The sequence below is a fragment of the Halomonas sp. THAF12 genome, from assembly GCF_009363675.1.
GTDB classification, from domain to species: Bacteria; Pseudomonadota; Gammaproteobacteria; order Pseudomonadales; family Halomonadaceae; genus Halomonas; species Halomonas smyrnensis.
Window position 1 is genome coordinate 1 of record NZ_CP045401.1, and the last position, 47,894, is coordinate 47,894.

At 59.5% G+C, this 47,894-nt stretch carries 44 protein-coding genes and 5 pseudogenes; 29 read left to right on the top strand and 20 right to left on the bottom strand.

Annotated features, from left to right (window positions below; all coding sequences use genetic code 11):
* Together FIU88_RS18700 and FIU88_RS18705 are read left to right on the top strand one after the other, a co-directional pair.
* Nucleotides 1–138, top strand: a pseudogene (locus tag FIU88_RS18700) (signal peptidase II); the annotation flags it as partial.
* Nucleotides 139–266: 128 nt separating this feature from the next.
* Nucleotides 267–1,077 (top strand): annotated as a pseudogene (locus FIU88_RS18705) (ISL3 family transposase); the annotation flags it as partial.
* Nucleotides 1,078–1,457: 380 nt separating this feature from the next.
* Here the strand turns inward: FIU88_RS18705 and FIU88_RS18710 are convergent.
* The 3 genes from FIU88_RS18710 to FIU88_RS18715 form a co-directional block, all read right to left on the bottom strand.
* Nucleotides 1,458–1,898, bottom strand: coding sequence for a DUF411 domain-containing protein (locus tag FIU88_RS18710; protein WP_152478299.1), 441 nt, complete (start codon nt 1,896–1,898; stop codon nt 1,458–1,460).
* Nucleotides 1,895–2,047 carry a hypothetical protein gene (locus FIU88_RS19260; RefSeq protein WP_172977657.1) on the bottom strand — a complete coding sequence of 51 codons (153 nt, stop codon included), beginning with the start codon at nt 2,045–2,047 and terminating at the stop codon, nt 1,895–1,897. The genes FIU88_RS18710 and FIU88_RS19260 overlap by 4 nt, the downstream gene beginning before the upstream one ends.
* A gap of 73 nt (nt 2,048–2,120) precedes the next feature.
* Nucleotides 2,121–2,423 carry a hypothetical protein gene (locus FIU88_RS18715; RefSeq protein ID WP_152478298.1) on the bottom strand — a complete coding sequence of 101 codons (303 nt, stop codon included), beginning with the start codon at nt 2,421–2,423 and terminating at the stop codon, nt 2,121–2,123.
* A 208-nt stretch (nt 2,424–2,631) separates the two neighbouring features.
* On the opposite strand from FIU88_RS18715, the gene FIU88_RS18720 reads away from it, so the two are divergent.
* The 12 genes from FIU88_RS18720 to FIU88_RS18775 all read left to right on the top strand — a co-directional run bounded on the left by FIU88_RS18720 (nt 2,632) and on the right by FIU88_RS18775 (nt 14,816).
* On the top strand, nt 2,632–3,132 hold the full coding sequence (locus tag FIU88_RS18720) for a plastocyanin/azurin family copper-binding protein (protein WP_152478297.1): 501 nt from the start codon (nt 2,632–2,634) through the stop codon (nt 3,130–3,132).
* Nucleotides 3,133–3,140: 8 nt separating this feature from the next.
* The gene (locus FIU88_RS18725) at nt 3,141–3,806 is read left to right on the top strand and encodes a response regulator transcription factor (RefSeq protein WP_152478296.1); all 666 of its coding nucleotides are present in this window, start codon (nt 3,141–3,143) and stop codon (nt 3,804–3,806) included.
* Entirely contained in the window at nt 3,787–5,118 is a 1,332-nt protein-coding gene (locus tag FIU88_RS18730) for a sensor histidine kinase (RefSeq protein ID WP_152478295.1), read from the top strand. The genes FIU88_RS18725 and FIU88_RS18730 overlap by 20 nt, the downstream gene beginning before the upstream one ends.
* Nucleotides 5,119–5,189: 71 nt before the next feature.
* A complete protein-coding gene (locus FIU88_RS18735; protein ID WP_152478294.1) occupies nt 5,190–6,977 on the top strand; it encodes a copper resistance system multicopper oxidase in 1,788 nt (595 codons plus the stop codon).
* A gap of 9 nt (nt 6,978–6,986) precedes the next feature.
* Entirely contained in the window at nt 6,987–7,757 is a 771-nt protein-coding gene (locus tag FIU88_RS18740; RefSeq protein ID WP_172977656.1) for a copper resistance protein B, read from the top strand.
* A 195-nt stretch (nt 7,758–7,952) separates the two neighbouring features.
* A complete protein-coding gene (lgt, locus tag FIU88_RS18745) occupies nt 7,953–8,774 on the top strand; it encodes a prolipoprotein diacylglyceryl transferase (protein WP_152478293.1) in 822 nt (273 codons plus the stop codon).
* 45 nt (nt 8,775–8,819) lie between these two features.
* Nucleotides 8,820–9,023: a DUF2933 domain-containing protein gene (locus FIU88_RS18750; protein WP_152478292.1), complete on the top strand. Its 204-nt coding sequence runs from the start codon at nt 8,820–8,822 to the stop codon at nt 9,021–9,023.
* Nucleotides 9,024–9,053: 30 nt separating this feature from the next.
* Nucleotides 9,054–9,392, top strand: coding sequence for a cation transporter (locus tag FIU88_RS18755; RefSeq protein ID WP_152478291.1), 339 nt, complete (start codon nt 9,054–9,056; stop codon nt 9,390–9,392).
* An 87-nt stretch (nt 9,393–9,479) separates the two neighbouring features.
* Nucleotides 9,480–9,914 carry a hypothetical protein gene (locus FIU88_RS18760; protein WP_216647299.1) on the top strand — a complete coding sequence of 145 codons (435 nt, stop codon included), beginning with the start codon at nt 9,480–9,482 and terminating at the stop codon, nt 9,912–9,914.
* Between the two features lie 111 nt (nt 9,915–10,025).
* Nucleotides 10,026–11,390: an APC family permease gene (locus FIU88_RS18765; protein ID WP_152478289.1), complete on the top strand. Its 1,365-nt coding sequence runs from the start codon at nt 10,026–10,028 to the stop codon at nt 11,388–11,390.
* Nucleotides 11,387–13,705: a heavy metal translocating P-type ATPase gene (locus FIU88_RS18770; RefSeq protein WP_152478288.1), complete on the top strand. Its 2,319-nt coding sequence runs from the start codon at nt 11,387–11,389 to the stop codon at nt 13,703–13,705. The genes FIU88_RS18765 and FIU88_RS18770 overlap by 4 nt, the downstream gene beginning before the upstream one ends.
* 121 nt (nt 13,706–13,826) lie before the next feature.
* Nucleotides 13,827–14,816: an IS481 family transposase gene (locus FIU88_RS18775; RefSeq protein WP_152478287.1), complete on the top strand. Its 990-nt coding sequence runs from the start codon at nt 13,827–13,829 to the stop codon at nt 14,814–14,816.
* On the opposite strand, the gene FIU88_RS18780 is transcribed toward FIU88_RS18775, so the two are convergent.
* Nucleotides 14,817–15,344 carry a hypothetical protein gene (locus FIU88_RS18780; protein WP_152478286.1) on the bottom strand — a complete coding sequence of 176 codons (528 nt, stop codon included), beginning with the start codon at nt 15,342–15,344 and terminating at the stop codon, nt 14,817–14,819.
* A gap of 68 nt (nt 15,345–15,412) precedes the next feature.
* Here FIU88_RS18780 and FIU88_RS18785 point away from each other — a divergent pair.
* The 3 genes and pseudogenes from FIU88_RS18785 to FIU88_RS18795 all read left to right on the top strand — a co-directional run.
* A pseudogene (locus FIU88_RS18785) lies at nt 15,413–16,272 on the top strand (IS3-like element ISPa133 family transposase); the annotation flags it as partial.
* 294 nt (nt 16,273–16,566) lie between these two features.
* Nucleotides 16,567–17,646, top strand: a complete 1,080-nt coding sequence (locus FIU88_RS18790; protein WP_152478285.1) for an IS110 family transposase — start codon at nt 16,567–16,569, stop codon at nt 17,644–17,646.
* Between the two features lie 16 nt (nt 17,647–17,662).
* A pseudogene (locus FIU88_RS18795) lies at nt 17,663–17,946 on the top strand (integrase core domain-containing protein); the annotation flags it as partial.
* Nucleotides 17,947–18,094: 148 nt separating this feature from the next.
* On the opposite strand, the gene greB reads toward FIU88_RS18795, so the two are convergent.
* The 6 genes from greB to FIU88_RS18825 form a co-directional block, all read right to left on the bottom strand.
* On the bottom strand, nt 18,095–18,568 hold the full coding sequence (greB, locus tag FIU88_RS18800) for a transcription elongation factor GreB (RefSeq protein WP_152478284.1): 474 nt from the start codon (nt 18,566–18,568) through the stop codon (nt 18,095–18,097).
* A 7-nt stretch (nt 18,569–18,575) separates the two neighbouring features.
* On the bottom strand, nt 18,576–19,178 hold the full coding sequence (gene gmtX, locus FIU88_RS18805) for a gamma-mobile-trio protein GmtX (protein ID WP_152478283.1): 603 nt from the start codon (nt 19,176–19,178) through the stop codon (nt 18,576–18,578).
* A 1-nt stretch (nt 19,179) separates the two neighbouring features.
* Nucleotides 19,180–21,936 carry a VPA1269 family protein gene (locus FIU88_RS18810; protein WP_216647298.1) on the bottom strand — a complete coding sequence of 919 codons (2,757 nt, stop codon included), beginning with the start codon at nt 21,934–21,936 and terminating at the stop codon, nt 19,180–19,182.
* Nucleotides 21,923–23,251 (bottom strand): gamma-mobile-trio recombinase GmtY, encoded by a 1,329-nt coding sequence (gene gmtY, locus FIU88_RS18815; protein ID WP_152478282.1) that lies wholly within the window; start codon nt 23,249–23,251, stop codon nt 21,923–21,925. Before gmtY ends, FIU88_RS18810 begins: the two co-directional genes overlap by 14 nt.
* Before the next feature lie 195 nt (nt 23,252–23,446).
* Complete coding sequence (locus tag FIU88_RS18820; protein ID WP_152478308.1) at nt 23,447–24,700, bottom strand: hypothetical protein; 1,254 nt, start codon at nt 24,698–24,700, stop codon at nt 23,447–23,449.
* A gap of 406 nt (nt 24,701–25,106) precedes the next feature.
* Nucleotides 25,107–27,683 carry an EAL domain-containing protein gene (locus FIU88_RS18825; protein WP_253065017.1) on the bottom strand — a complete coding sequence of 859 codons (2,577 nt, stop codon included), beginning with the start codon at nt 27,681–27,683 and terminating at the stop codon, nt 25,107–25,109.
* 266 nt (nt 27,684–27,949) lie between these two features.
* Here FIU88_RS18825 and FIU88_RS18830 point away from each other — a divergent pair, with 266 nt between their 5' ends.
* A complete protein-coding gene (locus FIU88_RS18830; protein WP_152478307.1) occupies nt 27,950–29,932 on the top strand; it encodes a diguanylate cyclase in 1,983 nt (660 codons plus the stop codon).
* Nucleotides 29,933–30,133: 201 nt separating this feature from the next.
* Here the strand turns inward: FIU88_RS18830 and FIU88_RS18835 are convergent, their stop codons facing one another.
* Nucleotides 30,134–30,721, bottom strand: coding sequence for a recombinase family protein (locus tag FIU88_RS18835; RefSeq protein ID WP_152478306.1), 588 nt, complete (start codon nt 30,719–30,721; stop codon nt 30,134–30,136).
* A gap of 179 nt (nt 30,722–30,900) precedes the next feature.
* Here FIU88_RS18835 and FIU88_RS18840 point away from each other — a divergent pair, with 179 nt between their 5' ends.
* Nucleotides 30,901–31,134, top strand: a complete 234-nt coding sequence (locus tag FIU88_RS18840) for an antitoxin MazE family protein (protein ID WP_152478305.1) — start codon at nt 30,901–30,903, stop codon at nt 31,132–31,134.
* A pseudogene (locus FIU88_RS18845) lies at nt 31,131–31,453 on the top strand (type II toxin-antitoxin system PemK/MazF family toxin). The gene FIU88_RS18840 and the pseudogene FIU88_RS18845 overlap by 4 nt, the downstream one beginning before the upstream one ends.
* Before the next feature lie 47 nt (nt 31,454–31,500).
* On the opposite strand, the gene FIU88_RS18850 reads toward FIU88_RS18845, so the two are convergent.
* From FIU88_RS18850 to merT, 6 genes are all read right to left on the bottom strand, one after another.
* The gene (locus FIU88_RS18850; protein ID WP_152478304.1) at nt 31,501–33,564 is read right to left on the bottom strand and encodes a diguanylate cyclase; all 2,064 of its coding nucleotides are present in this window, start codon (nt 33,562–33,564) and stop codon (nt 31,501–31,503) included.
* A gap of 405 nt (nt 33,565–33,969) precedes the next feature.
* The gene (merA, locus tag FIU88_RS18855) at nt 33,970–35,619 is read right to left on the bottom strand and encodes a mercury(II) reductase (RefSeq protein WP_008957401.1); all 1,650 of its coding nucleotides are present in this window, start codon (nt 35,617–35,619) and stop codon (nt 33,970–33,972) included.
* Nucleotides 35,612–35,857 carry a mercury resistance system transport protein MerF gene (gene merF, locus FIU88_RS18860; protein WP_008957402.1) on the bottom strand — a complete coding sequence of 82 codons (246 nt, stop codon included), beginning with the start codon at nt 35,855–35,857 and terminating at the stop codon, nt 35,612–35,614. The genes merA and merF (FIU88_RS18860) overlap by 8 nt, the downstream gene beginning before the upstream one ends.
* 73 nt (nt 35,858–35,930) lie before the next feature.
* A complete protein-coding gene (gene merF / locus FIU88_RS18865) occupies nt 35,931–36,188 on the bottom strand; it encodes a mercury resistance system transport protein MerF (protein WP_008957403.1) in 258 nt (85 codons plus the stop codon).
* A 2-nt stretch (nt 36,189–36,190) separates the two neighbouring features.
* Complete coding sequence (gene merP, locus FIU88_RS18870; RefSeq protein WP_006911918.1) at nt 36,191–36,487, bottom strand: mercury resistance system periplasmic binding protein MerP; 297 nt, start codon at nt 36,485–36,487, stop codon at nt 36,191–36,193.
* 13 nt (nt 36,488–36,500) lie between these two features.
* Nucleotides 36,501–36,851 (bottom strand): mercuric ion transporter MerT, encoded by a 351-nt coding sequence (gene merT, locus FIU88_RS18875; RefSeq protein ID WP_008957404.1) that lies wholly within the window; start codon nt 36,849–36,851, stop codon nt 36,501–36,503.
* A gap of 73 nt (nt 36,852–36,924) precedes the next feature.
* Here merT and merR point away from each other — a divergent pair, with 73 nt between their 5' ends.
* Together merR and FIU88_RS18885 are read left to right on the top strand one after the other, a co-directional pair.
* Entirely contained in the window at nt 36,925–37,371 is a 447-nt protein-coding gene (gene merR, locus FIU88_RS18880; protein ID WP_006911920.1) for an Hg(II)-responsive transcriptional regulator, read from the top strand.
* Nucleotides 37,372–37,449: 78 nt separating this feature from the next.
* Nucleotides 37,450–38,751: an ISL3 family transposase gene (locus tag FIU88_RS18885; protein WP_008957405.1), complete on the top strand. Its 1,302-nt coding sequence runs from the start codon at nt 37,450–37,452 to the stop codon at nt 38,749–38,751.
* 154 nt (nt 38,752–38,905) lie between these two features.
* On the opposite strand, the gene FIU88_RS18890 is transcribed toward FIU88_RS18885, so the two are convergent.
* Nucleotides 38,906–39,538, bottom strand: a complete 633-nt coding sequence (locus tag FIU88_RS18890) for a peroxiredoxin (protein WP_152478303.1) — start codon at nt 39,536–39,538, stop codon at nt 38,906–38,908.
* Between the two features lie 221 nt (nt 39,539–39,759).
* Between FIU88_RS18890 and FIU88_RS18895 the strand changes: the two genes are divergently transcribed.
* Nucleotides 39,760–40,482: a cytochrome c biogenesis CcdA family protein gene (locus FIU88_RS18895; RefSeq protein ID WP_253742709.1), complete on the top strand. Its 723-nt coding sequence runs from the start codon at nt 39,760–39,762 to the stop codon at nt 40,480–40,482.
* 157 nt (nt 40,483–40,639) lie between these two features.
* Here the strand turns inward: FIU88_RS18895 and cadR are convergent, their stop codons facing one another.
* The gene (cadR, locus tag FIU88_RS18900; protein ID WP_152478302.1) at nt 40,640–41,074 is read right to left on the bottom strand and encodes a Cd(II)/Pb(II)-responsive transcriptional regulator; all 435 of its coding nucleotides are present in this window, start codon (nt 41,072–41,074) and stop codon (nt 40,640–40,642) included.
* Nucleotides 41,075–41,172: 98 nt separating this feature from the next.
* On the opposite strand from cadR, the gene FIU88_RS18905 reads away from it, so the two are divergent.
* The 6 genes from FIU88_RS18905 to lspA all read left to right on the top strand — a co-directional run bounded on the left by FIU88_RS18905 (nt 41,173) and on the right by lspA (nt 46,565).
* On the top strand, nt 41,173–42,069 hold the full coding sequence (locus FIU88_RS18905) for a cation transporter (RefSeq protein ID WP_152478301.1): 897 nt from the start codon (nt 41,173–41,175) through the stop codon (nt 42,067–42,069).
* 110 nt (nt 42,070–42,179) lie between these two features.
* On the top strand, nt 42,180–42,941 hold the full coding sequence (locus FIU88_RS18910; protein WP_224420027.1) for a ZIP family metal transporter: 762 nt from the start codon (nt 42,180–42,182) through the stop codon (nt 42,939–42,941).
* A gap of 193 nt (nt 42,942–43,134) precedes the next feature.
* On the top strand, nt 43,135–43,434 hold the full coding sequence (locus FIU88_RS19470) for a hypothetical protein (RefSeq protein ID WP_253742707.1): 300 nt from the start codon (nt 43,135–43,137) through the stop codon (nt 43,432–43,434).
* A gap of 88 nt (nt 43,435–43,522) precedes the next feature.
* The gene (locus tag FIU88_RS18920) at nt 43,523–44,776 is read left to right on the top strand and encodes an IS256 family transposase (RefSeq protein ID WP_152478300.1); all 1,254 of its coding nucleotides are present in this window, start codon (nt 43,523–43,525) and stop codon (nt 44,774–44,776) included.
* A gap of 41 nt (nt 44,777–44,817) precedes the next feature.
* Nucleotides 44,818–46,065 carry an apolipoprotein N-acyltransferase gene (gene lnt / locus FIU88_RS18925; RefSeq protein WP_253742706.1) on the top strand — a complete coding sequence of 416 codons (1,248 nt, stop codon included), beginning with the start codon at nt 44,818–44,820 and terminating at the stop codon, nt 46,063–46,065.
* 53 nt (nt 46,066–46,118) lie between these two features.
* Nucleotides 46,119–46,565 (top strand): signal peptidase II, encoded by a 447-nt coding sequence (lspA, locus tag FIU88_RS18930; protein ID WP_253742705.1) that lies wholly within the window; start codon nt 46,119–46,121, stop codon nt 46,563–46,565.
* Here lspA and FIU88_RS18935 read toward each other — a convergent pair.
* A complete protein-coding gene (locus FIU88_RS18935) occupies nt 46,541–47,794 on the bottom strand; it encodes an IS256 family transposase (protein ID WP_152478300.1) in 1,254 nt (417 codons plus the stop codon). The two genes, lspA and FIU88_RS18935, sit on opposite strands and share 25 nt — an antisense overlap.
* Between the last annotated feature and the right edge of the window lie 100 nt (nt 47,795–47,894).

A 47,894-nucleotide genomic window follows, 5' to 3' on the forward strand; every position in this document is an offset into this window, starting at 1 on the left:
GTAGAGGATTTTCTCGATTTTCACTATGCCCAGTGGCACTGGCCATCGTTCAACCTAGCGGACGTATGGATCTTCCTCGGTGTCGCCCTCTTTATTTGGGCGGAAATACGACATCAACCAGGCAGCCGCCGCCGCTGAATCGCCTAGCGTCTTCGCTATCGCATGCTTGACTTCCGGAATAGGCGCGTCCTGGGCCTTGATAAGGCGGCACGCCTTCATGAGCCAGCTGTACGTTCCTGATGCACGACTGCTGCCAAGGGCTCTGCTGCATCCTAACCAATCTGGAAGAGCGCACCCTGCTGGACCTGCTACCCGGTCGTCAGCAAGAGAGGGTGACAAGACGCCTCATGAGCATGGCCAACCGCCACCAGGTCGAGATCGTCAGCATGGACATGTGGAAGCCCTACCGCCGCGCCTTCCAGACGGTGCTGCCACAGGCCCGTATCGTGGTCGATAAGTTCCACGTCGTGCGCATGGCCAACGAGGCCTTAGAGAAGATCCGCAAAGGCCTAAGGAAGGAGTTGAAGCCCAATCAGCGCCGGACCCTCAAAGGTGACCGGAAAATCCTGCTGAAGCGCGCTCACGACGTTTCAGACCGCGAACGGCTCATCATGGAGACCTGGACAGGAGCATTCCCCCCAGCTCTTGGCGGCTTACGAGCACAAGGAGCGCTTCTACCATATCTGGGACTGTACCAATCGGCGTGGTGCCGAACAGGCTCTCGCCACCTGGATTGACAACATCCCTCAGGGGCAGAAGGAGGTTTGGAAGGATCTCGTCAGCGCCGTCAGTGGCTGGCGTGAAGAGATGCTGACCTACTTTGAGACCGACATCCCGATCACCAACGCTTTCACGTAGTCGATAAACCGCCTAGCCAAGGACAAAAACCGTGATGGCCGGGGCTATTCGTTCGAGGTAATGCGAGCCCGGATGCTCTATACCACCAAGCACAAGAAGAAGGCGCCACAAGTCAAGGAATCCCCGTTTCTGGGCAGAGCCACCATGACCTACAACATGGGACTCCCCGAGCCTGAGAAGAACTTCGGTGTCGATCTATCAACCTTCTGGAAGGACTAAGGGTTGGATGGGGCTGGAAGGCCCATCAACCACTTAATCCGGATACCCAAAATAATCAGGGAAGCGCCTCTGGCCAGAGGCGCAGTGCCAATGCCTATGCAGATGCAAGGCTGCTTAACATTAGCAGCCTCAAATGATGCCCTGATCGCTGCCTCAAGGCCTCCCACCCGTAGGCCAAATAACAGACAAAAACGCCCCTTTTCTTGAAATAGAAAAAATTACGCAATTTCTTTACGCAAAACCGCCCCGCCAGGGCCTCCTGGAGGGGCGGTCGGCGTGCGTAAAGAAAACGACCATATTGCATACAGCCGCTATCGGCCAAAAGCGGACATCATGCCCGGGCGAGTCATCACCCGGGCAGTCGCTATCACCTTGCGACGTTACAGCGTCATGTATGGCTGGGCTTCTCCGGCGCGAAACTGGTAGACATTCCAGTCATCCTGCTTCGGTCCCGGCATACCCGGTGTGCCGATGGGCATGCCCGCAAGGCCGATGCCATCGGTATCGGGCTGCTCTTCGAAGAGCCTTTCCACCGCCGCGAAGGGCACGTGTCCCTCGATGACATACTCACCCATCTCGATGGTATGGCAGGAGCCCAGTCCGTAGGGCAGTCCGACTCGCTCCTTGACCTGACCGATCGGGACGTCGTCGACGATGGCGACCTCGACGCCGAGCGCCTCAAGCTGGCGGGCATACTCATCGCAGCAGCCACACTGGGGGTTCTTGTAGAGCGTCGCCGCATTGGGCAAGGCCGCCTGGGCGGTGCCGGCACCGATCAGCAGTGCAGAGGAGGCAAGCAGAGTGGGGACAAGGCGTTTCATGAGCGATCCTCCCGGGAACGACGAGACGTGAAGAGATACTTGACGAGAGTAGCGATGCCGAGGCCGAGCAGAAGCATGACACTCAGAGGCATCAGCCAGCCCATCCAGCCCATTGAACCCATCAGGGCAAAGCAATCGTTGGCGTACATGATGTGACTCCTGACGAAAGTTAGGGAGCACCGATAACGAGCCAATATGTCGTTACCGGGAAGTCGAGCGACGTCAGGATCTGGGAGGTTCTCGGGGTGGTGCAGCGATGAACTCAACCACGGCCGGGTCGGCCAGGTCGGCAAGAGCGTCTGGAGGGACGCGGGGGACAGTCGGCGTGGCGGTCAATGCCGCACAGGCGCCGCAATCGGCGTTGGCGTGATCGAGCATCTCGACCTGGGAGGTACCGCAGTCGACGGCGCAGTCATCCATAGACGCATGACCGGGCAGGCTGGCGACCAGCAGCAGAGCCGCGAGCAGCAGCGCCAACAGGCGTACTCCTCGGAGGTGCAGCAGGCAGCGAACATTGCAGGTCATTCGGTCATCCTCATGGTCGAGTCCCCATTCTGCCTCGGTGGCCGTGTCGTCCAACATGATCCAGGACAAGGGATTCGGCATGGTCTTTATCAGAGCCTTGGATGCTACAACCTACGTGTAACACAAGAGTCAAGGGGTTTCGAGTTCAGTCTCATTTCAGGTTGCTGCAGTATAACCAAGGCTCCACTGATACGATCAAAGAGGTTACATGATGCGTAAGTCTCTGCTGGCCATCACCCTTGGCCTGGCCGCCACTTCCGCCCTTGCTGCCGGTGAACATGGTGGCTCCCATTCCTCCACGCCTGATGCCGAGATCGACCGCACCATCCAGGTCGAGGCCGGTGACATGTGGTTTGATCCCGAGACACTCGGCATCACCGCTGGAGAGACTGTGCGCTTCAAGGTAGTCAACACCGGCAACCTGAAGCACGAATTCGTGATCGGCGATGCCGCAGCCCAGGAAGCGCACCGCGAGATGATGCAGGCTATGGGAGACAGTGGTCATGGTGACGGCCACGACGGCCATGGCGGCCATGACATGGCGGAAGGTGCCCATGGCGGCGCTATGCCGGCGGTGACCATCGCCCCCGGCGACACCGCAGAGCTGGTGTGGACCGCCCCCGCTGACGTGGAGTCGCTCGTCTATGCCTGTAATATCCCTGGGCACTACGAATCCGGCATGGCCGGGGAGATCCAGCTAGGCAAGTGAGCCGACGCATGAAGCTCTTGCTACTCGAAGATGACGACTTGCTGGCCGAGAGCCTCGCCGAATCCCTCAAGGACAACGGTTACCGGGTCGATTTGGCCGCGTCCCTGAGAGACGCCGAGGCGCTCTCGACCACCGAGACGTACGCGCTGGCGATCATGGACCTGGGCCTTCCCGATGGCTCGGGTCTCGACCTGCTCAGGCGGTGGCGCCAGTCGGGCCGGGACCTGCCGGTGCTGATCCTGACGGCTCGGGACACCTGGGAAGACAAGGTCGTCGGGCTCGAAGGCGGCGCGGATGACTACTTGACCAAACCCTTCCACGAAGCCGAGCTTGTCGCCCGGGTCAAGGCGCTGTTACGCCGCCAGTCGGGGCGACTCTCCCATCAGTTGACGCTGGGTGGCGTTGCCCTGGACGAGGCCAACCAGTGCGTCCGAGTGGCCGATGGTACCTGGCACCCCCTGACAGGCACCGAGTTCGTGCTGCTGCGCTACTTCATGCACCATCCGGGACGGGTGCTCTCCAAGGAGCACCTGCTCAACCAGCTCTACGCCCTGGAGCAGGACGCCGCGGCCCCCAACCTCATCGAGGTCTATATCGCGCGGCTACGCCGCTACCTGGGCAAATCAAGCATCCAGACCCGTCGCGGCCAGGGCTATGTCTTCGTTGCGGATTGACCGACGCAGCCTGCGTCTCCGCTTGCTGGCCTGGCTGTCGGGTATCGCCCTGCTGGTCACCGGGCTGACCTGGCTGCTGCACGGGATCCTGCTCAACGACCTGGCGCGGGACTTCCTGGGGGAACGGCTCGAACGCGAGGCCGATCACGCCATCGAGCAGCTGCGCCGCGATCATCTGGCCACCGCGCGGGTCCTGGACTCCGCCAGTCGCGGCTTCGCGATTTTCCACCACCTCTATGTGTTGCGCCTGGGCGATGAGGTCTCGGCCTCCCATCCGCGTTGGCAGGAGGCACTGCGACCACTGCTGGACAGTGGCGAGTCGCTGGCCGAGGTGCGTGAGGCGGGTCAGCACCTGCTGGTCTTTCGCCAGCCCTTCACCCTCGACAATCAACCCGGGGTGCTGCTGATAGGGGAGGATTTCTCCCGAGTGGAGGCGGGACTGCACCGCCTGCACTGGTGGGTCGGCGGCATCGCCGCCAGCCTGCTGCTCCTGCTGGGGGTGCTCAACCTGCTAGCCGTCAGCCGAGGAATGGTGCCGCTGTCGCGGCTGCGCGACCAGCTCGGCGAGCTGCAGGCCGGCAGGCGCGATCGTCTCTCTCTGGACGTCCCCTCCGAACTCGACAGTCTGGTCGGGCAGCTTAACCGCTTCATGGACGAGATCGATGCTCGCCTGCAGCGCTCCCGTGAGTCGGTCGCCAACCTCTCCCACGCGCTGAAGACACCCCTGGCCGCGGTCATTCAGGTGCTGCGGGGCTCGCGCCCCATCGATGCCACGCGTCGCCAACGCCTGGTGGAACGCCTGGAGGAGATTCACGCCCAGCTCGATGTTGAACTTCGACGCTCGCGCATCGCGGGGCCCAATGTCGGGCGCCTTGCCGATCCATACCGCGACGCCAGCAGACTGATCGAGATGTTCCGGACCCTTTACCCGGCCAAGCGCTTCACCCTGGAGGTAGCCGAAGGCACCGGACAGCGCATTCCCATCGAGTCTCAGGACCTGTCAGAGATGATCGGTATCGTGCTGGACAACGCCGGCAAATGGGCCAACCAAGAGGTTCACTGCGAGATAGTGATGGAGGAGGGTCTCGTCCTGCGTGTCGAGGATGATGGGCCCGGCGTGCCGGACGACGACGTGGCCTGCCTGGGGGAACGCGGGTGGCGCCTGGACGAGTCACACCCCGGCTATGGGCTGGGCCTGTCGATCCTGAACCAGCTCTTGAAACGCTATGGCGGGAATGTCCAGTTCGGACACAGTCCCCTGGGCGGTCTGAGCGTGGAAATTCACGTGCCCTTTGCAAAGGATGCGCCGTAACCTGGCATTTTCAGGCGTGATTCAGCTTGCCCCGTCATGATGTCGCCTTCTGACATCGACGGGAGTCACAGATGGCACGTTCCAGCGTAATCACGCACCCGCTGTCGCGCCGACGGCTGCTCAAGGGGGGTGCCGCCCTAGGCATCGGCTCGGCAGCCGCCCTTGGCCTACGCCCTGCCTGGGCCAATCCATGGGGGCAGACCAATACCTACGCCAAGGGGATCGAGGAAGGCCCGGAGGTGGCGCTGGCCATCCGTCGCGAGTCGCTTGAGATCGATGGTCAGGCGGCGCGGCCCTACACCATCAACGGCGAGAGCCCCGGGCCGATGATCCGCCTCAAGGAGGGCCAAGATGCCGTACTCAGGGTGACCAACCTGCTCGATGAGCCGACGTCCATCCACTGGCATGGCCTGATCCTGCCGCCCGACCAGGATGGCGTTCCCGGCGTCAGCTTCGCCGGCATCGCCCCCGGTGAGACCTTCACCTACCGCTTCCCGGTACGCCAGAACGGTACCTACTGGTACCACAGTCACTCCGGCCTTCAGGAGCAGCTCGGCCATGCCGGGCCACTGATCATCGACGCCGCCGAGCGCGAACCCTTCCGCTATGATCGCGAGCACGTGCTGCTGCTCACCGACTGGACCTTCGAGGATCCCATGGCGGTGTTCCGCAACCTCAAGACCGCCGAGGGGTACTACAACTTCCAGGAACGCACTATCGGCGACTTCTTCGCCGACGTGCGCGAGAAGGGCTTTGCGGCGACGGCGGAGATGCGCGGCATGTGGGCCAAGATGCGCATGAGCTCACGCGACATCGCCGACGTCACCGGCAGCACCTACACCTACCTGCTCAATGGCCACTCTCCCGAGGAGAACTGGACGGCGCTGTTCAAGGCCGGCGAACGGATCCGCCTTCGGGTCATCAATGGCTCGGCAATGTCCTACTTCGACGTACGCATCCCAGGGCTCAAGATGACCGTGGTGGCCGCCGACGGTCAGCCGGTGCAGCCGGTCCCGGTGGACGAGTTCCGCATCGGGGTGGCCGAGACCTACGACGTGCTGGTCGCCCCCGAGGACGACACCGCCTATACGATCTTCGCCGAATCGATGGATCGCAGCGGCTATGCCCGCGCGACCCTGGCACCGCGGGAGGGCATGGCCGCGGAGATCCCCGAGCGTCGCAGGATCGCCGACCGCGGCATGGAGGCCATGGGTGCCCATGGCATGGACCACTCCAGCATGTCCGACAGTGACATGGAGGGCATGGATCATTCCAACATGTCCGGCGATGACAGGGAGGGCATGGATCATTCCGAGATGGACCATGGCGGCAGCATGGCGAGGGAATCCGCCAAGACCCGCGGGAACGGCATGCTGGCGGCGGGAGAGGCCCAGCCGGGCTCGCGCTATGACCAGGCCGGCATCGGCATCGATCCCAACGCACGCCGCACCCTGGTCTACCGCGACCTCAAGGCCTTCACCCCCTGGCCCGACCGCCGTGAACCCGGCCGCGAGCTGGAGCTACACCTCACCGGCAACATGGAACGTTACATGTGGTCCTTCGACGGCAAGACGTTCAGCGAGGTAACGGGCCCCATTCACTTCGAGAAGGACGAGCGGCTGCGCCTGATCCTGGTCAACGACACCATGATGGAACACCCCATCCACCTTCACGGCATGTGGATGGAGCTGGAGAACGGCCAGGGCGAGCTGATCCCGCGCAAGCACACCCTGAACATCAAGCCCGGCGAGCGCGTCTCGGCGTTGATCACCGCTGATGCCGAGGGCAGCTGGGCCTTCCACTGCCACCTGCTCTATCACATGGACGCCGGCATGTTCCGGGTCGTCAAGGTCGCGTAAGGAGACGCCATGAATACCAGAATCCCGATGATCGCGGCCGGTGCCCTGCTGGCCACGCTCCCGCTCTCCGTCGCCCTGGCAGAGGATGGCTATGATGCGCCGGCGGACTGGCCCGCCCCCATGGCCAAGCACAACATGGCCATGGCGCTGTTCGACCGTCTTGAATATGCCGTGCCCGACAAGGGTCATGAGGAATTGGTCTGGGACTTCCAGGCCTGGTACGGCGGGGACATCAACCGGGTCTATGTGAAGTCCGAGGGCGAGAACGTCCAGGGCGATGGCGAGGATGCCGAGTTCGAATCCCTGGAGCTGCTCTACAGCCGGCTGATCGCCGATTTCTGGGAGCTGCAGGGCGGTATCGGTTACCAGGGTGGGGTCTTCTCCGATGATCACGCCGAACGTGGCTATGGGGTGATCGGCCTGCAGGGCGTGATGCCCTACGGCATCGAGACCGACCTGGCGTTTCAGGTCAGCGACGAAGGCGACGTCTCGGCCAGTTTCGAGGGCGAGTACGACCTGCGCCTGACCCAGCGGCTTTACCTGCAGCCGCGTACCGAGATCGCCGTGGCCGCCAGCGAGGCCGAGGCATTCGGCGTCGGCGAGGGGCTCAACTCGGTACGCGTCGGCATGCGCCTGGGCTACGAGGTGACGCGCCGCCTTGCGCCCTATGTCGGTGCCTACTGGCAGAAGCAGTACGGCGATACCGCCGACATCGCCCGCCACCATGGCGATCCCACCGAAGATACCGGCATCGTCGCCGGGGCCAGGCTGATGTTCTGAGCCACGAATCGGTCTCGCGACCGACGCCACCGCCTGGTGGCGTCGTCGTCTTTGGCGATCCGAGCCTGGGTTGATCCGTGTCAATCGTCTCGGCCATGGCGTTCAGCCTGGATTCAGACAGCGTCGCCACACTGGCGGTAACAGGAACCGTTGCCGGGCCACCGGCGATGGTCAGACACATCACAGGAGCGACGCATGATCCCCTACCCCCAGATCGATCCGGTGGCACTGTCGATGGGCCCACTGAGCATCCACTGGTATGGGCTGATGTACGTGGTGGGGCTGGCCGCAGCCTGGTGGCTGGGCAGACGACGTGCCCACCGGCTCGGCCTCACCCATGACGATATCGGCGACCTGATCTTCTATGGCGCGGTGGGGATCATCCTCGGCGGTCGACTGGGGTATGTGCTCTTCTACGGCCTCGATCAGCTGGCGGCCGATCCGCTCTGGCTGTTCAGGCTCTGGGAAGGCGGGATGAGCTTTCACGGTGGCCTTGCCGGCGTGCTGGTCGCCGCCTGGTGGTTCGCTCGCCGCCATCGCCTGGCCTTCCTCCAGCTGACCGACTTCATCGCACCGCTGGTGCCGATTGGCCTGGGCGCCGGGCGGCTGGGCAACTTCATCAACCATGAGTTGCCAGGACGCGTGAGCGACGTTCCCTGGGCGATGGTCTTCCCCTCCATGATGGGGCTCGGTTCGCAGCCACGCCACCCATCGGCCCTCTACGAGTTTGCCCTGGAGGGCGTGGTGCTGTTCGTCGTGCTGTGGTGGGTCTCCGCCCGACCACGCCGGCGCGGCACCGTCTCGGGACTCTTCCTGGTGCTCTACGGCGTCTTTCGCTTCGCGGTCGAGTTCGCACGCCTGCCCGACCCCCAACTGGGCTTCATCGCCTTCGACTGGCTCACCATGGGGCAGCTGCTCTCCCTGCCCATGATGGTGGCGGGACTGCTCCTGTTGATCGCGCCCCAGCGTCGAGGCCCGATCGATGCCGTCGCCAGCACCGGCCGGCCATCGACGTAGCGTCGCTTCGATTCCTTTCACAACCCAAGCCACCGTGAGAACGCCATGGAGAAGAGAGCACAACGCCGCCTGATGATGGTCTGGCTGCCGCTGGGGGGCATCCTCGCCGTGGGCGGCTACCTGCTGGTGACCGGCCAGCGATTACATCCTTACCAGGCGTTGCCGCTGCTGCTGCTCGCCTGCCCGCTGATGCATCTCTTCCTCCATCGCCACCACGGTGGCCAGCAGGATCATGGCGACGATGACTGACTATTCGCTAGCAGAGAAGGGAGGTTGACCATGTCACATCACGACCATCGCCCTGGCGTTTCACAAGCGTCCCTGGTCACTCGCTCGCTGAAGGTAACGTCCGAGGCGTCAAGGTATATCGCGGCGGCAGTGACCGAGATCGACGCGCTGTCCGGCCTCGACGGCGTGACCTACGATCCGCAGCACCACAAGCTCCACCTGGCCTACGATGCCAAGCGGCTGTGTATCGACGATATCGAGGCGGTATTGGCACGGCATGGCGTGGACATCGGCGCCGGACGTTGGAACCGGATCAAGGAGGACTACTACCGCTTCATCGACCAGAACGTGAAGGACAATGCCAAGCAGAAACCCTGGAGCTGTCATTGAGCTCGGGGCTGGCGAGTCATTGCCACAGAGCGCGGCATGAAGGCTGACCGACCGCCTGGACGATGGCTCCTGTGGCCAGAATGGCATGTGGCACTGTTCACGTTCCTGCTCAACGTGCCCTGGGAGTTCCTGCAGGTGCCCCTATACCAGGACATGCCCTCGATGCCTCACTGGACTGCGGTGAAAGCCTGCATGCAGGCAGCGGCCGGTGATGCGCTGATAGGTCTGGTCGCCTACTGGGTAGTGGCTCTATGGCGACGTCGCCGTGGCTGGCTGTGGCGCTATGGGCTCAAGGAGTGCGCCGCCTTCGTACTGGCAGGACTGGTCATCACGGTAGGCTTGGAGTGGTACGCCACCGCCATCGCCCAGCGCTGGAGCTACGCGCCGGTGATGCCCACCCTGCCATGGCTGGGTACCGGCCTCACCCCACTGCTGCAGTGGCTGCTGCTCCCGCCGCTCTTCCTGTGGATCGCTTCACGCCACCTCGCCGGTACTGCGGCCCTACAGACACGTGGAAATTGACCTTTGGGTAACACAAGGGTTCTAGGATGGAAGACAGAGCCTGCTGCCCCTGGCACAGCACGCCTGGCAGTTCGATGCCTCACTCGCCCATATCGACACGCAAGGAGATGCATGGACAGGTCGCCTCAGTACCAGAAGAACAGCCTCTCCCTCGTCGGGGCCATCGCCCTGGGAACCGGCGTGATGATCGGTGCCGGGATCTTCGCGCTGACCGGACAGATGGCCGAGATGACCGGCGAGCTGTTTCCCCTGGCCTTCCTCTCGGCGGCCATGATCGTCAGTTTCAGCGCCTACTCCTACGTCAAGATGTCCAATGCCTACCCGTCGGCCGGCGGCATCGGCATGTACCTTCACAAGGCCTATGGGCCCACCCTGCCCACGGCCTTCCATGCGCTGCTGATGTACTTCTCCATGGTGATCGCCCAGAGCTTCCTGGCGAGGACCTTCGGCTCCTATACCCTGGAGCTGTTCGATGGGGGTAACCGGTCGCTGCTGGTGCCGGCGCTGGGTGTCGGCCTGCTGATCGCCGCCTTCCTCATCAACCTCTCCGCCAACAAGCTGATCCAGGGCGTGGCGTCGGTGCTGGGGGTCATCAAGATCGGTGGCATCATCCTGTTCGGCGTGGTGGGCGTGCTGGTGGCCGACACCATCGGTATCCGGGCCACGGCCGAGGCGCCGGCGCCCGGCGTCTCCGGGTTCCTGGGGGCCACCGCGCTCGGCATCCTGGCCTTCAAGGGGTTCACCACCATCACCAACAGCGGGGCCGAGATCCGCGATCCCCACCGTAACGTCGGCCGGGCCATCATCGTCTCGATCGCCCTGTGCGTGGTGATCTATGCGCTGGTGGGCCTCGCCGTCACCAGCAACCTGTCGCTGACGGAGATCATCGCGACCAAGGACTACTCGCTGGCCGCGGCTGCACGCCCTGCGCTGGGGGAGGCCGCCGTCTGGTTCACCGTCCTGCTCGCCATGCTGGCCACGGCAGGTGGCATCATCGCCAGCGTCTTCGCGGTATCGCGGATGCTGGCGATGCTGACCGAGATGAAGCTGGTGCCCCATCGCCATTTCCATATGCCCGGCAGCATCCAGAAGCACACCTTGGTCTATACCATCGTGCTCGGCCTGATGCTGACGGCGTTCTTCGACCTGAGCCGCATCGCGGCACTCGGCATCATCTTCTATCTGGTGATGGATATCGCCATTCACTGGGGGGTGTTGCGGCATCTACGCGATGCGGTGGCGGCCCGCCCGGCCATCCTGCTGACCGCGATCGCCCTCGACCTGGTGGTGCTGGCAGGCTTCCTCTGGGTCAAGGCCACCACCGACCCGCTGGTGCTCTACGTTGCCGCCGCCGCGATGGCCGTCATCCTGGTGGCGGAATACGCCTTTCTTTCCCGGCGATCCGAGCAGGACGCCGACCACCATGCTCATTCGCATGACGCGAGTGGCAGCCACAGCAGGGAGGATGGAGCATGACACAGGACCACACCCATGAGGTCACGGACCCCGTCTGCGGGATGACGGTCGATCCTCACCATACCGACCACCGCGCCTCACACGCTGGAAAGACCTGGTACTTCTGCTCAGCCAGGTGCCAGCAGAAGTTCAAGCGGGACCCTGACGCCTACCTGCAGTGCGACGACACACCGGCCGAGCCAGCGCCGCCCGGCACGATCTACACCTGCCCGATGCACCCCGAGATCCGCCAGGAGGGGCCGGGGGACTGCCCGATCTGCGGCATGGCCCTGGAGCCCGAGACGGTCACCGCCGATAGTGGGCCTTCCGAGGAACTCAAGGACATGACCCGGCGCTTCTGGATCGGGCTGGTCCTGGCGCTGCCGGTGCTGGTACTGGAGATGGGTGGCCATGTGTTCGGCCTCGACCACCTGATCGCCCCCCAGGTCTCGAACTGGATCCAGCTGCTGCTGGCCACCCCCGTGGTGATCTGGGCAGGCGCGCCCTTCTTCGTGCGCGGCTGGCGTTCCATCGTGCGGCGCAGCCTCAACATGTTCACCCTGATCGCCATCGGCACCGGGGCGGCGCTGATCTACAGCCTGCTGGCGACGATCGTGCCGGGCATCTTCCCCGCGACCTTCCGCCAGGCCGATGGCTCGGTGGCGGTCTACTTCGAGGCGGCGGCGGTGATCGTGGTGCTGGTGCTGCTCGGACAGGTGCTGGAGCTGCGTGCCCGGGAGAAGACCTCCGGGGCGATCCGCGCCCTGCTCGACCTGGCACCGGCCACCGCACGCCGCATCGACGACGACGGCCAGGAGGAGGAGATCTCGCTGGACAAGGTCCAGGTGGGTGATCGCCTGCGCGTGCGCCCCGGCGACAAGGTGCCGCTGGACGGCGAGGTCTTGGAGGGGCGCTCCAACATCGACGAGTCGATGGTCACCGGCGAGCCACTGGCGGTGCGCAAGGAGGCCGGCGACGGCGTGATCGGTGGCAGCATCAACGGCCAGGGCTCGTTCATCATGCGCGCCGACAAGGTGGGCCGCGACACCATGCTGTCGCAGATCGTGCAGATGGTGGCCAGCGCCCAGCGCAGCCGGGCGCCCATCCAGGGGCTGGCCGACAGGGTCGCCGGCGTCTTCGTGCCGGCGGTGATCCTGGTCGCGGTGGTGGCCTTCATCGCCTGGTCGCTGTGGGGGCCGGCACCGCCCATGGCCTTCGGGCTGATCGCCGCGGTCAGCGTGCTGATCATCGCCTGCCCCTGTGCCCTGGGGCTGGCCACTCCCATGTCGATCATGGTCGGCGTGGGTCGAGGGGCCCAGGCGGGGGTACTGATCCGCGACGCCGAGGCGCTGGAGCGCCTGGAGAAGGTCGACACCGTGGTGGTCGACAAGACCGGCACCCTCACCGAAGGCAAGCCGCGGGTCACCGAACTGCGCCCGGCCGAGGGCTTCGATAAGCAGGAGCTGCTGCGGCTGGCCGCGGGGGTGGAGCGCGGCAGCGAACACCCCCTGGCCCAGGCAATCGTCGAGCGGGCCAAGGAGGATGGCGTCGAGCCGACGGAGGCCACGGAGTTCGATTCGCCCAATGGCAAGGGCGTGGTGGGCAACGTCGACGGCCGTCGCGTCGCCCTGGGCAACCGCCTGCTGATGGAGAGCGAGAGCGTGGCCCTGGCCGAGCAGGAAGACGAGGCCGAACGGCTGCGTGGCGACGGCGCCACGGTGATCTTCGCCGCGGTGGACGGCCGCCTGGCGGGCCTGCTGGCCATCGCCGACCCGGTCAAGGAGACCACCGAGGCGGCCATCCGGGCCCTTCAGGCCAACGGCATTCGGGTGGTCATGCTCACCGGCGACAACCGCACCTCCGCCGAGGCGGTGGCGCGCCGCCTGGGCATCGACGAGGTGGAAGCCGAGGTGCTCCCCGAAGACAAGGGGCGCGTGGTGCAGCACCTGCGTGACGAGGGTCGCGTGGTGGTGATGGCCGGCGACGGCGTCAACGACGCCCCTGCCCTGGCCACCGCCGACGTGGGCATCGCCATGGGCACCGGCACCGACGTGGCCATCGAGAGCGCCGGCGTGACCCTGCTGCGCGGGGATTTGACCGGGATCGTCGAGGCGCACCGGTTGTCGCGAGCCACCATGCGCAACATCCGCCAGAACCTCTTCTTCGCCTTCGTCTACAACGCCGCGGGGGTACCGATCGCCGCCGGCATCCTCTACCCCTTCACCGGCCTGCTGCTGTCACCGATCATCGCCGCCGCGGCGATGTCGCTCTCCTCGGTGAGCGTGATCGCCAATGCGCTGCGGCTGAGGCTTGTGAAGCTGAAGTCCGCTGACTGACTAAGCGAGAGAGGTGCAGAGTCATCTACTTGTAGGGTCCCGGATGATCAGATGAGCTATAGAAGTTATCCTTTGCTGGCCGCCAAGGAGCTTCTTCACGAGTTCATCCGGGAGCAAGGATATGGACATCAAGCTACATAAACAGGCGACCACCACTCCGAAGATCCGGGCCGAGATCCAGGCAGCGCCTTCCAGCATCAGCGACAGCGAGCTAGCACGCCAGTACGGCGTCGCCGTCTCGACCATCCGGCGCTGGCGGTACCGTGACGATGTCCAGGACCGACCGCACACGCGTCACAACCTGCTGGCCACGCTCACTTCCGAACAGGAAGAGGTGCTGATCGCGGCGCGCGAATTCCTGCGCCTCGGCCTGGATGATCTGCTCGTCGTGGCGCGTGAGTTCCTCAATCCTGGCTTGTCGCGTTCTGGTCTGCATCGCATGCTCAAGCGGCGCGAGGTGCCGACACTGGCAGAGCTGTCTAGACGGGACGCGGGCGACGATGAGAAACCCCGGCACAAGCCCTTCAAAGATTATGAGCCGGGCTACGTGCACATCGACATCAAGCACCTGCCCCGGATGCCCGATGAGGAGCAAAAACGCTACCTGTACGTCGCCATCGATCGCGCCACGCGCTGGGTCCATCTGGAGGTGAGACGCAGCCAGTCCGCGAAGGATGCGCGGGCGTTCATGAAGCGGGTGGAGGAGAAGGCTCCCTTCCAGGTCCAGACGGTACTGACCGACTACGGCAAGTCATTCACCGATCGCTTCACGCGGGCGGGGGAGCGCAAGCCCAGCGGGAATCACCCGTTTGACCAAGAGTGCCAGGCCCTTGGTATCGAGCACCGTCTGATCAAGCCGGGAAGACCGCAGACAAACGGCATGGTGGAGCGCTTCAACGGCCGTATCAGCGATGTGCTGGCGACTCGGCGCTATACCTCAGGCGAGGACCTGGAGCAGACGCTCAAACGCTACACCTGGCTGTACAATCACCACATCCCGCAGAAGGCGCTGCACCATCAATCACCGATTGCGATGATGAAGGAATGGCAGACCAAGCGTCCTGAGTTATTTACCAAGCGGGTAGTCAATCACACGGGACCCGACAGGTAGCTACAACGCGGAAGCTGAGGTAACGGCTGTACTTTTAGCTCCAGAAGACTCAGCTTTCCATCTGATTCCCCGGCTATCTGTCTTATGATCTGTTTGAGCATCACAAAACGTGTTTGAGTACTGCCTCTCTTCCGCTTCGAGTTGCTGATATTCCCCCGGAGCGATGCTGCCACCGATGACGTCATCGCCGATGCCCAAAACCTTGGGGTTATTGTAGCCTTCTAGTTCACCCTGATCTTCCTGCCCTAGAATGCCAGCCTTTTTGCCATTGTAAGCAAGCTTCGTAGTAGCGGAGTTAGAGAAGACGATATCCTCCACCGGTAGTTCTATCGATTGCCTGTCTTTGGCCTCATCCGGTTCCTGCTCCGTATCCACCTCTATGTCGTCGGCACCTTGTGCTCCAGAGCCTCCTCGACCTTCACCAGTCCCTCTGACCGGCAACTTCAGGCTCGGGTGGTGGAAGTAAATGTCTTGCTCGTTGGTGCCCGCATCCAAACCCTGTAAGCCAGATATCTCCCAGATAAGCATTTCCCTGAACTGGTCTAATTGGAGCGGACACCCCGGTAAGCCTCATACTGGAGGCATTGGAGGTGTTCATGACCAAGAAAACGCGACGTCGGTACTCCGACGAATTCAAGGCTGAGGCGGTCAACATGGTGCGAGGAGAGGGTTATGCCATCTCCGAGGCTGCCAGGCGGCTGGATATCGATCGCAGCCTGCTGGATCGCTGGTGTCGCCAGCAACGTGACCGGGAGGATGGTGTGACTGACGACCAGGCAGATGAGCGGGATGCCGAGATCATGAAACTTCGCGAAGAAGTTCGTAAGTTGCGGATTGAAAAGGAGGTTTTAAAAAAGGCCACGGCCTTCTTCGCGAGAGAGTCGAGCTGAGATACCAGTTCATCGAGTCGGAGAAGGCCTACTTCCCAGTGGCGGTGCTGTGCCGTGTCATGGACGTCAGCCGCAGTGGCTTCTATGCCTGGCGTCAGCGTGAACCCGATGAGCAGCGCCAGTGCCTGCACCGGGAGGTCAAGGACATCCACGATCAGAAACGTGGTAGCTATGGGAGCCGGCGAATGGCCAAGTAACTCCGTCGCAGAGGTCATACGGTCGGTCGTTATCAGGCGCGTAGCCTGATGCAGGAAGCCGGTGTTGCCTGCCGACAGCGTCGCCGCTACCGGCATACGACGGACAGTGACCACGGGCTGCCAGTGGCTCCCAACCTGCTCAAGCGGCAGTTCACGGTGCCTGAGCCCAATCAGGCGTGGGTGGCCGACATCACCGCCATCTGGACCCTGGAAGGCTGGTTGTACCTGGCGGCCGTGCTGGACCTCTACGACCGACAGGTCATCGGCTGGGCCATGGCCGACCACATGAAGACATCACTCACCCTGGACGCCCTGGAGATGGCAATTGGCCGCCGGCGACCTCCCCGAGGCGTGCTCCACCACTCGGATAGTAATACTGGGAGATGCCAGGTGTTCCGGGGTTGACCTGACTCACACAGCGATCGACCTATGCTGAAAGACCCGGTGCCGTAAGGGTTCTCGGATCTCCTGACTCCCACTCTGATCGACCCGGGTAGTGTGTCTTTCCACGGACCTGTCGGTGATCCGGGAATACCTGACGGCGAGGGCTCACCTCGTCGATGCATGTGACTCAAGAAGGGCCTGACGCCTGTCTCGTTACTGTCGTGTCCAGGCTATCGCACTCGGTGAAGCCACCTTGACCTGATAGCCTGGAGAGACGTCATGACTCAGCATCACCGTGATCGCCCTGACATTGTCGGTGGCGTCGACACCCACAAGGATCTGCATATGGCCGCTGTCGTGGATAAACACGATCGCGTGCTTGGTACCGCCAGCTTTCCGACCACCCGGCATGGCTACAAGGCCATGCTCGCCTGGATGCGTGGCTTCGGTGAAGTGAGCCGAGTAGGCATCGAGTGCACCGGGACCTATGGGGCTGGTCTGCTGCGTTACTTGCAGCGCACCGGCATCGCTACCCTGGAGGTCACCACGCCCGACAAGACCGTGCGTCGCAAACGGGGCAAAAACGATACCATCGATGCGGAGAACGCTGCCCATGCGGCTTACGCGGGCATTCGTACGGTCACCCCAAAGACCCGTGATGGCATGATCGAGGCCTTGCGTGTGCTGAAGGTCTGCCGGAAGACCGCCGTGGCAGCTCGCCGTGTGGCGCTTCAGATGATCCAGACCCAGGTGATCTCCGCGCCAGAGGAGCTGCGCGATCAGTTGAGGAATATGACGCGGATGCAGTTGATTCGGACGTTGGCCGCATGGCGCCCCGACTTAAGTGGCTATCGGGACGTCACAGTGGCCTACCGCATCGCTTTGAAATCTCTTGCCCGGCGCTACCTGGAGCTGCATGACGAGGTGGCCGATCTGAATGTCATGATCAAGGCCATCGTCGATGAGCTGGCACCAGAGCTGGTGTCGCGAACGGCGGTAGGCTATGAATCAGCTGCACAGTTGTTGATCACGGCGGGCGACAATCCGGATCGTATTGGTTCAGAAGCCAGTTTTGCGGCGCTATGTGGTGTTAGCCCGATACCCGCTTCTTCAGGCAAGACACAGCGCCACCGCCTTAATCGGGGCGGCGACAGAGCCGCCAATAGTGCTCTGCATATCATCGCCATCGGGCGGCTGCGCCTGGATGCGACAACCCAGGCGTATGTCTCCCGGCGAGTGACGGAGGGGCACTCCAAGCTGGAAGCTATTCGCTGTCTGAAACGCTACATCGCCCGAGAGCTGTACTACGTGCTGCGCCACCGTTACCGCGAGATCAATCAGACGCAAATCGCTACTTGACACTTAGAAGGGCGTCCGCGGCAGCCAGTACGCCTCCCGTGCGTATCGTGAACGACTGGTTAAGCACGGGTTCCTGTCCTCCATGAGCCGCAAGGGGAACTGTTGGGACAATGCGATCATGGAGCGCTTCTTCGGCTCTCTAAAAGCGAATGGCTGGAGGGGCAACGGTACTGGACCCGCCTGTCAGCGAGGCGCGACGTCGTGACCTATATCGAGATGGAGTACAACAGCTGCCGGCTCCACTCGACCCTTGGCTACCACGCGCCGAGGGAGATCGAGAAAATCGCGGAAGCAGCTTAATAAAAGTGTCCGCTACGACTTGACCAGAACACTCCGCCACGATGCGGCTTTCGCGGACCATCAGCGAGCCGCCGATGAGGTCGGAGTCGTAGTGGAAGTCATAGGTGTCAGTATTCACAAGGACTCGCAGATAAAAGCCTTAAAATGATCATCTGTTATAAGAAAAGCTTTCAACATACCATAGCTTCCGCCCATCCGGAGTTACGATCTCCACTTCATCATCGATTTCTTTACCTAAACAGGCTCTAGCCGCAGGCGAATTAATTGAAACATACCCCTGTTTTCCATAGATCTCGTCAACACCTACAATCCGAAACTTCATCTCCCTGCCATCGTCATCAACAAGCACCACGTGGGCGCCAAAATAAATCTTACCCGCTTGATCCGGATGATAATCAACCACCTTAAGCTCATCCAGTCTTTTCCGTAGATACCTGACCCTCCTGTCAATTTCTCTAAGTCGCTTCTTGTTATACTGATAATCTGCATTCTCCGACCTATCGCCTAGACCGGCCGCCCATGTCACCTTAGCTGTAACCTCTCTCCTCTCCACCCTCCAAAGATAGTCAAGCTCTTCTTTCAGGCTTTCATAGCCCTCTCTTGTTACAAGTGGATTCTTCATAGCTGACCTACAAGTTATTTAGAGCCTTTTTAATAGCATCGATTGTAGCAGCTTTGAATACCACCTGACCACCATCATCCACAACCTCACCAAACTCAGTAGCGCGAAAATTCCACTTACCAACAAACTCATTGGATATCAGATATTCCAGCGCTCTTCTCTCCTGCTGGGAGAGCTTCTCTTCCTCGCCCGCTTGCTGTGACCTATGATCGTATACGTCTATTCTACTACCCGGAGGAATAATTTCATTGAGCTTGTTTTTAGCATTTTTTAGATCGGAAAGAAGCGATCTAACAAGAAGCTTATGTTTAGCACTCGCAATCTCCTCTACCCAGTCATCAGCGCTTGGCGAGGGACGCTTAACATTGCCGCCGGCCATATCAGAAAAGGATTCTATGAGGGCGCGATATTTTTCTCCAGACTTGTTCCTAATGCTTTGTGGCTTCGGAACTCCTCGCTTGGCACCCAGCCTAGATATAGTTACTATAGAGAAATCACTAACACCTCTCTCCATTTGCTCACTACACACTTCATATATTGCATCAAGCGTCTTCTTGGTTCTAGGCGTAGCGTCTTCTTTTAGCTTCAACAAAAGATCTTCATTTTTCATATTAGCAGCCCGTCTCGTTTAATAGCTGAGGCTTTAGAATCAGAGAAAGCTCCGACCTATCAATTCTCTCCTCCTCCATCAGCTCGTCTAGCCTCACTGAACAGTCAACGACCTGGCCAACTCTTTCCCAGGTTTTCAGCCGTGACCTCAAAAAACCGACTACCTGGTTACCAACTTTAAGCTGCTGCTCATCCGTCAACATAAAAAGGCTCGGCTGCAACTCATTAAAAACCGACATTCGGTCCAACAATTGAGACCTCGGCGCTATTGCAACGGCTGCATCAGCCGAATGGTAGATTGTTGCATTCTCGCAAATCTCATGCAGTTGCTGAAAGTAAGAGACCTCCTCCATTTCTATCTCCATTTCGGAATCGGGCATCTTAATCAGAGAAATACCATCCTCTGCATCAGAAGAGACACCATTGACAGCTGACACGCACATCCTGATTAACTTATAGCAGGACTGCAAATCGCACAGGAACATGTCCATTTTCTTTGCTGCACTCTCATACTCTGACTCCAGCTTTCTTTGTTCTGCCTCAAGCGAAACTCTCTCAGCCTGATCAAAACTCATGCCCTTTGCATTTGCAATATACTCATCTCGATCTATCTTCTCCAACCTTTCTGTGATTGTGGAGATTTCTTCTTGGAGCCGCATACATTTTTCAGACTGCTTATTCGAAACGAACAAAATCTCGTTCCCAACCGACATTAAGCCACCCAGAAAAACCGGTCCTGTGATGAAATGCCTGCACCTAAGACAGTTCTGCATTCCCAAATACCCCATGGGCACCGGAGCCCGTACTCTTGTAGCGCCGACCTGATCTCCTCCATCATCGCAGCGTGAGGCAGCAAATGGACAAATACCATAGTCTCTGAATACAAAATTTCCTGCAGGCACACTATTGGTTAGCGACATCAGAAGGTCTTCATTATTAGAAACCAACTGATTCTTTACCGACTCAATTTTATTGGACTCAATTGTTTTTTGTATTGCTTCCACCTCGGCTTGAAGCGCAATCTTCTCGCCTTCCTCCAATCGCCGCCTTATTTCCCCATGGGATATTTTGCAATAATATATCGACATGACGATCGAAGAGTGCCCCACGACCTTCATGACAACTTCAACCGGCATCCCCATTTCCATAACATAAGCTGTAATCAAGCTCACCCGCATGGAATGAGGGGTGTATGGAGACTTATAACAAGATATATTATTAGGCAGCCCACTCAGCTCTGAAAGCCTAAGATGCGATGGTTGTATATGATAAATGGCAGCTGCCAACCTGCCCGTCAAAGCCGTGCCGACATTTTTTGGCTCAACATCTTCAAAAGCCCTAAATAAAAAACAGTTGACACCTTTTGACTTCAACTGAATTTCATTTAAGTTGGTTCTCTTGCACCGCGACCAGCTGGTAGGAAAAGCGACAGGATTATATTTAGCCTGCCACTCTCTCAACTTAATCAACCAGTATGCAAGATCTTCCGGCATCCATGGTATGGAGTAACCGCCATTATTGGACGATGTCTTATTAGTTGTAACAAACATCCCAATCTGGTCATCGGGATAGCGCTTAACAAAAGACTGCGACTTAGTCATCCCTGCCATTTCGGCATGATTCTTTACCCACGCCACTCCTCCAGCATCCTTAATTACAGGTATATATTCGTCAGCCTCACCCGAATCATTATAAGCGATCTGCCTTCCTCGAAGAGGAACCTTTGTCAAAGCAAAGGTGTGCACCCAGTCTGTCGGAACCCATAGATACCAGAAAGGCCCTGCTTTCTTGTAAACGCAGTCTGGGTCATCTTTGTCAATAATATGTCTTTCTACTTTCACCCAGTCCGAATCGAACTCATGAAGATGTGCAAGGTCACGAAAACTTCTAGCTGACTCTGGAATAATCCATGACTGGGCCTTCCTGACAAAGTGATACTGAAGACAAGGTTTGGTTGACTCGCTTCTTCCAGGCGAAGACACATAAGAGTCGGTCAACATAAACTCAAATGGATTTCGGGCATCCATCAGCCTGAACACTTCTCCAGTCTCTTCATCCTCCACAGTCAAATCAGACCCGATGATATAATCAAAAAATTCATTTACTGACAGTATGACATTTCTTCTCATATTGTCTGTTGAGAACTTTTCCAGCTCATCTCTAAATGGTTTTATATTTACTTTTTGCTTTGTTAGAAACTCCTGAGGACTTTTACTTCCATCATGCCTCTCAATATAAACTCTCACAAACCTACATAGATAGGATTTTTTCGAGCTTCCCCCCAGCGCCTGCCTCATAAACTCATCTATCTTTACGCGCCACTGCTTAAATTCCGGCAGGATAAACTCTACATTGAATGGTTCTTCTTTCCCCAAGAACTTGTACCAGTTTTTCCAGCTTTCTGCATACGCGCCTTGTGGGTCAAATGGAAATCTGGGGTCGCCGAGGTCTTTGACATACTTCTTATATTCTGACTGAGACCTTATCCCCTTCCCTTTAATCTTATAAACAACTTCTTCGTAGGTATAGAATTCTGGGATGTCAAAAAAATCATTATAGCTAACCCACTCATCCGGAAACATCCTCTCCGGATGAGCAACCAATCCCGGGACTTCCTTATATCGCTTCTTGTACTCAGAAGAGTTGCTAATCCCATGCTTCTTGCAAAGAAGCTTCATTTCGTGCAGAGAAAAATTCGCTTTAGGTAGCTTAAGAACATCCTCATCCACATTAAGCATCTTAAGCTTACGCATCTTCATCAGCAACACCTCGCATTATTTCTCTTATATCTTCATTGGTTGGCTTAATATAAACCAGGCAAGAATCAGGGCTTCTATGATGCATGGATTTTTGTATTTCAACCCGACTCAAACCAAATTTTCTAGCTCTATAACCATATGCATGCCTGTGTCCATGCTCGGTCGTGCCGAACTCTTTTTTACATACCAAGCCAATCTTTTCTACGGCTCTCTTGTGAGCGCGCTGGAAATTTTTTAAGGTTTCAGGCCCGCCATCTTTTTTAGTAAATGCAAATGGGTGGAAGCTGGCAGCAGGCTCCATTCTTTGGTATTTTAGATACTTCACCCAAACTGCTAAAAAGGTTTTCGCCATGCTAGGTGGATTAAAAATCACCTCAAAAAAACCAGCACTGCTTGTAAGAAGAGCACCTTTCCACCCTGCATGAAGCCGCTCGCTTAGCGGGTAAGAATTTCTTGGCTTATATTGCGTCTCTGCAAGAAGATATTCTCTTCTATTTTTATAATCCGGCAGTGGTGACTTCCCATACTCTGGGTGATACACCCTAACCAGTGCCTCGTCCCTTCGCTCAGGGTGCACAGTGATATCTGAAACGTAAAGGTGAAATAACTCACTCTTCCTCAACCCCCCATAGTTCATTAACATGGTCATTAGTTGATATTTGTAGTTCACTCCCCCAGAGTTGCTAAACCCTTCCTGCAAAAGAACATCCACCATGTCATCAGGAAATTTAACCACCTTATCGTTATCTATTTTAGGATCGCGATACCCTGCCACGGCTCTCGTTCGCCCAACTTCCAAATAGGCGTCCGCTCTTTTCTTTAAGTGATTGAGAAAAACATTGGCATTTCTATTATAGTATGCGCACCAATTTAACCTTTCTTCATAACCCGTTGCTTTTAAAAATGGATTTATACGAGCGGCCTCATATTCAGGCTGCCTGGCCAAATAATCCGTATAGTGTGTTATATGAAACAAAATATTGTTCACATCGAATGTTGAACGCGGGGGCCAGAACAACCCCATAGGGTCGTTACAGCTTTCATAATCAATAGTCCCTGTTACTAAAGAACGGGTGAATGATTTCAATAAGTCAATGGCTCTAATCTCGCCACTCAACGAATTTATATAAGAAATCAAAAGCCGAAGTGAAAAAACTGACCTTTCTTTCCAAGATTCACTTTTGTAACTGAACCAGGCCAAGTATCTGAGGTGGGATGCAATCACTCCACTTTCAGTATAAACAGCCGGCAACAAGTAAACATTACCGCTAGCCACATCCACGTAGCGGACTTGGACCTTATGTGCGAAGGGCATCAGATAGTACTTTTTTAGGGGTTGTTTTCATGTCTAGACCAAAAACCTTCAGTCGTCAATAAAAAACACCTTGGAAATAGTATTCGAAGGAAGGGGTTCTTTTACACCAAAGAACCTCAAATGACATACTATAAACTTCAAGCCTTTGTTTTTTAATGATTAAAAAATAGTATCAATACTAATTAGAGGTACTATTTACCCATGCGCCTCCGCAACGTGCAGCTTCGATACCCACCGCTCTGCGACCTCTGTTGCCGACAGCTCATCCCAGCTCAAAGCCCCCTCTAGAAATATGGCAGTAACCATAGCCTCCAAGTTTGAACTCGTAACTTCTTGAGGCAAGGATCTGGCAATTTTTAGCTCCCAACCTCTGGTTTTAACTTTAGACAGGTAGCTCTCAAGAAACCTGGTGAACAAATGCTCAGCAGCAAAGCTATTGACATACTCTACATGCATATATTCAATTACATCTTTCACCATCCTGATCATAGTATAGTAAGCTTTATCCAGCGGATATGTAACAGCAATATGTCTAAGAACAGCATCCAGTTTGATGTTATGATTTATTTTCAACCTATAGCTCATCCCCAGATACCCAACAACAGCATAAAGCTTCTCAACCCGAACATCATTTACTAGACGCCTAATATCTTCAATATCATCAATTGTTACACATCCTTCGACCACATCACCGTTTACTGCCTGCATAAAGTCACTGATATCATATAAACCATCAGGCAAGTTAATATAGAAACCTGGCTGAGGAATACCCCTGAGCCCTGCATTGGAGAGCAAAGATTTCTTTTCGGCACTCCCGCCTCTTAAGCGAGCATATGCCGTTACAGCCTCGTCTCCCATTGGCTCGACGCGCCTGACGGCCTTCCTAGCAACCAAAGAGTTGAGAGCTTCAGCATCTATACTCTTAAAGCCAGACCAGCCAAACCCACCAGCCCCGAGCTTCAAAGGTCCATCGCCATCATAATTCATAGTGAGAATTGCCAGAAGAAACACTTTATCCAGATACTTAAGATCTGAATACTCATAGCCCTCTACTGACAAAGATGACTCCAAGTACTCAACAAGCTTCTTCTCACATTCCTCGTCAAACTTCTCTCTCTGCTCTTGCAAACAATTTTTACAGGTCCCCCTCTTCCCCTTGAGAGCCTCTTTATACTTCATCCTGCTTGACAACAAAACCACATCCCCACAAGAACCACATAGCCCCACACCTCCTGGCGCACAAAACCCAGAACCTTTTTTAATTATAACTCTAATATCTCCCTCACGCAGACCATGCCTCTCTGAAACTCTAGAAACTGAGTAGGCAAAGCCACCGTTTACACCGCCATCATCCGTCACCAACCAATAGTCATTTATTACCTCAACCTCTTCAGATGACAAGTCGCCGAAATAGCAAATGAACCCAACTTCATTATCATTCTTCATCACGTTCAACTCAAACACACCATGGAAATGACAATATAGGCGCAGCCATATGCTAGGTCAAACAGCACATAGACCATGCGCCTGTTAAGAAATGAATGATGAATGGCGAGAGGGAGAGCCAGAGAGGCAGAGGATCAGAGAGAGGGACGGAGGGAGCCGATCGAAGAATCATATACTTTAGGACTAGGAGGTTTCTAACAGGCTGGGGCATTTACTATTGTATATATGATAGAATAAAGAGGTCCGCTATCGGCCAAAAGCGGACTAACCCTCGGGGGCTATTATAGTTGGATTAAACCTTTCCCCCATCTGAATGGTTGCATTCCACCACAAGAAAACCTTGGTTTTCTTTACATGATGGCCAGAGAGAGGGCCATAGGACACTGCTGAAGAGGCCCCGCGACCTACCTCATAGCCCCACAGGTACCGGAAGCTGCCCGGTAAGCTCTATGATGGCCTCCCGCGGCATCGGCCTGGCGAAGTAGAACCCCTGCAGCAAGTCGCAGTTGCGGCGGATCAGGTCCTGCTGCTGCTCCCGCTCCTCGATGCCTTCGGCCACCACCGTCAGGTCCAGGTGATGGGCCATGGTGATGATGCCTTGCACGATGGCGGCGTTGCTGCGGCTGGTGGCAATGTCCTGGATGAAGGCCCTATCGAGCTTGACCTTGTGGATCGGCAGGTCGCGCAGGTAGCTGAGGCTGGAGAAGCCGGTACCGAAGTCGTCCAGCGCGACCCGGATCCCCAGCGCCTTGAGCTCGTTGATCAGCGTGATGGCCTGCTCGGCGCCGTCAAGCAGCACACTCTCGGTGACCTCCAGTTCCAGTAGCTCGGGCGGCAAGTCGGCATCGTCCAAAGCCGCCTTCACGTCGGCCAGGAAGCCGTCACGGCGAAACTGCAGTGAGGAGATGTTCACGGCAACCGGCCCCCCGAGCCCGCCTGCGGCACGCATCGCCGCGGCGTCCTGGCAGGCACGTCGTAGGATCCAGCGCCCCAGGGGAATGATCTGGCCGGTCTGCTCGGCCAGCGGGATGAACACCCCAGGCGAGATCATCCCACGCTCGGGGTGGTGCCAACGGATCAGGGCCTCCATGCCGCGGATACGTCCGTTCACCGCCTCCACGATCGGCTGATAGTAGAGCTCGAATTGATCTTGGCGCAGTGCCGTGTGCAGATCGTGTCGCAACAGCACCGCCTCTTCGGTACCGCGATGTTGGTCGCCCTGATACCAGTACCAGGTATTACGCCCCTGCTGCTTGGCATCGCCGACCGCCAGATCGGCACGCTGCATCAGCTCATAGGCATACGCCACGCTCTCACAGTTGCAGGCGATGCCGATGCTGGCACTGATGTGCAGGGCACGGTCCTCGATCAAGAACGGCTGCGCCAGAGCACTCAGCACGTCCTCGGCCATCTCGACCCCGGCCTGGCGGCTGTCGAGGCCAGGCAGTAGCAAAGCAAACTCGTCGCCGGTCATACGAGCCAGGCTCGCGTCACCGTCCACCACCTGACGCAGACGCTCGCTGACCGCCACCAACAACTGGTTGCCGATGTGATAGCCCAGGCCGTCGTTGACAGCCTTGAAGCCGTCCAGGTCGAGATGCATCACCACCAGCAGCCCCTGATCCTCCTGAACCCGCTCGAAGGCCGCCTGAAGGTGTTCATCGAAGGCGGTGCGGTTGGGCAGGCCGGTGAGCAGGTCATGGGTTGCCTGGTGGGCGATCTGCGCTTCCTGTTCGCGCTGCCGGGTGATGTCCTGCTGGATGCCGATGTAGTGCGTGCAGGCACCGTCGGCATCGAACACCGGGCTCAGCGAGAGGTGGTTCCAGAAGGGCGTGCCGTCCTTGTGATAGTTGCGCAGGGTAGTCTCGGTGGACTGTCGCTCGATGATCGCCCGGCGAATGACAGCAAGCGCCTCGGGGTCAGTGTCTGGCCCCTGCAGGAAGCGGCAGTTGCGGCCCAGCACCTCCAGAGGCGTGTATCCAGTGAGGCGATAGAAGGCCTCGTTGGCATACACCAGGGGCATGTCGGGCTGGGTCGCGTCGGCCATGACCACGCCGTTGGGGGTGGCCTGGATGCCTCGCTCCAGTAGAAGGCGATCCTCTTCCTCCTGCTTGCGGGCGGTGATGTCACGGCAGACGCCGTATACCCCCACCACCTCGCCATCCACCGAGACCGGGAAGTTGAGGATCTCCAGCCGATAGGGGTGCCCATCGCGGTGGGTGCCCATGGTTTCGTACTGGTGCGACCCGCCCTGTCGGGCAATATCGAACCCGGCCAGGGTCAGCTCGCGATACTCAGGCTCAATGAACTCGTTGAAGTGCCGGCCAATCAAGGCGTCTTCGGGATACCCCGTGATCCGTGTCAGCGCGGCATTACCCCGCTGGAAGTGACCCTCCAGGTCGAACTCGTAGACCCCGTCGGGGTGGTTCACGAACAACGAGCGGTGCCATTCGGAGAGGGCTCGGTGGCTGGAGGCATCGCGGTCACGCAGGATCGCCAGTGCCACCAGCGCCGCGGCCTGCTTCATGCGCCGACGACCAGTATCGGTAGGCTGCTTTGGCTCGCGGAAGTAGATGCCGAAGGTGCCCAGCAACTCACCTTCGGCGGTCAGCACAGGATTGGACCAGCAGGCTCTTAGCCCTTCTCGATCGGCAGCATCGCGAAACGGCGTCCAGCGCGGGTCGTTGCGAATGTCCTCGGTGACCACTGGCTCGCGGCAGAAGGCCGCGCTGCCGAAGGAAGCCGCATCGGGCCCGATGGGCACCGCTTGAAGGCACTCTTCGTAGGCCCTGGAGAAGCGCTGGCTGGGGATGAGGCTCAGGGTCTGACGGCGGGAATCGAAGCGCATGAAGGCCACGATGCCATCTGGCAACAGGATCTCGATCCAGCGGGCAATGGCATCCAAAGTCTCCTCGAGCGGCACCTGCTTCGCGATCCGTTCATGAACGTCCTGCTGCGCCTCCATCAGCGCTAATTCGTTAAGCACTACCGTGCCTCCATGCCGCCTTTCTCCTGGGGGTACGTGCGCTCTGGTTCACTTACCACCCTCCATGGGAAGGATAGTGGCCGAGCCGGTCCTGACGGGCAAGGTACACGCGCCTCACGAGCCATATCGTCTACCGAAGATGACGCTACGAGGCTTTTGCTGGATACTTGCGCGCGCTCGGCGAGCAGGCATGCCTCGCCTTGCTCCTGACGTCGTGAACTCTTCGCCTGCACGGATTGCGGCTGACCTGCTTCGAGGCTCCGCCATTGATCATTAAAGCGTTCTGGGCCCGCCTGACGGTGGCGGTCCTGCTCCCTGTATCCCTGGTCACCCTGACCCTGACGCCGATCGTCGTCTCGCACCTGGAAGAGCGAGTCGACGGTACGCGCCGGTCGGCAGAAGCCCTGCTCGCGTCTGAATACGACCTGCTCCTGCGCGGCATGAATGAAAGCTTCAACCAGGTGCTGGCCACCGCCGAGTACCCGCTGCTCAGACGTTTCCTGTCCCGTCAGGACGCTGCCGAAACACCGACATGGGGCCTGGCGGCGCAAAGCGACTGGGAGCAGCTGGAGGCCCTGTTCGATACCCTGCTGACGCACTTCGGCCGCTATACGCGCCTGGCGGTGGTCGACACTGAGGGGCGTGAGTGGGTGGCCACCTCTACGGTCCCGCTGCTACCACGGCCACCGGTGGTCGACCATGGCACCTCGACCGCCTTCCTTCAGGCCATGGCCCTGCAGGCGCGGGACCTGTATGTCTCTTCCCCTCACCTCGGCGCCTCCGGTGCAGAGCAAACGCCGGTGACCACCGTCATCGATATCGCCACGCCGATCGTCGGTGATCAGGGCGAGCGCCTGGGCGTGCTGCTGTTCACCCTCGACTGGTCACGCCTCACCGCCTCATTGCCGCATGCCCGCGAGAGCCGCGGCGAGGCCCTGTTGGCGGGAGCCCAGGGGCGATGGCTCTTGCCCGATACCGACGGCCAGGAGGCGCGCTTCGGCCAGCCCGTGGCCACACACTGGCCAGCGGCCTGGAGCGCGATGTCCGACCGCAACCAGGGTACCGTCACCCTGGAGAACCACCTGCTCGCCTTTCGCAGCCACGATCTGCGCACCCAGCACTATCGCAGCCAGGCCGGCACCATCATCAGCGACCCGGGTACCCAACCCTGGCGACTCGGCATCCTGATGCTGCGCCCGACGCTCTGGGGGCTACTCAAGGAGAACCCGGTGCAGCCGCTGGCCATCGCCTTGGTCTACCTGTTGTCAGTGGCCTTCGGGCTGTTCTGGGTCCTCAGCAACCACCGGCTCCGCGGGCTACGGCAGCGTGCATTGCTGTTCTCTCGCGAGGCCCGCCAGTATGCCAACGAGGTACAGGACCTCTACGAGCACGCCCCCTGTGGCTATCACTCCCTGGACAGCGATGGCCGGGTCATCAAGATCAACCGCACCGAGCTGGAGTGGTTGGGCTATCGCGCTGACGAGGTGATCGAGAAACGCCGCTACCGGGACTTCGTGACCCCGGAGACCCGCGCGGCCTTCGATGCCGCCTTCCGCCAAGTGCTGGGGGAAGGCCAGGAGGGCAGTGCCGAGTGCGAGCTGCAGTGTCGCGATGGCACTCGTCTGCCGGTGGCGATTCAGGCCACCGCCCAGGTCACCGACGACGGCTTCCAGTATTCCCGTGCCATGGTGTTCGACCTCAGCGAGCGCAAAGCGCTGGAAGAGCGATTGGAACGACAGGCGCTCGCCGACCCGCTCACCGGCCTCGGCAACCGCCGCGCCCTGGAGGACCAAGCCGCCATGGAGATCGCCCGCGCCGAGCGCAGCGGGGCGCCGCTGTCGCTGATCGCCGTCGACCTCGACCACTTCAAGCGCATCAACGATACCTATGGCCACGACGTGGGCGATATGGTGCTGCAGGCCTTCGCCAAGCTGGCCCGCCAGGTGCTGCGTGATGGTGATGTGCTGTGCCGCATGGGCGGTGAAGAGTTTGCCGTGCTGCTGCCCGATACCCACCGCGAGCAGGCCCTACAGGTCGCCGAGCGCCTCCGCGAGGCGGTTGCCACCACCCCCGCCCAGGTCGGCCAGGACGCCACGGAAGACGGCACACTGGCCTACACCGCCTCACTGGGCGTGACGCTGGTGTGTGCCGGGGAGACCACCCTGAAACCGGCCATCAAGCGTGCCGACCAAGGGCTCTACGCCGCCAAGGAGACAGGGCGCAACCGTGTGGAATGGGAAGAGGCCTGACCCCTGACGAAAAATGCCCCTGGTGACGGGACCGACACCAGGGGCAAACAAGGGCAAATAATCAGGGAAGCGCCTCTGGCCAGAGGCGCAGTGCCAATGCCTACGCAGGGGCAAGCTTGCTGAATATTAGCACCCTCACATGATGCCCCGAGTGTCGCTTCATTCCCACCCCAGGCCCGAGGCCCTCCACCACACAGCGTGTCAGGAGTCGGCTGCTCGGCGCTCCGAGGCTTCGGAGTGACTGGCCTTCAAGGCGGCATAGAGGGCTGTCTTGCTGACCTTGATCCGGGCGGCGGCCTCACGGACGTTCAGCCCATTCGCCAGGTGCTCCCTCGCCCGCTTCAGCTTGTCGTCGGTGACGACGGGCTTGCGTCCTCCTTTGCGCCCACGAGCGGCGGCAGCGGCCAGTCCCGCCTTGGTGCGATCACGGATCAGGTCGCGCTCGAACTGCCCCAGGGCGCCGAACACATGGAAGATTAGCCGCCCACCCGGCGTGGTGGTATCGATGGCTTCGGTCAGCGACCGGAAGCCGACACCACGCGCCTCCAGGGTGCTGACCACCTCGATCAGATGCGGCAGCGAGCGTCCCAGCCGATCCAGTCGCCATACGACCAGCACATCCCCCACGCGTAGGAACTCCAGGGCCGCCGTCAGGCCGGGGCGTTCCGCCTGGGCCCCGGAGACGGTGTCATCGAAGATTCGCTCGCACCCTGCCTTGAGAAGCGCATCGGTCTGCAAAGCGGAGTCCTGCTCCGCCGTCGAGACCCGCGCATAGCCGATCAGTGCCATGGACCGCCCTTTTGTCCGCTTATCCGTCCGTCTATCTTATTGTCCGCAAACCCATCCTACAAGCTTATTCTCGGACACTGTCCGGCTTGGCCGCCTAACGATCGTTTTCTGGACACCCTTCGTTGCATGTAACGGAAGGGAGCGCCACCCTGTTACATGAAACGAAAGGAGGATTCGCCATGGTGGCAACCGACAACGTGAACAACCGGGTGAAAAGGCACCGTGCTGCTTTGCGAGCGGCCGGCCTGCGCCCGATCCAGATCTGGGTACCGGATACCCGCCAACCCGGCTTCGCCGAAGAAGCCCGCCGTCAGTGCGCTGCCGTTGCGGCTGCCGACGCCCGGGATCAGGATCTGCAGGACTTCATGGATGCCGCCCTCCTGGACCTGGACGACGACGAGTGTGACGCATGAGGCGTGGCGACCTGGTGACCATTGCCCTGTCAGGTGACTTCGGGAAGCCGCTTCCCGCCCTCATCATCCAGTCGGATCAGTTTGCTGGAACCGGCAGTGTGACGGTGTTGCTGCTCTCCAGCACCCGAGTCGATGCCCCGCTGATCCGTCTCGATGTGGAGCCCACCCCCGACAATGGCTTGCAGCGACGCTCCCAGATCATGGTGGACAGCCCATGACAGTGAAGCGAGAGAGGGTAGGAGAGGCCTTCGGCCACCTCGACGACAGCACCATGGTCGCCGTCAACAGAGCGCTGGCCGTCTTCCTGGGCTTCGCGTGAGGGAGAGGGTGTACCGCTTGGTTTATTTACGTCGCTGGACACACTTTTCAGCCCACTTTGCCCGTTGACTCGTCGAGGTCAGTCATAGCAGGCTCTTCGCTATCAAGTATCACCCTGTCACGACCACCACGTTTGGCCCGGTAACTGGCAGCATCGGCGCGGTCGAGAACAGCCTTGATTGACTCCTCACCTGATTGGAAGTGGCTCACGCCGATGCTGGCAGTCACGTACCAGCGCTTATCCCCTTGTTCCACGGGGCAAGACCCAATCTGCTCTCGCAGTGCCTCGGCGAGAACCAGCGCCTGATCGGGGCTACAACCACTCAGTAGCACGGCAAACTCATCCCCGCCCTGGCGAGCGGCATGATCACTGCTTCGCACCACGCTGCGCACTGCGTCCGCCACCTGCTGCAGCATGCGGTCGCCTAGTGCATGCCCCCCCTGGTCATTGACCGGCTTGAAGTGATCGAGGTCGAAGAGCAGTACCGCTGTCGGCGTGCCAGTCTTCTGCCACTCCACCAGGGCTTCTTCAAGATAGCGTGTCAGGCCACGTCGGTTGAGTAGTCCGGTCAGCGGATCGTGCTCGGTCTCCCAGCGGCGCAGAGCGTTTTCATGGCGGTCCTGGGTGATATCGCGCACCATCCCGACGATACCGATGAACTCACCTTCGACATGAATCGCTCCAGCATGTACGTCCAGCCAGCGCGGGATACCTTCAGCACCCAGGAGGCGGAACTGGCGCATGAAGTCGCAGCGGCCGGCCAGGCTTTGATGCCAGGCCTCTATCACGGCTGGACGGTCCTCAGCATGGATCCGTTTACCCCAGGTATCCATATCGAGCGATTCATCACCTCCCAGAAGCTCCTCGAGGGCAGCATTGATGAAGGTCACCTGCCCTCTCGAGTCCGTGACGAACATCCCTTGAGGCGAAGCGGCCAAGGTGCCTCGCAACAAGGCCTCACGCTCCGCCAGATCCTGCAAGTTGCCCCGTCGCTCGCGCTCGGTCTCGTTGATCACATCAATGACCCGGCGCAGCTCAGGCATGTGCGTAGGAATTTCCAGCAGATAACGCCGTTCATTCTGAAGCTCACGGACCTGCTCTGCCAGGCGTGTCAGTGGACGAAGCGTCAACCAGATCAGCCCCCCGACCAAGGGTAGAACCAATACCAGCGCCCCCCAAGCATGGAAGGAGATGCGTTGCATACCGGCCACCAGCGGCGCCTCGGCCTGCGACTGTGGCAGGTGCACGCCCACGATCCAGCCGGCTGGCCAGATCTGACGATACGCTACCAGCTGGGCTTCACCGGTGACTGCCTTGCCGGCGCTTTCCCCCTCCCAGCCGTACAGTGCTCGTTCGAGCACCGGAGAAAGCTGCTCTGGAAGGGCAACGATAGGCTGCTCCTGATCAGGGTGAAATAGCCGCTTGCCGGACGCGGTGGTAATGGTGACATACCCACCGTCGCCCAGGCGCAGCCGCTCGAAGCTCTTGAAGAGTCGGCTCTCATTGATGTTGACCAGGCCTCCCAAAAAGCCGGTGTAGCGTCCCGCGCCGTCTCGCAACGGGACCAGCATCATCACCAAAGGAGATCCGGTGATGCGCCCCACGAAAGGCTCGCTGACGTACGGGCGCCGGAAAGCATGCATGAAACGCGCATACTCTCGATCGGGGAAGCTGGCCCCCACCCGGCCGTCACCGATAGGCCAAGCGTCTACAACTCGTGTGTCGCGATCGAAAAGAGTGAGACCTTCGAAGAGGGGAGACAAGGAGTGTCCATGCTGGGCATCAAGGGCACCACGGACTGGTTCAGGAATCTGCTTCGCTAACTGCTCCAACTCATCCAGACGCTCATCGACCTGATAGGTGATGGAATTGCTGATCAGCTCAGCTTCATAACGCAGGTGCTGGTGGTTGGTCTCGTCCACCAAGATACGACCCGCTTGCCAGCCGAGGGTCAGAAGCGTCACGCACAACACCCCCCACAGCATCGCGGCGCCAACCAGCAAGCGTCCACGCAGAGTCATCAGAGGGAGCTTGAGAGGGAGTTTCAGGAGACCCAAAATTTCGGTGTCAGCACCAGGTCTCTTTGCATTAGAACTTGATGTCATCAGCATTATGCTGCACCAGAATATCTCTAGCCGCCAGAGCCCCCACCCTCCTCAGACAAAAAGCCCCTGGTGACGGGGAGGCACCAGGGGCAAAATAATGGGTATCCGGATTATCTGGTTGGTATGCGAGAGCGAAAGGTGGCCGACAAACTCAACCCACAACGGATTAGCTGGTTGATGGCTCGCTGAGTACGCTCACTTGCTAGAGAGCAGATACTTCACCAAACAGGCGATGCCCAGGACCAGTAGCAATAGTAGGGCAATTCCGATCACTGGCATTATCCAGCCCATCGCCCCCATCATCCCGCAATCTGGTAGTGTCGTGTTCATCGTGACAGGGCTCCCTGTGGTGTCCATGCCCAAAACCCGTGGTGCCGCCGCCCAGTGGCACCACGGTCGCGCTCATATCGTTCACCCGGCACAGCAGGACAACTGCGTCACATCCTTGGTGAAAGTCTGGGCACAGAGCTTGAGCCCTTCCACCATGGTCAGGTAGGGAAACAGCTCATTGGCGATGTCGTGTACGGTCATGCGTGCGCGTAGCGCCATCACCGCCGTCTGGATCAGCTCACCGGCTTCCCCCGCCACCGCCTGCACCCCCAGCAACCGGCCCGAGTCGCGTTCGGCCACCAGCTTGATGAAACCACCGGTGTCGAAATTCACCAGCGCACGCGGCACGTTTTCCAGGTCCAGCTCACGGGTATCGACGCTGAAGCCTTGCTCGATGGCCTCGGCTTCCGTCAGGCCGACGGTGGCCACCTGGGGGTCGGTGAAGATCACCGCCGGCATGGCGCTCAGGTCCAGGGTGGCTTCGCCCCCGGTCATGTTGACGGCAGCCCGGCTGCCCCCGGCGGCGGCGACATAGACGAACTCCGGCTGATCGGTGCAGTCACCGGCGGCATAGAGCCCCGGCACCGTGGTGTGCAGATGCTCATCGACCAGAATAGCCCCATGTGCGGTTTCCACGCCGAGGCTCGCCAGGTTCAGGGCCTCGGTATTGGGTGTCCGTCCGGTGGCCACCAGCAGTTGATCCGCCCGCAAGGTGCCGGCGTTGGTGTCGACAATGAATTCATTGTCGGTGTAGTCCACACGGCTCGCCTGGGTCTGCTTGAGGACCTCGATGCCCTCGCGGCGAAACGCCGCCTCCACCGCATCCCCTACCGCCGGGTCTTCCTGGGAGAGCAGGCGGCTGCGGGCCAGCACCGTGACCCGGCTGCCCAGCCTGGCGAAGGCCTGGGCCAGTTCCAGGGCCACCACCGAGGCGCCGATCACAATCAGCCGCTCGGGAAGAGTGTCCAGGGCCAGAGCACTGGTAGAGGTCAGGTAGGGGGTGTCGGCAAGACCCGGGATCGGCGGTACTGCCGGTCGGGCGCCAGTACCGATGAAGGCGCGGTCGAAGTGGACGACCTGCTCGCCGCCCTCGTTCAGCTTGACCATCAGGCTATGGGCATCGATAAACCGGGCCTCGCCGTGCAGGACAGTGATGGCCGGGTGGTCGCGCAGAATCCCCTCGTACTTGGCGTCACGCAGTTCCTCGACACGTCGCTGCTGCTGCTCGAGCAGCTTGGCCCGATCCACCACCGGCGCCTGGGCGCTCAGGCCTGCATCGAAGGGACTTTCCGTACGCAAGTGGGCAATATGGGCCGCGCGAATCATGATCTTCGAAGGCACACAGCCTGTATTGACACAGGTACCGCCGACGGTGCCGCGTTCGATCAGGGTGATCCGGGCGCCGCGCTCGGCGGCCTTCAGGGCCGCCGCCATGGCGGCGCCGCCGCTGCCGATCACCGCGATGTGCGGGGCGTCTTCATCACGGCCCTTGGACACCGATGCGCCTGCCGGGGAAGTGGGCCCACTGTTGGCCAGTCGAGCTTGGTAGCCAAGTCGGGTCACGGCAAACGTCAACGCCGAGGCCGGTGTCCCCGGATCAACGGCTACCGATGCCGTCCTCTGAGGATAGGATACCTCCACCGACTGCACGCCGGGCAGCTTCTCCAAGGCTTCCCTGACATGATCCGCACAGCGGTCACAGGTCATGCCGCTCACGTTGAGTTCAATCATCACGTTTCTCCGAGTCTTCATTAGTAAAGCCGGCATCCTGCTTCCGCTTGTGGTATCGCGCGTAGAGAGGTAAGCCGATGACGATGGCCAGGACGGCAAACAGCAGGTAATCGAGATAGCCTGCCAACGCGGCCAGGCCCGCCGTACCGAATAGCACCAGGGCGATTGGCCCGGCGCAACACAGCACCATCAACCCGGTGCCAAGCACGACGCTTATAAATTTCTGCGAATCTTTCACGCTTATTCCTTCACCGTGACGGACAAGCTCGTAAACAACTCACCCGATGACCGCGATGTGCAGCTGCTTGATGTCACTCAGGGGGCGTATTCCTTGATTTGATAGAGCCGTTGTCACAACAGGCGTCGAACTGCTTCTTACGCCAAATCGCATAAATGGTCAGGCCGATGAAGAAGGCCAGGGCCGGCAATAACACAACGTCGAGATAGCCCGTCAGCGCCGCCAGGCCCACCGTGCCAAGCAGGATCACCAGGATCGGCGTAAAGCAGCACAATGCCACCAGGACGGTGCCGATCACGCTCACGCGCAGCAGGGTCTTGGGATTCTTCATGATCACTCTCGATCCGCTTGCGAGGATGTCGGGGTTGATGGATACCCAGCGTTGGTGGTGGCCTCGGTCAATGCCTCCACCGACGTTCGGGCGTCGTCAAAGGTGACCACGGCCTCGAGATCCGCGTAGCTCACGTCGACTTGCGAGACGCCGTCCACCTTGTTGAGGGCGGCCTTGACGGTGATCGGGCAGGCGGCACAGGTCATGCCCGGCACCGACAGCTTCACGGTCTGCAAGGCCGCTAAGGCGGGCGTGCTGAGCAGGGCGAGTAGCGCGATGAAGGCGAAACGAGCTTTCATGGTAGATCTCCTTTTAATAGAACAAGGGCAAGACGTAGGGGAATACCAGGGCGATTAGCACCAGCAGCGATACGAGCCAGAAGATCGCCTTGTAGCCCGTCCTGACCCGTGGCACGGCACACACCTCTCCCGGCTGGCACTTTTCCACTGGCCGAAAGACGCGACGCCAGGCGAAGAACATCGCCACCAGCGCGACGCCGATAAAGAGCGGGCGATAGGGCTCCAGCGACGCCAGATTGCTGATCCAGGCGCCGGAAACGCCCAGCGTGATCAGAACCAGCGGGCCGAGGCAACACGCCGAGGCCAGGAGGGCCGCGACTCCTCCGGCGGCCAGGGGCCCTCGCCCCGTTTTAGGTGTCCGCATTGACGATTCTCCTTTCGGGATGGGGGGAGCTACGATAAGGTTACTTCCGTAGCTTGGTACGGAGTCAAGCATCATGAAGAGACATGCAGATAAAGTGGCGGACACCATGACCATTGGCGGCCTGGCCAAGGCGGCCGGCGTCAATGTCGAGACAATCCGCTATTACCAGCGACGAGGGCTATTATCGGAGCCCGAACGACCTCCCGGAGGTATTCGACGCTATAGTGCCGCCGATATCGACAGGTTGACGTTCGTGAAAACGGCGCAGCAGCTGGGCTTTAGTCTGGATGAGATCAGTGACCTACTTCGGCTGGAAGATGGCGCCCACTGTCAAGAAGCCAGTGCTCTCGCAGAGCACAAGTTAGGGGACGTTCGCGAGAAGATCGACAGGCTTGAAAGAATTGAGAAGGTGCTGAGCGAAATGGTCGACCGATGCCATGCACAACAAGGCAATATCACTTGCCCGCTAATTGCGTCATTGCATGAAGGGCTCAGAGAAGCAGAAGACCCAAGGGAGTAAATCACCTTCAGTTCGTAGAAAACAACGCGGTCAAAGAGTCGCAATCATCTATGGACCATGTCGACAAGGAAAGTTTGCATGACCAGCTTGCCTGACAACATCCTGCACCTTCCCGAGTACCACGTCCTAGCCACCAAGATGGAAGAGCATGATCTCCACTACCAGGTCGAAGCTCCTGAGCCTCTAGCTTGCGAGGAATGCGGCGTTGAGAGTGAGTTTGTCAGGTTCGGCAAGCGCGATGTGGCCTATCGCGACCTACCCATCCACGGAAGGCGGGTCACCCTCTGGGTGGTCCGTCGCCGCTACACCTGCCGGGCGTGTGGAAGGACGTTCCGGCCAGCTCTTCCGGAAATGGTAGACGATCACCGCATGACGCGGAGGCTTTACAACCACGTCGAGAAGGAAGCCTTCAATCACCCCTACGCCTACGTGGCTGATACCACGGGCCTCGACGAGAAGACTGTCCGCGAGATATTCAAGAAGAAGGCTGAGTTCCTGGCAGCCTGGCATCGCTTCGAGACACCCCGCTGCCTGGGGATCGACGAGCTGTACCTGAACCGCCGCTACCGCTGCATCCTGACCAACCTGGAGGAGCGTACCCTACTGGACCTGCTGCCCGGTCGCCAGCAGGACGCGGTGACGAGGCGCCTCATGAGCATGACCGAGCGCCACCAGGTCGAGATCGTCAGCATGGATATGTGGAAACCCTACCGCCGTGCTGTCCAGGCGGTGCTGCCGCAGGCTCGCATTGTGGTCGATAAGTTCCACGTCGTGCGAATGGCCAACGAGGCCTTGGAAAAGGTCCGCAAGGGGCTCAGGAAAAAGCTGACGTCCAACCAGCGCCGAACCCTCAAGGGTGACCGGAAGATCCTGCTGAAGCGCGCTCACGATGTCTCAGATCGCGAACGGCTCATCATGGAGACCTGGACAGGGGCATTCCCCCAGCTCTTGGCGGCCTACGAGCACAAGGAGCGGTTCTTCCACATCTGGGACGCCACAACCCGGCGTGACGCCGAGAAGGCGCTGACTGCCTGGATTGACGACATCCCACAGGGGCAAAAGGAGGTCTGGAAAGATCTCGTCAGTGCTATCAGTGGCTGGCATGAGGAGATGCTGACCTACTTCGAGACCGACATCCCGATCACCAACGCCTTCACGGAGTCAATCAACCGGCTGGCCAAGGATAAGAACCGCGATGGCCGTGGCTACTCATTCGAGGTGATGCGGGCCCGGATGCTCTACACCACCAAGCACAAGAAGAAGGTGCCGCAGACCAAGGAATCCCCCTTCCTGGGCAAGGCCACCATGACCTACAGCATGGGTCTTCCCGAGCCTGAGAAAAACTACGGCGTCGATCTATCAACCTTCTGGAAGAGTTAAGGGTTCGAAGGAGCAAGGGGCTCCATCTACCACTTAATCCGGATACCCGCCTTAACTAGTCAGGAACTTAGCCATCCATGCGCTTCCTCAAAACCTTACCTCAGCGAGACAACGGGCAGCCCGGCTTACCCGGGCTGCCAAAGGATTCCGCTAGTTATTTAGGCTGTCGCACAACACGCAGATACGGTGTCTTCTCGTCCCAGCCTTCGGGAAAGCGCTCTTTGGCTTCATCACTCGATAGTGAAGGGGAGATAATGACGTCCTCACCGCTCTGCCAATCCACGGGGGTCGCCACCTTGTGCGTGTCGGTCAGCTGAAGCGAGTCGATAACCCGTAGGATCTCGTCGACGTTGCGCCCGGTACTCGGCGGATAGGTCAGCATCAGGCGTATCTTCTTGCTGGGGTCGATGATGAAAACGGTGCGTACCGTCACCTTGGGATCGGCTTTGGGATGAATCATCCCGTACAGCTCAGCGACCACCTGATCGTCGTCGGCCAGCAACGGGTAGTTCAGCGCCGCACCCTGGGTGGTCTCGATATCCTTGGCCCAGCCGGTATGCGAATCCAGCGGATCGACGGACACACCGATCAGCTTGGCGCCACGCTTGTCGAACTCACTTTTGCGCTTGGCAAACGCGCCAAGCTCTGTCGTGCAGACAGGCGTATAGTCGGCCGGGTGAGAAAATAGCACGGCCCAGCTATCACCAAGCCATTCGTGGAAGCTGACGGTGCCTTCCGTTGATTCGACCGTGAAATCGGGGGCTGTCTCTCCAAGTTGCAATGCCATCACGCTATCCTCAGGTTAGATATTTGGAAGATGCAGCTTAAACGCTAATCCTTATACCCACCATAAGGTCAAGCCTCTTTTGAAAAGGCTACAGCCCAGCAGTCTGGCGTGTAGCTAATCAAACGATGTGCTTGCCTTAGGGCCAGATTAGGGTTTTAGAATCAAGGGCTGGACTCAGCCGGCCGACTCATGGCCCTCACTACCTCAGGAAGCGATAGCCCTTGGAATCTCTCTCTTCTATCGGTCTGATTGGCGCGTTTGCAGGTGGCTTGATCTCCTTCTTCTCGCCCTGCACGTTGCCGCTCTTGCCGGGCTACCTTTCCGTCGTCACGGGCGGCAGCGTCAACAAACGGGACAAGAAAATCGAGGCGCTGATACTGAGCGTTTTCTTTGTGACTGGCTTCACACTGGTATTCATCATCCTGGGGCTAGGTGCCAGCTCACTCAGTCAGCTCCTGCGAGGCTACCGTCAGGAGCTCAACTGGATCACAGGCTCGGTGGTCATCCTGCTAGGGGCCTTCATGACCGGCCTGTTCAACGTCCCGATCTTTCAGCGTACCTTACAATTCAATCCTCGTTTTCAGGGCGGATCGCCGCTGTCGGCCACGGCCTTCGGCGTATCGTTCGCCATTGGCTGGACGCCCTGTATCGGCCCCATCCTCGGTGCGATTCTGATGGCTACCTCCAATGCCGCCAGTGCACAGCATGGAATGATCTATCTGAGCGTGTACTCCGCCGGGTTGGCGTTGCCCTTTCTGGCGAGTACGCTCTGCGTCAACAGCCTCAGCCGCCATAGCAAAAAGCTTGGCAGGTGGAGCGCCTACACCCGGCCGGTCGCCGGTATAATCCTGATTCTCATGGGCATCGCCATCGTCTCGGGCACCATGACACGGCTCTCCAGCTTCATGATCGGCCTGTTTCCCTCCCTGGCGACGCTGGGATAAGCGGGAATAGCGAAGCATGGCGGAAGCGAAACGTCTGACAGGGCGATACTGCGGTTGCAGCAGTAACCCAAGCTCGCATGCCGAGAAGCGCAATGAGTCGCCGCGACCAACACACCATGCATTCACAATGTCGCTGCAAGGTCCGGCGTGTCTCTGCTCAGCGCTTATTGCCTGAGCCAGCCCTACATAGTTGTTGTTTGCTCTCCTCGCTGATACCCGCCAGGATGCCGCAGGCACTGATTTCTCGTCCATCATTGCAACTCGCCCTCAGGGCAACGAGCTGTTTCTCAAGCGTCTGCAGTGCGGTTATCTGCGACCGCACATGAGAGATGTGGTCATCGAGCATGGCGTTGACGGCGGTACAAGGCTGGTGAGGGCCGTCCTGATAGCTCTGTAGCTCGCGAATCTCTGCCAGTGACAGGTCCAGGATTCGGCAGCGACGGATAAAGGCAAGCTGCTCGATATGCCGCTTCGTGTAGATACGGTAACCATTCTCCTGCCGGTCTGGCAATGGCAACAGGCCCCGCTGCTCGTAGAAGCGGATCGTCTGGGGGTCGACACCCGCTATCTGTGCTAACTGACCAATGCGCATCAGGCTTTCTCCTCAACGAATCATCTGTCCCATTGACCTTATGGTGGCTATATGGTTTTTAATACTAGCAATCTATGTTGGTTAACTGGAGCCGTATCGTGAGTAAATCCTGTGATGGCCCATGTGGCTGCGATGCAACGCCTGCAGCGGATACCGATATGCCGGTCTCTTCCGAAGCGTCAGGGGAATGGGTCAGCGTGTATGCCGTGCCGAAGATGGATTGCCCCTCAGAAGAACGGATGATCCGCTTGGCGCTGAACGGCTTTGATGAGATTCGAACGCTGTCCTTCGACTTGTCGAACCGTCGGTTGGAGGTCGTGCATGACGGCGAGGCTGAGCCCATTACCGCGAAACTAGCGACCTTGGGGCTAGGCGCCTCTCTTCAGGAAACCGTCATTGCCGACCCAGAGACAATCAGGGCCGCTGAGAGCTCGGCGGCTTCTGCCGCGCAAGAGTCCGGCACCCTGCGTTGGTTACTCGGTATCAATGCCGTCCTGTTCGTGGTGGAAATGACGACCGGCCTGATCGCGCACTCCACCGGCCTGATTGGAGAATCCCTGGACAATTTTGCCGATGCGGCCGTGTACGGGCTCGCCCTGTATGCCGTAGGGCACAGTGCGAAGATGCAGGTGCGTGCCGCGCATCTGGCAGGGGTACTGCAACTGATTTTGGCTATCGGCGTACTCGTCGAGGTGGTGCGACGCTTTGTTTTCGGTAGTGAGCCTGAATCGCTGATGATGATGGCGATTGCATTCGTCGCACTGATTGCCAATACCACCTGCCTGCTGATGATATCCAAGCATCGCGAGGGCGGTGCGCATATGAAGGCAAGCTGGATATTCTCGGCCAACGACGTGGTGATCAACATGGGCGTCATCGCCGCAGGCGCCCTGGTGGCGTGGACCGGATCCAATTATCCGGATCTGATTATCGGCAGCATCGCGGGGGTCATTGTGCTCAACGGTGCCAGGCGCATTCTGGCGCTCAAGGCGTGAAGCTGCGCAGCGCGTAGCTATCGCGATTAGAATTCTCGATCGAAGCGACTTTACGATCGATGCGCTAGGCCTGAACGCCGACGAGTAGCGCGAGGTCCGGAGCCAGGAAGATGATGGATAGTATCTGGCTGGTACTCGGCCTGGCGCTGCTTCCCGCGTTGGGAAACTTCAGTGGTGGGCTCGCTGCGGAGGCCTCCCGAACTACCGGGCGCCGTCTCAATTACGCCCTTCATGGCGCCGCCGGCCTCGTTATTGCGGTAGTGGCGGTGGAAATCATGCCACGCGTGCTGGAGGGCCTTTCAGCCTGGGTAATCGCCCTCGCTTTCGCGCTGGGTGGCATTGCTTACGTAGGCATCGAGAAGCTCGTTGAGAGTCTCCAGAAGCGGCAAGGTCAGCAGGGAGAAGGCGGTCAGACGAGTGTCTGGATGATCTATATCGCCGTGTCCATCGACCTGTTCAGCGATGGCCTCCTGATCGGGGCGGGGTCGGCGGTCTCACCGTCGGTCGCGATAATCCTGGCGGCGGGTCAGGTGCTCGCGGATGGCCCTGAGGGGTTCGCGATGATCGCCAACATGAAAGACAAAGGGATTCCCCGCAGCAAGCGCTTGCTGATCTCTGCCTCCTTAGCGGTTCCCGTACTCTCGGCAGCCGTCTTTGCTTACTTCGTACTCAGGAACCAGCCGGAGGCATTTAAGCTAGCGGCACTGACGTTCACGGCAGGCCTTCTCACGGTCGCTGCCATCGAAGATATGGTCTCCGAGGCTCACGAGAGCGGTGACGATACGCACATCTCACCGCTGGCTTTCATAGGCGGCTTCGTCCTGTTCGTTCTGGTATCAGCGGGCTTGGAAGGGGTGGTATCGCAAAGCTAACGTACTGCTCCCCAACACAGCCACTGTCGTGCTGGCCGAATACGAAGCAGCTCCCAGCTTACGGCGCACCTAGTCGAGTCCAGAAACATTCACTTTGCCACCCTGGCCAGCCGGCCGAATGAATTGACGCAGCTTGATTAAGCGGAGCAAGAAAGCATGAGCCACAGGGTTGATCCTGGATTCGGAGGCGAGAATGGCGGGTGATAAATACGCGCTACCCTCTGGCCTATACATTGGCGTGCGCCACAAGTCGCTTCTAACAGGGGTGATGGCCCTGCTTGCCGGAGGCGCCATGCCGCTTGCCTTTGCCCCTGTGGGCTGGGCATGGCTGGCGGTAATTGCTCTGGCAGCATTTTTTGCCCTGACCTCGCAGCCCTCAAGACGTCAAGCTCTATGGTCGGCCTACCTCTTTGGCCTTGGTTACTTCGGCGTAGGAATCTCCTGGGTCTTTATCAGCATCAGCCAGTACGGCAATGGCGCGGAGCTATGGTGATTTCTGGTGTACGGGAGGAGGTAGGAAGGGTGGCGTATCCTGTTGATTGATCACGACCAAGATCTCAATCAACAAGAGCGGATACGCCATGACCGATTCTACTCTCCGAGCCCTGTCGCAGCCAGAACCCGAGACCTCTGACCCGTTGCACGAATTGTTGCGCCAAGGGGCACGAGACCTGATCGCCAAGGCCGTGGAGGCCGAGTTGGCCACCTTCCTGGCTCAGTATGCCGACACGACTCTGGAGGACGGTCGGCAGGCGGTGGTACGCAACGGCTATCTGCCGGAGCGCACCGTGCAGACTGGCATCGGTGACGTCACCGTCAAGGTGCCCAAGGTGCGGGACCGAAGTGGCGGCCAGGCCTGCTTCAACAGCACCCTGTTGCCGCCCTACTTGAAACGGGCCCGTAGCGTCGAGGAGCTGATTCCCTGGCTCTATCTCAAGGGCGTCTCCACCGGCGACTATCAGGAGGCCCTGTCGGCCCTGCTGGGTGACCAGGCGAAGGGGCTGTCGGCCAACACGGTCTCGCGACTGAAGGCCCAGTGGCTCGACGAGCACAAGGTCTGGTGTCAGCGGGACCTGGCGGACCGCCGCTATGTGTACTGGTGGGCCGATGGCGTCTACAGCAATGTGCGGTTGGATGACCGCCTCTGTCTGCTGGTGATCATCGGCGTCACGGCGCATGGCCGCAAGGAACTGGTCGCCGTCGAGGATGGCCATCGCGAGTCGGAAGCCAGTTGGAAAGAACTGCTCACGGGCCTGCGAGAGCGTGGCCTGACAGAGGCCCCCAGGCTGGCGATCGGTGATGGTGCGCTCGGTTTCTGGAAGGCGCTGAGCAAGGTCTATCCGACCACGGCGCACCAACGTTGCTGGGTCCACAAGACGGCCAATGTGCTGAACAAGCTGCCCAAGTCGGTGCAGCCCAAGATCAAGGCCGACCTTCACGAGATCTGGATGGCCGAGACGCGCGAGGCGGCCCATCAGGCCTTCGACCGCACGCTGAAGCGCTTCGGCGCCAAATACCCCCAGGCGATGGAATGCCTGGCCAAGGATCGGGACGAGCTGCTGGCGTTCTATGACTTCCCGGCAGAGCATTGGGTGCACATCCGCACCACCAACCCGATCGAGTCGACCTTCGCCACGGTCCGCCTGAGGACCAAGCGCAGCCGGAACTGCGGCTCTCGGGACACGACCCTGGCGATGGTCTTCAAACTGCTCCAGACCGCCCAGAAACGCTGGAGGCGGATCAAGCACTTCCAGAAGTTGGAGCTGGTCGTCAGCAACGTCAAGTTCCAGGACGGGGAGCAGGTAGCCGATCAGTCAGACAGGAATGCGGCCTGACCGTCATCCACCAGATTTGACAATAACTCAATGGCCCCGTGGTGGCGGTGTTAGCCACGGCGGCCTTTGTCTCGCTGCTCGCCCTCTTTCCATGGGGCGTCGTGTATCTCGTGCGCCGCCTGCGCCCTGAGATGGACGCAATGACGCTCTGGCTAGGACTACCGGCGGCATGGGTGCTGAGTGAATGGATGCGCACCTGGTTCTTGACCGGCTTTCCCTGGCTCTTCATTGGCTACAGCCAAACCGACACCACATTTGCCACCATCGCCCCCGTCTTTGGCGTACTTGGCGTGAGTTTTCTGGTGGCGCTGCTCGCTGGCGGGCTTGCCTGGGTTATCCTGGGGCCAAGCCTGCGCCGTGCTGCGGTAGTCGGTGCCGTGTTAGTCGCTACCCTCGCCGGCTTGCAACTGCTGGATCGTGAATGGACGCAGCCAGCCGCTGACCCAATCGATGTCGTCCTATTGCAAGGAAACATCGCGCAAGACAAGAAATGGGACCCGAGCTACCGGGACATCACACTTGAGCGCTATCAGGCGCTTACCGCGCAGCATCTCGGGGCCGACATCGTGATCTGGCCAGAAGCGGCAATCCCGATGTGGCATGACCAGGCCAAAGAGTATCTTGCTGAGCTTGAGGCGTTAGCCGATCAGGCAGGCACATCGTTAATGATTGGCGTCCCGGTACGCGAGGCGGAGGGCCGTACCTACAACGCCGTGGTAAGCCTCTCCGATCCCTCAGGCTTCTACTACAAACGCCACCTGGTGCCCTTCGGTGAATATGTTCCGTTTCGGGATCTTTTGGGGTCGGCCCTCGACGTGCTCGGGGCGCCCATGTCCGACTTCACACCGGGACGGGAAGCGCACGTCCTGAATGCAGCAGGGGTGCCCGTAGGGGCACTCATCTGCTACGAGGCGGTCTTTGGTGCCGAAGTCACTGAGCTTCTGCCCGAAGCGCAGTTACTGGTGAATGTCAGCAACGATGCCTGGTTCGGCAGCTCGCTCGGCCCCCTCCAGCATTTCCAGATGGCACGCATGCGTGCCATCGAAACCGGACGTGACCTTCTTCGAGCCACGAACACCGGTATCACAGCAGCCATCAATCATGAGGGCAAAGTGCTCAAGCGTGCTCCGCAGTTCGAAGTGGCCACCCTCAGCGCCGAAGTGACACCGCGAACTGGCGCGTCCCCTTATGTGCGCTGGCGGGATTGGCCTGTCCTTGGCCTGACCGCACTCGGACTCGGCCTGCTCCTGCTCCGTCGAATTCGTCGGCATCATCGGTTGGGTACATGACGCTTGTTATTTAGCAGCGAGCAAATTCTAGATTGGGTCAGGAGGAAGGGGATATGTCTACTTATGGCAGTCGGCTCGCAGAGAAAGCCCACGAGCCGGGAAAGGCGATGCGCTGGCTGTGGCTCTCGCTCCTGTTACTGTTTGTCGATCAGGCGAGCAAGTACCTTGCCAGCACCATGCTAGCGCATGGTGAAAGCGTGCCTGCCGCACCCTTCTTCAATTGGGTCCACCGCCACAATACGGGGGCGGCCTTCAGCTTTCTCGCGGATGTCGGCGGTTGGCAGCAGCCGCTTTTCATCGGACTGGCCCTGGTTATCTCGATATTACTGGTGTACTGGCTTTGGCGTTCACCACGCGTACTGAGTTATCGGCTCGCCCTCAGTGCGATCCTCGGCGGCGCGTTGGGCAATGTCGCAGATCGCTTGCGGTTAGGCTACGTAGAGGATGAGTTATTGTCAAATCTGGTGGATGACGGTCAGGCCGCATTCCTGTCTGACTGATCGGCTACCTGCTCCCCGTCCTGGAACTTGACGTTGCTGACGACCAGCTCCAACTTCTGGAAGTGCTTGATCCGCCTCCAGCGTTTCTGGGCGGTCTGGAGCAGTTTGAAGACCATCGCCAGGGTCGTGTCCCGAGAGCCGCAGTTCCGGCTGCGCTTGGTCCTCAGGCGGACCGTGGCGAAGGTCGACTCGATCGGGTTGGTGGTGCGGATGTGCACCCAATGCTCTGCCGGGAAGTCATAGAACGCCAGCAGCTCGTCCCGATCCTTGGCCAGGCATTCCATCGCCTGGGGGTATTTGGCGCCGAAGCGCTTCAGCGTGCGGTCGAAGGCCTGATGGGCCGCCTCGCGCGTCTCGGCCATCCAGATCTCGTGAAGGTCGGCCTTGATCTTGGGCTGCACCGACTTGGGCAGCTTGTTCAGCACATTGGCCGTCTTGTGGACCCAGCAACGTTGGTGCGCCGTGGTCGGATAGACCTTGCTCAGCGCCTTCCAGAAACCGAGCGCACCATCACCGATCGCCAGCCTGGGGGCCTCTGTCAGGCCACGCTCTCGCAGGCCCGTGAGCAGTTCTTTCCAACTGGCTTCCGACTCGCGATGGCCATCCTCGACGGCGACCAGTTCCTTGCGGCCATGCGCCGTGACGCCGATGATCACCAGCAGACAGAGGCGGTCATCCAACCGCACATTGCTGTAGACGCCATCGGCCCACCAGTACACATAGCGGCGGTCCGCCAGGTCCCGCTGACACCAGACCTTGTGCTCGTCGAGCCACTGGGCCTTCAGTCGCGAGACCGTGTTGGCCGACAGCCCCTTCGCCTGGTCACCCAGCAGGGCCGACAGGGCCTCCTGATAGTCGCCGGTGGAGACGCCCTTGAGATAGAGCCAGGGAATCAGCTCCTCGACGCTACGGGCCCGTTTCAAGTAGGGCGGCAACAGGGTGCTGTTGAAGCAGGCCTGGCCGCCACTTCGGTCCCGCACCTTGGGCACCTTGACGGTGACGTCACCGATGCCAGTCTGCACGGTGCGCTCCGGCAGATAGCCGTTGCGTACCACCGCCTGCCGACCGTCCTCCAGAGTCGTGTCGGCATACTGAGCCAGGAAGGTGGCCAACTCGGCCTCCACGGCCTTGGCGATCAGGTCTCGTGCCCCTTGGCGCAACAATTCGTGCAACGGGTCAGAGGTCTCGGGTTCTGGCTGCGACAGGGCTCGGAGAGTAGAATCGGTCATGGCGTATCCGCTCTTGTTGATTGAGATCTTGGTCGTGATCAATCAACAGGATACGCCACCCTTCCTACCTCCTCCCGTACACCAGAAATCACCATAGCTC

Bases quoted from the DNA above. Each gene is read 5' to 3' on its own strand.
- FIU88_RS18755 (WP_152478291.1), top strand. From the start codon at position 9,054: ATGTCACATCACGACCATCGCCCTGGCGTTTCACAAGCGTCCCTGGTC.
- gmtX (WP_152478283.1), bottom strand. From the start codon at position 19,178: ATGAAAAATGAAGATCTTTTGTTGAAGCTAAAAGAAGACGCTACGCCT.
- FIU88_RS18735 (WP_152478294.1), top strand. From the start codon at position 5,190: ATGGCACGTTCCAGCGTAATCACGCACCCGCTGTCGCGCCGACGGCTG.
- merT (WP_008957404.1), bottom strand. From the start codon at position 36,851: ATGCGGACACCTAAAACGGGGCGAGGGCCCCTGGCCGCCGGAGGAGTC.
- FIU88_RS18730 (WP_152478295.1), top strand. From the start codon at position 3,787: ATGTCTTCGTTGCGGATTGACCGACGCAGCCTGCGTCTCCGCTTGCTG.
- FIU88_RS18775 (WP_152478287.1), top strand. From the start codon at position 13,827: ATGGACATCAAGCTACATAAACAGGCGACCACCACTCCGAAGATCCGG.
- FIU88_RS18715 (WP_152478298.1), bottom strand. From the start codon at position 2,423: ATGACCTGCAATGTTCGCTGCCTGCTGCACCTCCGAGGAGTACGCCTG.
- greB (WP_152478284.1), bottom strand. From the start codon at position 18,568: ATGAAGAATCCACTTGTAACAAGAGAGGGCTATGAAAGCCTGAAAGAA.
- gmtY (WP_152478282.1), bottom strand. From the start codon at position 23,251: ATGCCCTTCGCACATAAGGTCCAAGTCCGCTACGTGGATGTGGCTAGC.
- FIU88_RS18910 (WP_224420027.1), top strand. From the start codon at position 42,180: ATGATGGATAGTATCTGGCTGGTACTCGGCCTGGCGCTGCTTCCCGCG.
- merP (WP_006911918.1), bottom strand. From the start codon at position 36,487: ATGAAAGCTCGTTTCGCCTTCATCGCGCTACTCGCCCTGCTCAGCACG.
- FIU88_RS18720 (WP_152478297.1), top strand. From the start codon at position 2,632: ATGATGCGTAAGTCTCTGCTGGCCATCACCCTTGGCCTGGCCGCCACT.
- FIU88_RS18920 (WP_152478300.1), top strand. From the start codon at position 43,523: ATGACCGATTCTACTCTCCGAGCCCTGTCGCAGCCAGAACCCGAGACC.
- merF (WP_008957403.1), bottom strand. From the start codon at position 36,188: ATGAAGAATCCCAAGACCCTGCTGCGCGTGAGCGTGATCGGCACCGTC.
- cadR (WP_152478302.1), bottom strand. From the start codon at position 41,074: ATGCGCATTGGTCAGTTAGCACAGATAGCGGGTGTCGACCCCCAGACG.
- lspA (WP_253742705.1), top strand. From the start codon at position 46,119: ATGTCTACTTATGGCAGTCGGCTCGCAGAGAAAGCCCACGAGCCGGGA.
- lgt (WP_152478293.1), top strand. From the start codon at position 7,953: ATGATCCCCTACCCCCAGATCGATCCGGTGGCACTGTCGATGGGCCCA.
- FIU88_RS18850 (WP_152478304.1), bottom strand. From the start codon at position 33,564: ATGCTGATGACATCAAGTTCTAATGCAAAGAGACCTGGTGCTGACACC.
- FIU88_RS18835 (WP_152478306.1), bottom strand. From the start codon at position 30,721: ATGGCACTGATCGGCTATGCGCGGGTCTCGACGGCGGAGCAGGACTCC.
- FIU88_RS18770 (WP_152478288.1), top strand. From the start codon at position 11,387: ATGACACAGGACCACACCCATGAGGTCACGGACCCCGTCTGCGGGATG.
- FIU88_RS18780 (WP_152478286.1), bottom strand. From the start codon at position 15,344: ATGCTTATCTGGGAGATATCTGGCTTACAGGGTTTGGATGCGGGCACC.
- merA (WP_008957401.1), bottom strand. From the start codon at position 35,619: ATGATTGAACTCAACGTGAGCGGCATGACCTGTGACCGCTGTGCGGAT.
- FIU88_RS18890 (WP_152478303.1), bottom strand. From the start codon at position 39,538: ATGGCATTGCAACTTGGAGAGACAGCCCCCGATTTCACGGTCGAATCA.
- FIU88_RS18810 (WP_216647298.1), bottom strand. From the start codon at position 21,936: ATGAAGATGCGTAAGCTTAAGATGCTTAATGTGGATGAGGATGTTCTT.
- FIU88_RS19470 (WP_253742707.1), top strand. From the start codon at position 43,135: ATGGCGGGTGATAAATACGCGCTACCCTCTGGCCTATACATTGGCGTG.
- FIU88_RS18790 (WP_152478285.1), top strand. From the start codon at position 16,567: ATGACTCAGCATCACCGTGATCGCCCTGACATTGTCGGTGGCGTCGAC.
- FIU88_RS18710 (WP_152478299.1), bottom strand. From the start codon at position 1,898: ATGAAACGCCTTGTCCCCACTCTGCTTGCCTCCTCTGCACTGCTGATC.
- merR (WP_006911920.1), top strand. From the start codon at position 36,925: ATGAAGAGACATGCAGATAAAGTGGCGGACACCATGACCATTGGCGGC.
- FIU88_RS18750 (WP_152478292.1), top strand. From the start codon at position 8,820: ATGGAGAAGAGAGCACAACGCCGCCTGATGATGGTCTGGCTGCCGCTG.
- FIU88_RS18935 (WP_152478300.1), bottom strand. From the start codon at position 47,794: ATGACCGATTCTACTCTCCGAGCCCTGTCGCAGCCAGAACCCGAGACC.
- FIU88_RS18840 (WP_152478305.1), top strand. From the start codon at position 30,901: ATGGTGGCAACCGACAACGTGAACAACCGGGTGAAAAGGCACCGTGCT.
- FIU88_RS18765 (WP_152478289.1), top strand. From the start codon at position 10,026: ATGGACAGGTCGCCTCAGTACCAGAAGAACAGCCTCTCCCTCGTCGGG.
- FIU88_RS18885 (WP_008957405.1), top strand. From the start codon at position 37,450: ATGACCAGCTTGCCTGACAACATCCTGCACCTTCCCGAGTACCACGTC.
- FIU88_RS18740 (WP_172977656.1), top strand. From the start codon at position 6,987: ATGAATACCAGAATCCCGATGATCGCGGCCGGTGCCCTGCTGGCCACG.
- FIU88_RS18725 (WP_152478296.1), top strand. From the start codon at position 3,141: ATGAAGCTCTTGCTACTCGAAGATGACGACTTGCTGGCCGAGAGCCTC.
- FIU88_RS19260 (WP_172977657.1), bottom strand. From the start codon at position 2,047: ATGTACGCCAACGATTGCTTTGCCCTGATGGGTTCAATGGGCTGGATG.